The following is a 56,684-nucleotide window of genomic DNA, read 5'->3' on the forward strand; positions in this document are numbered from 1 at the left end:
CCCAGGCGTTGGTAATTCTGGCCAGGAAGCTCGCACGAGTGGCATTCGCCCTGATGAGAAATCAGGACGAATACGTTACCAAAGGCGGGAAAATGGCTTGCTGAGAACCATAGAATCTCCCACAGGGACCGCGCAGTGCTTGAGCTCTGTGCTGTACCTGGACTGCCCCATGGCATTGGATTGGTGTCCAGCTTCCTGAAGGCAGCCCAGGTCCGCGCAGTGCTTGAGCTCTGCGCTGTACCTGGACTGCCCAGGGCATTGGATTGGTGTCCAGATTCCTGAAGGCAGCCCAGATCCCTGTGGGAGCCGGCTTGCCGGCGATGAGGCCAGTGAAAACAGTGCAAACAGTTGCCCCAAAGCGGCGTTTGCAGCTATGCCTACTGTTGCCCCCCAAACAAGGTCCCAAGCTAATGTTGGTCGTCGAAAACCTGCGCAAGTCATTCGCCACCGCCCAAGGCCCCTTGGAGGTGCTGCGCGGGGTGGACCTGTCGCTGGACCGTGGCAGCAGCCTGGCCCTGATGGGCGAGTCGGGCAGCGGCAAGAGCACCTTGCTGCACCTGCTGGCAGGCCTGGACCGCGCCGACAGCGGGCGCATCCTGATCGATGGCCAGCCATTGGACAACCGCGGCGAAGCTGCCTTGGCACGCTGGCGGCGCGAGAGCATCGGCCTGGTGTTCCAGCAGTACAACCTCATCAGCAGCCTGGACGTGGCGGCCAACCTGGCCTTCCAAGCGCGCCTGGCGGGGCGCCATGACCCGGCCTGGGTGACCCACTTGGCCAGCCGGTTGGGGCTGGCCCCATTGCTGCAACGTTACCCGGAGCAACTGTCTGGCGGGCAGCAGCAGCGTGTTGCCATCGGCCGCGCGCTAGCCAGCCGGCCGTTACTGCTGCTGGCTGACGAGCCCACCGGCAGCCTTGACGAGGCCAGCAGCGACGAGGTGTTGGCGCTGCTGCTGCAACTGGTGCACGAGGCGGGTAGCAGCGTGCTGATGGTGACCCACAGCCAGCGCCTGGCCGCCAGGCTGCAGCGCCGCTGCATGCTGCAGATGGGCCGGGTGCAGGGGTGATGAACAGTTTGCGGATCCCCTTGCAGGCCCTGTGCAGCCATTGGTGGCGCCACCGGCTGCAGTGCATCAGCATCTTCACCGGGCTGTGGCTGGCCACGGCGCTGTGGAGCGGCGTTCAGGCGCTCAACACCCAGGCCCGTAACGATTACGCACAAGCCAGTGCAGTGCTCGCCGGGCCTGCCCGCCCACAACTGGTGGCACGCTCGGGGCAGCGGTTCGACCAGGCGTTGTATGTGCAATTGCGCAGGCTGGGCTGGCCGGTGACGCCCGTGCTGGAAGGGCGCCTGCGCCTGGCGGGGCAGCAGCAGGTCGCGTTGCGGCTGATCGGCATCGAGCCGCTTGGCCTGTTGCCGGGCATGGCCGTGGCCGGTGCCGATGTGCGGAATTTTGACGTGCAGGCGTTCGTGGGCACGCCGGGGCAAGCGTGGGTAGGCCCGGACACGCTGCGCCAGCTGGGCCGCCAGCCTGGCGAGCAGGTCAGCACGGTGGACGGGCAGGTACTGCCGCCGCTTACCTTGCACGCGCAGCTGGCACCGGGTGTAGTGGTGGTCGACATCGGCCAGGCGCAGGCCTTGCTCGATGCCCCCGGGCAATTGTCGTGGCTGCTCAGCGACAGTGATCGGCCACTGCCGAGTGACATCGCGGCCAGCCTGAAACTGCAGCCGCCCGGCGACGATGCCGACCTGCAGCGGCTGACCGCCAGCTTTCACCTGAACCTCACCGCCCTCGGCCTGCTGGCCTTCGTGGTGGGGTTATTCATTGCCCATGCTGCCATCGGCCTGGCGCTGGAGCAGCGCCGCGGGTTGATCCGCACCTTGCGCGCATGCGGTGTGAGCCTGAAGGTGCTGTTGACAGCGCTCGCCTTGGAGTTGGGGTTGTTTGCCCTGTTGGGTGGTGTGGCGGGCGTGGCTGCAGGCTACCTGCTGGCCGCGCTGATGCTGCCTGATTTCGCCTCCAGCCTGCGCGGGCTTTATGGGGCCCAGGTCGCAGGGCAATTGCACTTGCCGGCCCACTGGTGGCTGGCAGGCATTGCCGTCAGCTTGTTCGGCGCACTGCTGGCGGGGCTCGACAGCCTGCTGCGTGCGGCGCGCCTGCCATTGCTGGCCTTGGCCCAGCCCCAGGCCTGGCGCCTGGCGCAAGTGCCTTGGTTGCGGCGCCAGGGTGGCGCTGGCGCCGTGCTGCTGATGGTGGCGGCGGGCTGCGGCTACCTGGGTCAGGGGCTGCCCAGTGCGTTCGGCATGCTGGCCGCTTTGCTGCTGGCGGCGGCGCTGTTGTTGCCGGGGTTGCTGGCGCTTTTGCTCGGCGGCCTGGCGCGGGTGTGCAAGCGCCCGCTGGCGCAGTGGTTCGTTGCCGACAGCCGCCAGCAACTGCCGGCCTTGAGCCTGGCATTGATGGCGCTGTTGCTGGCCTTGGCCGCCAGTGTCGGGGTCGGCGGCATGACCGAAGGCTTTCGCCGCACCTTCATCGGCTGGCTGGACCAGCGCCTGGCTGCCGATGTGTACGTCACGCCCCGCGACAGCGCGCAGGCGCAGCAGATCTACGCGCGCTTGCGGGCAGACCGTACCGTCAGCGCGGTGCTGCCCAGCTGGCGGGTGGACTGGCGCCTGCAGCAGTGGCCGGTGCAGGTACAGGGGGTGGATGATCACCGCTTCTACCGTCAGCACTGGCCATTGCTGCAGCAGGCGCCGGGCGCCTGGCAGGCGCTGGCCGACGGCCGTGGTGCGATGCTCAGCGAGCAGCTGGCCCGTCGCCTTGGCCTGGCTGTAGGGCAGGCCCTGCAGTTGCCTAGCGAGCCACCGCAGGCCATGGCCGTGGTGGGTATTTATGCCGACTATGGCAACCCCAAGGGCCATGTGCTGGTCAACGCTGACTGGTTGCGCAGGCATGCACCAGCGGCCAGCCTGGCCGGCTTGAGCCTGCTGGTACCGCCTGAACGGGTAGCTGCGCTGAAGGATGAACTGCAACGACGCTATGCCCTGGATGACAATCAGGTGGTGGAGCAGGCCCGCCTCAAGGCCTGGTCGAGCGAGGTGTTCAGCCGCACCTTCGCGGTCACCGCGGCATTGAACAGCCTGACGCTAGGGGTTGCCGGCGTTGCGTTGTTCATCAGCCAGCTGACCTTGAGCCAGCGCCGCCTGGGGCAGTTGGCGCCGTTGTGGGCGTTGGGTGTACCACGGCGCTGGCTGGCCTGGCTGAGCCTGGGGCAAACGCTGATGCTCAGTTGCTTCACCGTCCTGCTGGCGATACCCCTGGGCCTGCTGTTGGCCTGGTGCCTGGTGGCGGTGGTGAACGTGCAGGCGTTCGGTTGGCGGCTGCCTTGGCATGTATTTACCGGGCAGCTGGTGCAACTGGCCGTATTAGGTCTGTTGACCAGCCTGCTGGCCAGCGCCTGGCCGTTATGGCAGCTGGCACGCAGCCAGCCAAGCGCACTGTTGAGGCAATTTGCCGATGAAAACTGAAACGTGGCTGTTGATGGCATGCCTGCTGCTGGCCGGCTGCGACCCGCCTGCGCCAGCACCCAAGAGCTTTGCGGGCCTGGGTGAGGATGCGGCGGCGTTCACCCAGGTGGTACCGGGGCATGCGCTGGCATTCCCCCGTGACCATGGCGCGCACGAGGGCTTTCGTATCGAATGGTGGTACGTCACCGCCAACCTGCGCGATGCCCAGGGCCGTGACTGGGGCGTGCAATGGACGTTGTTCCGCTCGGCCTTGCGGCCCGGGCCTGAGACCTGGAACTGGAACAGCCCCAACCTGTGGATGGGCCACGCCGCGCTGACCGGCCCGGGCGGCCATCAGGTCAGTGAAACCCTGGCGCGCGGTGGCATCGGCCAGGCTGGCGTCGAGGCGCAACCGTTCCGGGCGTGGATCAACGACTGGTCGCTGCTGGGCAAGCCCGGTGTCGAGCGCCTGCAGATGCGTGCCAGCGGGGAGGGGTTTGGCTATGACCTGGCCCTCACCAGCGATCAGCCGCTGCTGCTGCACGGGGTGCAGGGCTACAGCGAAAAATCCGGCAAGGGCCAGGCGTCGTACTACTACAGTCAGCCGTTCTACAGGGTCAGTGGAGAGGTCGAGCGAGCGGGGCAGCGTGTCGCCGTCACAGGGCAGGCCTGGCTTGACCGGGAATGGAGCAGCCAGCCTTTGGCCGCCGGGCAAAGTGGCTGGGACTGGTTTTCCCTGCACCTGGATACGGGCGCCAAGCTGATGCTGTTCCAGGTACGCGAGGATCAAGGGCCGCCTTACCGCGCGGGCACCTGGGTCGATGCCCAGGGGCAGGTACGGGCGCTGCAGGGCGGGCAGATCGAATTGGCACCGCTGGCCTGGACGCGGCAAGACAATGGCAAACAGGTGCCCACCCGCTGGCGGGTGAAAGTGCCAGCGGTGCAGGTGGATGTCGAGGTGGATGCGCTAGAGCCCAAGGCCTGGATGGGCACACGCTTCCCTTATTGGGAGGGCCCGGTACGTGTGGGTGAGAAGGGCCGTGGGTATCTGGAGATGACGGGTTACTGAGGCCCGCACAGGCAGCGCAGTGCTGTGCGGGCATCGGTTTGCCACGGGTGGGACTTCACAGGGCTACTTGAAGCCCGTCACCGCATGTGGCACGTACGGGGCTTGCAGGCGCTCCACTTCCTCAGCGCTGAGCTCGAACTGCAGCGCGCCAATCGCATCGTCGAGGTGCGCCACCTTCGATGCCCCTACGATCGGCGCCGAAACCCCTCGCTTGCCCAGGACCCAGGCCAGCGCCACCTGCGCCATGGGCACGCCACGTTCGCCGGCGATCTGTTCGACCACATCGATCACCCGACCGTCTTCCACTTCAGTTCTTTCATAGAACGACTGGCCGGAAATGTCGGTACGGGTACGCTCGGTCTGCTGGCCATGCGGGCGGGTCAGGCGGCCGCGGGCCATCGGGCTCCAGGGCATCAGGCCCACGCCCTGGTCCAGGCACAGCGGGATCATTTCGCGTTCCTCCTCGCGGTAGATCAGGTTGAGGTAGTTCTGCATCGACACGAAGCGGCTCCAGCCGTTGCTGGCTGCCACCTGCTGGGCTTTGGCGAACTGCCAGGCATACATCGAGGAGGCGCCGATGTAGCGCGCCTTACCGGCTTTGACCACATCGTGCAGCGCTTCCATGGTCTCCTCGATGGGCGTGTGGTAGTCCCAGCGGTGGATCTGGTAGAGGTCTACATAGTCGGTGCCAAGGCGGGTGAGGCTGGCGTCGATATTGGCCATGATCGCCTTGCGGGACAGGCCTTGTTCGTTGGGCCGGGTGCTGCCTTCCCACATGTTGGCCGGGAAGAACACCTTGGTGGCGATCACGGTTTCTTCGCGGCGGGTGAACGCCTTCAGCAGCTTGCCCAGGATCAGCTCCGAGGTGCCGGCCGAGTAGCTGTTGGCGGTGTCGAAGAAGTTGATGCCTTGCTCCACGGCGTGGCGGATGATCGGGCGGCTGTCGTCTTCGCCGAGGGTCCAGGGGTGGGTGCCGGCGCCCGGCTCGCCGAAGGTCATGCAGCCCAGGCACAGTTTCGAAACATCCAGGCCGGTGTTGCCCAACTTGACGTACTGCATCCGCTTCTCCTCGTGGTCGTTTGCGATGGGTGAAGCTTAGCGGGGCTATGGCCCTGCGGAAATCCCGTATCGCTGCAGGCGAGCTCTGCAGAAATTCACAAGCGCAGCAGTGGCTTGACCTGTTGCTGCAAAAAGTCGGTGACGGCCTTGATGCGTGGTGTATTGCGCACGTCCTCATGCACGGCCAGCCATATTTCGATGCTCATGGTTTGTGTTTCTTCCCCGATGGCCTGCAGGCCATGCTCCTGGGCCATGAACGCCGGCAGGCAGGCGATGCCGATGCCGCCGGCCGCCGCCTGGGCCTGGATACGCAGGTCGTTGCTTTGCAAGACCAAGGTTTGATGGTGGGTTTGCGCGAGCAACCACTGCTGCTGCGGCGACTTGGCCTGGGACTGGTCGTAGCCGATGTAGCGTGGCGCGCTGGTGCTGCGCAGGTAGCCGGGGGCGGCATACAGGCGGTAATCCAGGTGGCCGAGCAGGCTGGCCACCAGCGTCGGTTCGCTCGGCCTGGCCAAGGTGATGCTGATATCAGCCTCGCGCCGTGCCAGCGAGGCCCGGGACTTGCTGCCGACCAGCTTGAGGCGCAGCTGCGGATAGCGGCTGCACAACTCGCCCAGGCGGCGGGCGATGATGCTGCCCAGCAGCGCGGGCGGGGCGGCCAGCACCACGTCGCCCGCAACCTGTTGCTGGTCCGCCGTGGCGAAGTGTTCGAGGGCGAAAGACGACTGGGTCATTTGCTCGGCATATTCGCCCACGCGGCGGCCCTGCTCGGTCAGCACATAGGCCCTGGGGCGGCGGTCGACCAGTTTTAGATTGAGCGCAGCTTCCAGCGCGGCGATGCGCCGGGCCACGGTGGCGTGGTCGACGCCCAATTGCTTGGCCGCAGCCGAGAGCGAGCCTTCGCTGATGAAGGCAGAGAAATGGCGCAGATCTTCCCAATCGAACATGGCGGGCCTCAGGTAAGGGGGCCCCATGATAAAGCCGTCAGGTCATTCTGTGGGCACGCGTTCACCCGCCAGACGCCTGCGCGAGGGGGCCTGCGCGGGTGGCCAAGGCCCATGCAAGTGGCATGAAACCGGTTTCAAAATGTTTCCGAACCCGCTAGATTAGGCGGTTTATCAGGGCCTCTCCCTGACCGAAACCCAGACGGCGCAACCCAAGGCCGCCCAATGCTGATGAGGACTCGCAATGCCTGAGCATGCCCCCGACAACCCGCGCCGGGACTTCCTGCGCAAAACGTTGACCCTGATTCCCGTGGTCACCGTGGCGACCAGCACCGGCCTGGGTGCCGGCCAACTGCTGGCCCAGCCGGCCCGCGAACCGAAGGTGCCCGCGACACCACCCGCTGGCCATTACCAGCCGACGTTCTTCACCGCTGAGGAATGGGCCTTCGTGCAGGCGGCGGTGTCGCGCATCATCCCCGCTGACGAACTGGGCCCCGGCGCACTCGAAGCAGGCGCCGCCGAATTTATCGACCGCCAGATGAACACCCCCTATGCCACAGGTGCCCAGTGGTACATGCAAGGCCCGTTCAAGGCCGACGCCGCGCCGGAGCTTGGCTATCAGCTGCAACTGAGCCCACAGCAAATCTACCGCCTGGGCATCGCCGCTGCGGACGCCTGGTGCAAAAATGCCAGCGGCAAAACCTTCGCCGAGCAAGACAGCGCTACCCGAGACAAGGTTCTTGGCAAGATCGAAGCCGGTGAGATCGTTTTCGACCAATTGCCGGCAAAGGTTTTTTTCAGCCTGCTGGTGCAGAACACCCGCGAGGGGTTTTTCTGTGACCCGATTCACGGTGGCAACAAGGGCATGGTCGGCTGGACGCAAATCGGCTTCCCAGGTGCCCGCGCAGACTTCATGGATTGGGCCGAGCGCAACGAGCCTTACCCCTTCCCGGCAGTATCGATTCGTGGCGAGAGGGCGTAAGGCATGGCCAATGCAATGAAGAAGGTCGATGCGGTGATCGTCGGTTTCGGCTGGGCGGGCGCCATCATGGCCAAGGAACTCACCGAGGCCGGGCTGCAGGTGGTCGCGCTGGAGCGCGGGCCGATGCAGGACACCTACCCCGAGGGCAGCTACCCCCAGGTCATCGATGAGCTGACTTACAGCGTACGCAAAAAGCTGTTCGTGGATGTCTCCAAGGAAACCGTCACCATCCGCCACAGCGTCCACGATGTCGCGCTGCCCAACCGCCAGCTCGGTGCCTTCCTGCCCGGCAAGGGCGTGGGCGGCGCAGGCTTGCACTGGTCCGGCGTGCATTTTCGGGTAGACCCGATGGAACTGCGCATGCGCAGCCACTACGAAGAGCGCTACGGCAAACGCTTCATCCCTGAAGACATGACCATCCAGGACTTTGGCGTGAGCTACGAGGAGCTCGAACCTTGCTTCGACTTCGCCGAGAAGGTCTTCGGCACCTCTGGCCAGGCCTGGACCGTGAACGGCAAGGTGGTCGGCGAAGGCAAGGGCGGCAACCCCTATGCACCGGACCGCTCAAACCCCTTCCCGCTGGTGTCGCAGAAGAACGTGGTGTCGGCGCAGCTGTTCCAGAAGGCCGCCGCCAGCCTGGGCTACAAGCCCTACAACCTGCCTTCGGCCAACACCTCGGGCCCCTACACCAACCCGTATGGCGCACAGATGGGGCCGTGCAACTTCTGCGGCTTCTGCAGCGGGTACGTGTGCTACATGTACTCCAAGGCCTCGCCCAACGTGAACATCCTGCCGGCGCTGCGCCAGGTGCCCCATTTCGAGCTGCGGGCCAACGCCCACGTGCTGCGGGTGAACCTGGACGACAGCAAGCGCAAGGCTACCGGCGTGACCTACATCGATGCCCAGGGGCGGGAAGTGGAGCAGCCGGCGGACATCGTCATCCTGGCCGCGTTCCAGTTCAACAACGTGCGCCTGATGCTGCTGTCGGGCATCGGCAAACCCTATGACCCGATCAAGAACGAAGGGGTCGTGGGGCGCAACTTCGCCTACCAGAACATGGGCACGGTGAAAGCGTTCTTCGACAAGGACACCTACACCAACAACTTCATCGGCGCCGGTGGCAACGGTGTGGCGATCGACGACTTCAACGCCGACAACTTCGACCATGGGCCGCACGGTTTCGTCGGCGGCTCGCCGATGTGGGTCAACCAGGCCGGCAGCCGGCCGATTGCCGGTGTTGCCAACCCACCGGGCACGCCCGCGTGGGGCAGTGCCTGGAAGAAGGCCACGGCCGATTACTACACCCACCAGGTGTCGATGGACGCCCACGGCGCGCACCAGTCTTACCGTGGCAACTACCTGGACCTCGACCCGACCTACCGTGACGCCTACGGCCAGCCGCTGCTGCGCATGACCTTCGACTGGCAGGAAAACGACATCAAGATGAACCAGTTCATGGTCGACAAGCTAAGCAAGATCGCCCAGGCGATGAACCCGAAAACGATCGCTGTGCTCGGCAAGAAGGTCCAGGAGCACTTCAATACCGCCAACTATCAGACCACCCACCTCAACGGCGGCGCGATCATGGGCACCGATCCCAAAACCAGTGCCCTGAACCGCTACCTGCAAAGCTGGGACGTACACAACGTGTTCGTCCCGGGGGCTTCGGCGTTCCCCCAAGGGCTGGGTTACAACCCCACTGGCCTGGTGGCTGCACTGACCTACTGGTCGGCGCGGGCCATCCGCGAGCAGTACCTGAAAAACCCCGGCCCGCTGGTTCAGGCGTGAGGAGCGATGGCATGAAACGACTGTTGATCGCGACCCTGCTGTTGGGCACGGGCCTGGCTGCCCAGGCTGAGGAAGCCACCGATGCACTGGTGAAGAAGGGCGAGTACCTGGCCCGTGCCGGTGACTGTGTGGCCTGCCATACCGCCAAGGGCGGCAAGCCTTTTGCCGGTGGGCTGCCGATGCAAACCCCTATCGGCACCGTGTACTCCACCAACATCACCCCGGATGCCACCGGCATCGGCCAGTACAGTTTCGAGGAGTTCGACCTGGCCGTGCGCAAGGGCGTGGCCAAGGACGGCAGCACGCTGTACCCGGCCATGCCGTACCCGTCCTATGCGCGGGTCAAGGACGAGGACATGCGCGCGCTGTACGCCTACTTCATGCAAGGCGTGCAACCGGTGGCGCAGCCGAACAAGGCCACCGACATCCCTTGGCCCTTGAGCATGCGTTGGCCGCTGGCGATCTGGCGGGGCATGTTCGCGCCAGAAGTGAAAGCCTGGCAAGCGCCGGCCGGCGCAGACCCGGTGGTCAGCCGCGGAGCCTACCTGGTGGAGGGCCTGGGCCATTGCGGCGCGTGCCATACCCCGCGTGCCCTGACCATGCAGGAAAAGGCCCTGAGCCCCGCCGATGGCGAGCAGTTCCTTGCCGGCAGCGCGCCGCTGGAGGGCTGGATCGCCAAGAACTTGCGCGGTGACCACAAGGATGGCCTGGGCAGTTGGAGCGAGGAGCAACTGGTGCAGTTTCTGAAAACCGGCCGCAGTGACCGCAGTGCCGTTTTCGGCGGCATGAGCGATGTGGTCGAACACAGCATGCAGCACTTGAGCGATGGCGACCTGACGGCCATTGCCCGCTACCTCAAGACGCTGCCGGCAAGCGACCCGGACGACCAGCCGCATGTGTATGACAAGCAAGTGGCACAGGCTTTGTGGAATGGCGATGACAGCAAGCCGGGTGCGGCGGTGTACATCGACAACTGCGCCGCCTGCCACCGCACCGATGGCCAGGGGTATACCCGGGTGTTCCCGGCGCTGGCCGGCAACCCGGTGGTACAGACGGCCGATGCCACCTCGCTGATTCATGTGGTGCTCGAAGGCGGCACGGTGCCGGCGACCCATACCGCGCCGTCGAACCTCACCATGCCAGCGTTCGGCTGGCGCTTGAGCGATCAGGAAGTGGCTGAGGTGGTGAACTTCATCCGCACCAGTTGGGGTAACCAGGGCAGCGCTGTTTCGGCCAGTGATGTGAAGGCCATTCGATAGGGCTGGCGCTATCCCTTTTGTGGGCGTCGGCTTGCCGGTGACCGCCGGCAAGCCATTAGCGACAGAGAGTGATTTCAGATCTGGAAATTGAATTACTCGGTGCCCCGTAAAAGGGGCACCCCTGTAAAATCCCGACGAACGGTAGGTGACGAAAGCGCGCGGTTTTGATGTATTGAAACCGGTTTCATTCACCGTCACCGACAATAATCACAAGGGACCGAAATGACCGATTTGCCTGCCCATTCCCGTGAGCGCGTGACCATCAGCGAGGTCGCACGCGTTGCCGGCGTCTCCAAGGCCACCGTGTCGCGCTACATCGGCGGCGATCGCCAACTGCTGGCAGAAGCTACCGCCAAGCGCCTTGAAGAAGTCATCGAACGCCTGGGCTACCGGCCCAACCAGATGGCCCGCGGCCTCAAGCGTGGCCAGACGCGTTTGATCGGCATGCTGGTCGCAGACATCCTCAACCCCTATTCAGTGGCGGTGATGCACGGCGTTGAAACCGCCTGCCGCCAGCACGGCTACAGCCTCGTGGTGTGCAACACCAACCGCGACGACGAGCAAGAGCGCCATCACCTGGCGGCCCTGCAGTCTTACAACGTCGAGGGCCTGATCGTGAATACCCTCGGCCATCACCCTGGCGAACTGCTAAACCTGCAGCGTGACATGCCCATGGTCCTGGTAGACCGGCAACTGCCAGAACTGAACGTCGACCTGGTAGGGTTGGATAACGCCCACGCCATCGGCCAGGCCCTGGACCATTTGCAGGCGCGCGGCTACCGCGACATCCTGGCGGTCACCGAACCGCTGGACGGCACCAGCTCCCGGCTGGAACGCACCCAGGCATTCACCGCGTCGATCAGCCGCCGCGCCGGCATGCGCCAACAACTGGTGGAAATCGACAACGCGTTGCCCGCCCGGCTTGACGCCTTCCTCGCCAGCAAGGGCCATGGCCCGCAGGCGATCTTCACCTTCAACGGCGTGGCCACCCTGGCGGTGACACGTGTACTGCACGACGCTGGTTGCAACCTGTTCCAGGACGTAGGCCTGATTGCGCTGGACGAACTGGACTGGTACCCGCTGGTTGGCAGCGGCATCACCGCGCTCGCCCAACCCACCCAACGCATCGGCGTGGCCGCCTTCGACTGCCTGCTCGACCGCCTGCGCGGGGAGAGCGGGGCGCCCCGGCGCCTGGACTTCGAAGCAGAGTTGATCATCCGAGGTTCCACGCAATCACGCGACTGAAGCAACGGCCGGCAACGACGCTGGTCATTGCTGCAGCCTATAAATGAAACCGGTTTCATAAGGATAAGAACAATGCACGCGAACCCCGTTTCCATCAGCCTTTCCAGCTACGGTGCCAGCCTGGTCCGGGAGCGTGGCCAGGAGAGCTTCCTTGAAATGCTGGCCGCTGCCGGCGTGACCTGTGTCGAACTGCGCGAAGAGCTGTTCGACGAGGCGCCGGACGCCACCGCGCTGTCGGCGGCAATCACCGCGCTGCAGTTGCAGTGCCTGTATTCCTCGCCACTGGAGCTGTGGACGCCTGATGGCCAGCTGGACGCGCGCTTGCCCGCCAAGCTGGCGCTGGCCCGCGCACTCGGCGCTGTGGCGCTGAAGGTGTCGTTGGGGCATTACCCTGGCGCAGGCGACCTGGCGGGCTTGCAAGCGCACCTGCGCCCGGGTGACCCGCTGTTGCTGGTGGAGAACGACCAGACCGTGCAGGGCGGGCGCATCGCCCCGCTGCTGCAGTTTTTTCAGCGCTGCGAGGAACAGGGGCTGGCGCTGGGCATGACCTTCGATATCGGCAACTGGCAATGGCAGGGTGAATCCGCCGCGCAGGCAGCCCAGTCGCTTGGCCGCTGGGTGCGCTATGTGCATTGCAAGGCTGTGCAGCGCGAAGCCAGCGGGCGCCTGGTAGCCGTTGTGCCCCAGGCACGCGACCTGATGGCCTGGGAGGCAATGTTCGCCGAGTTCACCCCTGGGCTGATGCGCGCCGTGGAGTATCCGCTGGCCGGCGCTGACTTGCTGGCGTTGACCCGCGCCCAGGTCAGCAACCTGGCCCGCATCGCCATGAGCGAGGAGGTGAGCCATGCCTACGCATGACGTTCTGTGTTTTGGCGAAACCATGGCCATGTTCGTTGCCGAGCAGGTCGGTGACCTGGCGGCTGTAGGGGCATTTACCAAGCGCATTGCCGGCGCCGACAGCAATGTGGCCATCGGCCTTGCCCGCCTGGGTTTTCGGGTGCGTTGGCTGAGCCGGGTGGGCAACGACTCGCTCGGGCGCTTCGTGCTCGACACCCTGCAGCAGGAGGGGCTGGATTGCAGCCACGTGGAGGTCGATGACCAGCACCCGACCGGCTTTCAGCTCAAGGGCCGTTGCGATGACGGCAGCGACCCGGTGGTGGAGTATTTTCGCCGCAACTCCGCGGCCAGCCACCTGTCGCTGGCGCAGCTCAGCCCGGCGTTGCTGCAGGCCCGCCACCTTCACGCTACCGGTATTCCACTGGCGCTGTCGGCCGGCTGCAGGGCGCTGGCCCATGAGCTGGTCGAACGCATGCGCAGCGAAGGGCGCAGCATCTCCTTCGACCCCAACCTGCGCCCGTCGCTGTGGCCCGACAGCGCGAGCATGGTCCGTGAGGTCAACGCGCTGGCGGTGAAGGCGCATTGGCTGCTGCCAGGGCTGGAGGAAGGGCGCCTGCTGACCGGTTTGCAAAACCCGGCAGACATCGCTGCGTTCTACCTGGACCGTGGTGTCGAGCATGTGGTGATCAAGCTGGGCGGCGAGGGTGCCTACTACCGCAATGCCCAAGGCCAAGGGCAGGTCGCCCCTGTACCCGTGGCCAGGGTGGTGGACACCGTCGGCGCCGGCGACGCCTTTGCCGTTGGCGTGGTCAGCGGCCTACTCGAAGGCCGCCCGCTGGCCGAGGCGGTCGCTCGCGGCAACTGGTGCGGCAGCCGCGCCGTGCAATCGCGCGGCGACATGGAAGGCCTGCCCCTGCGCCGGGAGCTGGAAGCGTACGCGTTACTCAAGAGTGCCTGAAACTTTGATCGCCGGTACGCCGGCCGGTTGCTACAAAAACAACAAGCTCAGGAGCCGCATCATGCAATCGACAAGCCTCGCCCCACGCCGTTGGTGGTACATCATCCCGATCGTCTTCGTCACTTACAGCCTGGCGTACCTGGACCGCGCCAACTACGGCTTCGCCGCCGCCTCAGGCATGGCCGATGACCTGAAAATCACCCCGGCGCTGTCTTCCCTGCTGGGGGCGCTGTTCTTCCTCGGCTACTTCTTCTTCCAGGTGCCTGGCGCCATCTACGCGCAAAAACGCAGCGTCAAAAAGCTGATTTTCGTCAGCCTGATCCTCTGGGGTAGCCTGGCGACCCTGACCGGCATGGTCAGCAACGTCTACCTGCTGATCGGCATCCGCTTCCTGCTCGGGGTGGTCGAGGCCGCGGTGATGCCGGCGATGCTGGTGTACCTGTGCCATTGGTTCACCCGCGCCGAACGCTCGCGCGCCAATACCTTCCTGATGCTGGGCAACCCGGTGACCATCCTGTGGATGTCGGTGGTCTCGGGGTACCTGATCAAGCATTTCGACTGGCGCTGGATGTTCATCATCGAGGGCCTGCCGGCGGTGCTCTGGGCGTTCATCTGGTGGCGCCTGGTGGATGATCGGCCAGCCCAGGTGGGCTGGTTGAGCGAGCAGGAAAAAGCTTCGCTCGAACAGGCCCTGGCCGCTGAGCAGCAAGGCATCAAGCCGGTGAAGAACTACCGCGAAGCGTTTCGCTCGGCGCAGGTCATCGTGCTGTCACTGCAGTACTTCTGCTGGAGCATCGGGGTGTACGGCTTCGTGCTGTGGCTGCCTTCGATCCTCAAGCAAGCAGCGAACGTCGACATCGTCGAGGCCGGCTGGCTGGCCTCGGTGCCCTACCTGGCGGCGGTGCTGGCCATGGTCGGGGTGTCGTGGGCCTCTGACAAACTGCAAAAGCGCAAGCGCTTCGTCTGGCCGCCCTTGCTGATCGCCGCGCTGGCGTTCTATGGCTCCTACGCGTTGGGCACCGAGCATTTCTGGGCGTCCTATGCATTGCTGGTGATTGCCGGGGCTTGCATGTACGCCCCCTACGGCCCGTTCTTCGCCATCGTGCCGGAGATCCTGCCCAGCAATGTGGCCGGTGGGGCCATGGCCCTGATCAACAGCATGGGCGCGCTGGGCTCGTTCGGCGGCTCGTGGCTGGTCGGCTACCTCAACGGCGCCACCGGTGGCCCTGGCGCTTCTTACCTGTTCATGTGCGGTGCGCTGCTGACAGCAGTGGCGCTCACGGCTGCACTGAAAACACCGCAAACCTCCGGCCAGGCCAAGCCCCGCGGCCAGCGCCTGGCCATGAGCCAATAGGAAACAGCCATGAAAAAGCGAATCGTCCTTTACAAGCGCCTGCCCGAGGCCCTGCTGGCGCGCCTGCAACAGCAGGTCGAGGTGACCTGGGTGGATACCACGGGCAGTGACGGCCTGGCCCGGCTGCGCGATGCCTTGCCCGGCGCCCACGGCCTACTGGGCGCCAGTGTGCGGCTGGACAGCAGCCTGCTGGACCTGGCGCCCCAGCTTGAAGTGGTGGCCAGTGTCTCGGTCGGCGTCGACAACTACGACATTGCCGAACTCACCCGCCGTGGCGTGATGCTGACCAATACCCCTGATGTCTTGACCGAGACCACCGCCGACACCGGCTTTGCCTTGATCCTGGCTACTGCCCGACGGGTCGTGGAGCTGGCCGGCTGGGTACGTGACGGCCACTGGCAGGCCAACATTGGGCCGGCGCACTTTGGCAGTGACGTGCATGGCAAGACCTTGGGCATCGTTGGCATGGGGCGCATTGGCGAGGCCTTGGCAAGGCGTGGCGCCGCCGGGTTCGGCATGCGCGTGCTGTACCACAGTTCGCGGGCCAAACCAGAGGTGGAGGCCCGCTATGGTGCCCGCTATCGCACCCTGGACGCGCTGCTGAGCGAGGCGGACTTTGTCTGTTTGACGGTGCCTTTGAGCGCCAGCACCGAAGGCTTGATCGGTGCACGGGAGCTTGCGCTGATGAAGCCCGAGGCCATCCTGGTGAACATTGCCCGCGGACGTGTGGTGGATGAGCAGGCACTGCTAGCGGCGTTGCAGGCCAAGCGCATACGCGGCGCCGGGCTGGATGTGTTCGTGCAGGAGCCGTTGCCGGCACATTCGCCCCTGTTGCACCTGGACAATGTGGTGGCAACCCCGCATATCGGCTCGGCAACCCATGAAACCCGCGAGGCCATGGCGCGCTGTGCGGTGGAGAACCTGTTGAGCGCGTTGGCGGGGCACAGGCCGGCGAATCTGGTGAATGAGGTCTGAACGCGAGCGCCGCACGTGCGGCGCTCACTGGAAGGCAGCCTGCTACTGGCCACCCTTCATGCGCCGCGCCACCGCGTATATCCCCAAGCCCACCAGCGCCGCAGCGGCGCCGATATAGCCGGTGCTGGTCCAGCCCAGCCCGGCACTGATGGCCATGCCGCCAAACCAAGGCCCCAAGGCATTGGCCAGGTTGAAGGCCGCATGGTTGGAAGCCGCTGCCAGGCTCGGCGCTTCGTGGGCAATGTCCATCAGGCGGATCTGCAAGGGCGCGGCCAGTGCGATCATGGTGCCGACCAGGCCGATGCCCAACAACAGTGTCCACAGCGAATGGGCAGCGAAGGTGAAAAACACCAGCACGGCGGTCGACCACACCAGGACGATGCCCACGGCGCGGAACTGCAGCCGGTCGAATAGCTTGCCGCCGGCAATGTTGCCGATGATGCCGCCAAGACCGAAGGCTGCCAGGCCAAAGGGAATCCACTGGGGCGCTACTTGAGTCACTTCCAGCATGGTCGGCGCCAGATAGCTGAACACACAGAACATGCCGGCAAAACCGATCGAGGCGATGCCCAGCGCCATCCACACCTGCGGCAGGGTGAAGGCTTTCAGTTCCTTGCGTGGGTCGCTGCGTACTTCATCGCTGCGTTGCGGCACGTAGTGCCAGACCAGGGCGATGGTGCACAGGGCGATCAGGCCCACCAGCAAAAACGCCGAGCGCCAGCCAAAGTGCTGCCCCAGGAATGTCGCCACGGGGTTACCCAGCAACATGGCCAGTGTGAGGCCCATCATTACCCGGGCTACGGCGCCGGCGCGCTGGTTGCTCGGTACCATGCTCGAGGCAACCACCGCAGCGATGCCAAAGTACGCACCATGGGGCAGGCCGCTGATGAAGCGGAAGGCCACCAACCCTGCAAACGACGGGGCGAAGGCGGTGGCCAGGTTGCCGATGGCATACAGCGCCATCAACAAAAGCAGCATGTGCTTGCGCAGCAGCTTGGCACCGAGAATGGCCAGTGCCGGCGCACCTACCACCACACCCAGCGCGTAGGCGCTGATCGCATGGCCTACCTGGGGCTCGCTCAGGTGCAGGTTGCCGGCGATGTCCGGCATCAGCCCCATGATCGCGAATTCGCCGGTGCCAATGGCAAAACTGCCCAAGGCCATGGCGGCTTCCATCTTGCCGACTTCGCCTTTGGAAAGGGCGACTGGCGGTACTTCATGAACTGACATTAGGGTCCCTATTGAAACATGCTGAAACGTTCAACGCGGGATCATAGTCAATTCGTCCACTGAGCGTCGAGGACGACGGGCAGTGGATCAGTCCATCATCTGCAGCTCGGGCAGCTTCACCCGAAAGGCGCGGGTCAGCCCCAGCAGGCAGACGAAACCTGCCGCCATCCAGCACAGGCCGATGGTGAACGACATGCTCGACAGGCTGCTCCACAGCCACAGTGTGCTCAAGAAACCCAGCGCCGGCAGGGCGCCATACAGCAGGCAGTTGCGTGTGCCACGCAGCTTTTGGTCGACGAGGTAATGCTTGACCACCGCTAGGTTGACGGCCGAAAAAGCGAACAGTGCGCCGAAGCTGATCATGTTGGCGACGGTGTCCAGGGTGATGAACAGGGCGACCAGCGACAGGGTGCTGACCAGCATGATCGCCGTGGCCGGCACGCGCTTTCGCGTCACCAGGCGGCCAAACGCCCGCGGCAATGCGCCGTCGCGGCCCATGGCGAACAGCACGCGGGACACGCTGGCCTGGGACACCATGGCCGAGGCGAAGCAGCCGGCCACGTAGGTGGCGGTAAAGCCGGTCACCAGCAGCTCGCCACCGACATGGCGCATCACATCCACCGAGGCGGAGTCCGGGTCAGCGAACGAGGCCCAGTCGGGGAAGACCATCTGGGCGCAGTAAGACACCAGCAAAAACAGCAGGCCACCGATCACCGAAACTGCCAGGATCGCCTGCGGGATACGCCGGGTCGGGTCGCTGGTTTCCTCGGCCATGGTCGACACCGCATCGAAGCCCAGAAACGACAGGCACAGCACCGCAGCGCCGGTCATGATCAGCGGAACACTGAAGCCCTCGTGGTGGAACGGTGCCAGCAATGACACCGGTGCGCTCTGCTCGCTGAGGTTGTGCACCGACAGCGCGACGAAAACGATGATGAACACCAGTTGCGCCACCACCAGTATCCAGTTGACCCGGGTGATCGACTCGATGCCGATCAGGTTGAGGAAGGTGACCAGGGCGATCGAGCCCTGCACCCACACCCAGGCGGGCACCGCCGGGAAGTACTCGGACATGTAGATGCCGATCAAAAGGTAGCTGAGCAAGGGCAGGAAGATGTAGTCGAGCAGCAGGGTCCAGCCGGCGATGAAACCGAAGTGGCTGCCGAAGGCCTTGCGGGTGTAGGTGTAGACCGAGCCGGAGTAGGGGTGGGCCTGGACCATGCGGCCGTAGCTGTAGGCGGTGAGCAACATGGCGGCGAGGGTCAGCAGGTAGGCGGTGGGCAGATGCCCTTTGGTCATCTGGGTGACCAGCCCGTAGGTGGTGAACACGGCCAGGGGCACCATGTAGGCGAGGCCGAACAGCACCAGTGCGGTCATGCCCATGGATTTTCTGAAGCGGCCTGAAGCGGTGGGGTGCGACGCAGAGTGGGGCGGGTGGGCTGTATTTGTTGTTGTATGCATTGCTGACTCCTGGTTCTGGATGCAGGACGCCGCAATATGCGAGCAGGCTCGATACTGTTGATGGCGTTGGATCAGGGGCAGAGCTTGAGGTGGGACGTGGGAATGCTCCCACACTCGCGGCGCACCCGAAATCACCCTTTGGGGGGAGCCTGTACAGGGGCCGCACCCTGGCCCCTGCACGCAGTGGCGCGCTAGGCCAGCAGGTTTTCCAGGTTGTGCAGGATCGAGGCTGCGTCGTAGGGCTTGCGCACCACCGGCACATGTTTCAAATGCTCGGGGATGTTCATGCTGTCGCCGTAGCCGGTGGCGAACAGGAAGGGGATATTCAGGTTTGTCAGCGCTTCGGCCACGGCAATGGAGGTGCCGGTGCCCAGGTTGATGTCCAGCACGGCGACATCCGGGGTGTGGCTGGCAAGCAACTTCAGGGCTTCGGCTTCAGAGCTGGCGGTGAGCACTTCCTGCACCTGCGCGTCGGCCAGGATCTGCTCAAGGCCAACCGCGATCACCAGCTGGTCTTCGAGTATCAGCACGCGCGCCTTGGCCAGGCTGCTGCAGTCTAGCTGTGGCTGCTGTTGTGTAACGGCCGGGGTCTCGCTGGCGAGCTCTTCGACCAGCGTCAGGTGCTTCGCCGGAATCCGGAAGAAGCCCTGCAGGCCCTCTGGCCTGTATTCAAGGGTGCTGCTGCCACCCAGGTCGAACGGGATGCTCCGTTCGATAAGAACAGAACCGAAGCCGCTGCGGGTCGGTGCCCGTACGGTTGGCCCGCCGCTCTCGCGCCAGGTGATGTCACAGGCCCCGCCCGTGTCGACCACCCAGTTGACGGCCAGCTTACCGCCCGCCCTGGACAAGGCCCCGTACTTGGCCGCATTGGTCGCCAGTTCGTGAAGCACCAGGGCCATCACCGAATAGGCGCGGGCATCGAGCAGCAGCGCGGGGCCGTTGAGCGCCAGTGCATCGGCGCTGGTGCGGTAAGGCGACAGTTCGGCCTCCAGCAAGTTGCCAAAACGGCCGCCACCGTCACCGCGTACCACCTGATCATGTGCCAGGGACAATGCCTGGATCCGCCCTTTGAGCGTCGCCATATAGCCACTGAGCGTCTGGTTTTCCGAGGTGGGGTGGGCCACCAGCGCACCGATGAGCGAAAGAATGTTCTTCACCCGGTGGTTGAGCTCCTCGTTGAGCATCCGCTGGCGAACAGCCGCCCTGGAACGCTCATCGGCCAGCAGTTCGCTGTTATGCAGCGCCACCTCGACCACCGCCGCACGGATGGCTTCGCCAAACTGGCGGTCCTGCTCGGACCAGGGCAAGCAGTGGTGGTGGACTGTCTCTTTCCACACGGCGAAGCTCTTGCGGGGGGTGAGGCGGTCGCCCAGAGGGCCGCTTTCGTACGTCTTGTTGGGGTCGCCCGCCCAGTTCAGGGTTTCGACCACCTCCTTGCGAAACAGCATGAGGTAGTCACGTGGGTGCTGCGACATCGGGATGATCAGCACCCCCGCGACAGACATGGCATAGTCCATGGCTGCAGGGTGCGCCAGCGACAGGCAGTTCGATGCCCAGGTGCGGCCTTCGGCGACGCCTTCGGCAAAGCTGAGCAAGCCGGGTACCGCCTGCCTTGGCGGCGTCAGCCCGGCCACGGTCCATTGGCCTTGCAGCGACATGCCAATACCGTCGCAGGGGATCAGGCCCTGAAAGTCGGGCAAGCGCGCGCGCAGCAGTTCGTCGATGTCCGTTGTGCGGTGCGCATCGTGCAGCAGGTTGTCGAGCACCTGCCGGGCGTGGGCGGCGGCCTCCAGCGTTTGCCGGGCGTTGAGGGTCTGGAGGTGCAGGGAAAAGAACTCGCCGAACATCTCAGCAGCGACCCGCTGGCCCATACTCAGCGTGCGTGGCGCGTAATGGTGGCAGGCAATCAGCCCCCAAAGAGCACCGTCGACGATCACTGAAATGGACATGGATGCGCCCACGCCCATGTTGTTCAGGTATTCGCAGTGAATCGGCGAAACGCTGCGCAGGTGGGCATAGGAGAGGTCGAGGGGCTCGCCAGACAAATCCAGTACCGGGTCGAGCGGCACGGCCTTGAAGTTGGCGTCGGAAATGACCCTCACAGGGTTACGCAGGTACAGTGCACGGGCCTGCTGCGGAATGTCCGAGCCTGGGAAGTATTGCCCCAGGAAGCTCTCAAGCCCGCTACGCCTGGCTTCGGCCACGACCTTGCCAGCGCCGTCGGCGCCCAGCTGGTAGATCATCACGCGGTCGTAACCGAGCAGGGCGCGAACCCGCTTGGCGGTATCGGCCACGAGCCTGTCGGAGCGGTCGATCTCGCGCAATTGGGCGATGACCGTGCGCACCAGTTCGATTGGTTCGGCGATGCTTTGGCTGGCAGGCTCGAACTCAAGGATGACAGTGCCCTTGAACAGGTGGGCAGACACGTCGAATGCTTTGCCGCAGGCCAGCGCCACGCCGAACGACAGCGCTGGCCGGGAAGCTTCCCTCACACGCGCCAGTGAGTTGCGAACCGTGTGGGCTGCCTCGACGCCGATGATTGCCTCCAGCCGTTGACCATTGACGCCGCCTGCCACCCCGAGCATGGGCGCGGTATTTGCCGAGTGGCGCAGGACCAGGCTGGCTGAGGCGTCGCAGGCGAGCAGGCAGCCGTGTGGCTGGATGCTGCCCGGTATCTGGATCGGCTCGCGATCGCAATTGGTCAAGTTGACGTGAGGTTGCAAGGTCATGGTTTTCCGCCGGCAGTGCTAAGACCGGCTGCCTGTGTGACCGCCGAGCATGTTCAAGCAAACGCAGTGTTCACAGTTGTATTAACTGGCGAGTCTAGCCTGCGCCTATGGCTTAGTCACCTTGGCGTTGCAGAGGTTTCGGCGGCTATCGCCCAAATTGCCATCAACGGGTGCCGGCGCAATGGCGTGGGTGTGCAGGCTTGGGCCAAGGGCGCCGGGGCGGGTTGACCTACGCCTGGAAGTCCGATGGGTTGGGCGCATCATTGAGTGCATCCTGGCGGATGTCGAGATATACGGCCGCTCCACATACGCCGAGCAGGCCTACCGAGGCGATCACGATGTCGCCCAGCAGCATGCCCGCGAGCAGGGTCAACAAACTCAGCCTACAGAACAGCGCCATGGCCACCTCCTTGGCAATTGGGATGCGCGATGCCCCGTACCCTATCGCCTGAGGCCCAGGGATGCAGCCTTGCCTGCTGGTTGTGGCAATCCTGGCGCCTGCTTTGGCAGAACGAGCGCCTTCGGGGCGCGAACGGTGGTTCACCTGCCTGATCTGGTGTCCGTTTTGCCCTGCGCGCGCAGGTGGACCAACAGGTTCGCCAGTTGCACTGCACCGATCAGGATGAAGCCGGCCACGATCCCTTCCAGGCGGATCAGCCCAGGTGCAGGGCTGGCATCGGCATAGGCGTCCGGCACCATCACCACCAGGTACACCAGCGCGAACTGAGTGCCGGCATAGGCGAAGGAGCGGTTGCTGTTCTCGATATGCCGGCCCAACAGCACCCCGATGCACATCATCAAGGTCATGGCCAGCCAGTTCGAACCCATCAACCCCAGTGCCAGCCAAGCGCACGCGGCGCCGGCAGCACAGCCGATCAGGCGATGGATATTGCGCAGGGTCACTGCCTTGCTGCCAGGCACCAGCGCGGCTGGCGGCACCATCATCACCGCCATGATGGTAATGGCTGCCTGGCTCAGCCCCTCGACGGCGAGCCACTGGCCCAGCAGTGGAATCAGTGCCAGCGCAACGCCGGCCTGCAGGGCGTGCACCCGCATGCTGCGGGTAACCTTGGCGGGCAAGGCTGCCTTGGCAAGCGGGGCGTGCGCTGTGACGACAGGCAACGCGCGCCTCACTGTGTGGCCAGAGAGCATCGCCACGAACCAGCAGGCCAGGGTACCGCAGGCCACTTCTTCGATCCGGGTTCTGGCGAAGTACAGCACGGCATCGGTGTCGTCGGCCTGCAGGCTCGCGATAGACACCATGGCGAAGGTAAGCCCGGTGAACAACCACGCATAACCATGGGCATAGCGGATGGCACACAGCAACGTGGCCGCACCGACCAGGCCGATGACCAGGCCAAGCCAGTGCCCGGGCAGCCCCGTGCGCGTCGCGAGTACGGCAGCGGCCATGGCGCCGGCCGCGGTGCCGATGATTCTCAGCCCGCCCCGATAGACAGTGTCGTGCAGGCTGGAGCGCATGACCATGTACCCACTGAACGCTGCCCAGCCGACATTGGCAACGCCCAGGTAGTGCGCCATGGCAATGGCCAACAGCACTGAAAGCAGGGTTTCCGCCTCGTCGACCAGGCGCTGGGGCAGGCGCTGTGGGGTGACGAACTCCGAACGTATGCCTTGGCAAAATTTCGCCAGGCCGTGCCAAGGTGAGTGTTGATCGGACATTGCAGTACCGTGACCATGTTCGACGGCGTGGCGCGACCTGCCACTGGCCCCTGAGCACAGGATAGGCCAGCAGCGGGCAGTGGTCGGTTTACCTAACCCCCCTGGGGTACTGCACTGTTGCCATGAACCTCTGCTTCAAAAGCCTTCCAGCACGATCTTGCCGCGGGCTTTGCCGCTTTCGAGCAGGGCATGGGCGCGCCGCAGGTTGTCAGCGTTGATGGCGCCGTAGTGCTCGCCCACGGTGGTCTTGAGCACACCCTCGTCGACCAGGGCCGACACGCGCTCGAGCAACTGATGCTGTTTGATCATGTCTTCGGTCGTGTACAGCGAACGGGTGAACATCAGCTCCCAGTGCAGCGACAATGACTTGCGTTTGAGCGGCACGACGTCCAGTTGGGCGGGGTCATCGATCAGCGCAAGCTTGCCTTGCGGCCGAAGCACTTCCACCAGTTGCGCCAGGTAAGTGTCGGTGTGCGTCAGGCTGATCACGTAATCGACGGGCTCCAGGGCGTGTTCTGCCAGTTGCTGGGGAATCGAAACGGTGTGATCGATCACATGGTGGGCACCCAGTTCGCTGACCCATTGCTGGGTTTGTGGGCGCGATGCCGTGCCGATCACGGTCAGTTGCGTGAGCTGCCTGGCCAGCTGCACCAGGATCGACCCAACGCCGCCACCGGCGCCAATGATCAGCAGGCTTTGCCCCTTGCCACCGTGCTGCTCAACGCCCAGGCGGTCGAACAGCAGTTCCCAGGCGGTGATGGACGTCAGCGGCAAGGCTGCGGCACTGGCATCGTCCAGGCTGCGGGGTTTACGCCCGACGATGCGCTCATCCACCAGGTGGTACTCGCTGTAGCTGCCAGGGCGGTCGATGGCACCGGCATAGAACACCTCGTCACCGGGCTGGAACAGTGTCACCGCGTTGCCGACCTCGCGCACGATACCGACCGCATCCCAGCCCAGCACCTGGGGTTGGTCGGCGCTGCGTGAGGCCCTTACCTTGGTGTCCACCGGGTTGACCGCAATGGCCTTGACCTCGACCAGCAGATCGCGGGCACCTGGGGTGGGCTTGGGCAGATCGGCCTCGTACAGCGATTGTGGGTCTTCAATCGGCAAACCGGGGTGGGTGAAAACAATGGCCTTCATTGCCATGACCTCGTTAGGGAAAGGAGTGCTGCTCAGGCTATCGGGATTGTGTTGAGTCAAAAACAGGGGCAATCGGATAAGACTTTCACTTTTACGGTGAAAATCAGCCGCGCCGCGCCTGTTTCGGTCGGCGTGGCTCAAAGCCTCTGCAGCGCCGGGGCTGGCTCGTGACACAGCGACAGCACCCCGCGTTCCGGCGAGTTGAACATCGACTTGAGATTGCTTTCGATATTGCGGCAAAAGTCTTCGGTACGGATGCGGTGCTGGCTGTTGCCGAAAGGCGCCTGAAGGTCCGTGCCGATGCGTTCCATGGCCAGCAGCATGCAGCCCACGACCGTGGATACGACCGGCGTGAACCAGCCTAAGGTTGGAACCAGGCTCAGCGGCATGATGATGCAGAACAGCGTGCCAAACAGCCTGGGGAAATACACATAAGGGTAGGGCAGCGGTTATTTGGCGATACGCTCCATACCGCCTTGCCAGTTCGACAGGTCTACCAGGGTCGACTCGATGCGCGCCAGCCTGATGCTGTCCAGGCGGCCTTCGTTGAACTCGTGCGTGATCAGTTCTGCCGAACCGCTGAGAATGTCGTTGGGCAAGTTGCTGGACCCGGCCAGGCGGGCCCGTTCACTTTCAGTGAGCAAAGCGCCCAGCGCTTCGGGGTTTCTGTCGCCGCCCAGGTGCATGCGCAGGGCGTGCAGATAAGCCACGTGCCGGCGCATGAGCTGGGCTTTGACCGGGTTCAGGCCCTGGGTGTCTTCGATGAGGGTAAGCACCTGCCGGCCCAGGCTGCGCGAGCTGTTGACCATCGAGCCCCACAGCGTCCTGGCCTCCCACCAGCGATTGTACGCACTGGAGTTGCGAAAGCTGATGAGCACCACCAGCGCGGAGCACAACAGCGTCAGGGGCATCAGCGGGAGCTCGAACCCGTAGCCTGTGACCAGCATGGCATCGAGGGTAACGGCCACGTCCCACAGCAGTAGCCACAGCAGCGACCACCCGACGTATGTGACCGTCCTGGCCAGGCATTTCCATTTCATATCCAGTGCGTGGGTCATGGCACAACTCCTTGTAAGCCCTTTGAAGACGGGCGAAAGCGCCTTTGCTGGGGACAGGTTAAGGTGCCAGACTTAAGCGCAGCTTAATCTTGAGCTTGAGCATGGTGGAGCCTTCCGGCGCTTGGCGCAGGTGTGCGACCATGGCCGACGGTTGCCACTGAGAGACAGGTTATGGATCGCGAAAGTCCTGGCATTTACAGCCCTACTGGCGCGTCTGCAGCGCAGAACCAGGAACATGCGTTTCCAACCAATACTGCAGAGCGATTGCAGTTGGCGCTCGATGCAGGTGCGATCATCGGCACCTGGTTATGGGATATCCCCAACAACCAGGTCACAGCCGATGAGCGCTTCTCCCGATCCTTCGGGCTGCCGGCAGACAGGTGCATGGCGGGCATACCGATCGAAGAAGCGTTCGCCTCCATTCACCCGCACGACCGTGAGCGAGTCTGGGCAGACATCCAGCAAGCGATGGACCGTGGTGGGGCATTCAGGTGCGAGTACCGGGTACGTCACGACGATGGCGGCTACAGATGGGTCGAGGCCAATGGCCGCGCAGAGCTCGACCTGCACGGTGTGGCTGTGCGCTTCCCTGGCATACTCATGGATATCGAGTCGCGGCGCTCAGCAGAGGCTGAACGCGACAGGATGTCGGCCCTTTTGCGAACATTCACGGCAGCGGTGCCCGGGGTTGTCTATGCCAAGGACCTGGCGGGGCGCATGCTGGTGGCCAACCATGGTGCCACGCAACTGATCGGCAAGCCGCCGGAGTTCTACCTGGGCAAGACCGATGTCGAGTTCCTGGAGGACAAAGCCCAGGCTCGCCAGGTGATGGAGACAGATCAGCGCATCATGCACGGCGGTGTGGCCGAGCAGATCGAGGAGCGGGTCGACATGCCCGATGGCTCGGCGACCTACTGGCTGTCCATCAAGGCCCCGCTACTGAGCGACACCGGCGAAATCATAGGCCTGATCGGGTCCTCCATCGATGTCACTGCCCGCAAAAATGCTGAAGCCAAGTTGCGTGAGCTCAACCGTACGCTGGAAGCACGCATCGAGGAAGCCGTGGCCGAGCGCGAAGCGGCCCAGGCGGCGCTGCGTCAGTCGCAGAAGATGGAAGCGGTCGGCCAACTGACCGGGGGGATTGCCCACGACTTCAACAACCTGCTGGCAGGCATCACTGGCAGCCTGGACCTGATCAAGCTGCGTTTGAACCAGGGGCGGGTCGCGGACGTGGAGCGTTACTTGTCGGTAGCGCAGGGGGCTGCCCAGCGTGCTGCCTCACTGACACACCGCCTGCTGGCATTCTCGCGCCGCCAGACGTTGCTGCCTGAGCATACCGACGTGAATACCTTGATCAGCGATATGGAAGAGCTGATTCGCCGAACGGTCGGCCCCTCGATCAACCTGCGGGTGCAGCTCAATGCGCAGGCCAGCACGTGCCTGGTCGACCCGGCGCAAGTCGAAAATGCGTTGCTCAATCTCTGTATCAATAGCCGTGACGCCGGCGGCGGTGAGATATCCATCAGTACATTCGACCAGGTGCTGCAGCCAGGGCCGGACCTCGATCCGGAGCTGTCCTCCGGAACGTATCTGACAGTTTGCGTGGCAGACAACGGCATCGGTATGAATGCCGAGACACTCAGCCGCGCATTCGAGCCCTTTTTCACGACAAAGCCGGTCGGTGCGGGCACCGGGCTGGGCTTGTCGATGATCTATGGGTTCGCCAAACAGTCAGGGGGGCAGGTGAAGATCGAATCGCAGGAGGGCGCAGGCACCCGCGTGTACCTGCAGTTACCCAGCCAAGCCGCCCGTGCAGGCCAGGATGCGTCTGTACGAGCGCCAGTCAAGGCGCCGCCGGTGCTATCCGGAGCCACGGTACTGGTGGTCGACGATGAGCCCTCGGTGCGGATGTTCGTCAGCGAAGCCCTGGGCAGCTGTGGCTATGTCGTGATTGAAGCGGCTGACAGCCTGGCGGGCTTGCAACTGCTGCGCTCGGATACGCGTATCGACCTGTTGGTGACGGACATAGGCCTGCCTGGTGGCATCGACGGCCGGCAGATGGCGCAGACGGGCCGCCTTTGCAGGCCTGGGCTGCCGGTGCTGTTCATGACCGGGTATGCGCAACCGCATGTACTGGACCAGGCCCCGATGGAAGCGCACACGGCAGTGCTGACAAAGCCGTTTGCACTCGAAGCGCTGTCGCTGAACGTCAATACGCTGCTTGGACATTCAAGCCGATAACGGCTGGACGCTGCTGTTGCACCTCACGGTTCAGCGCATGCAGTACTTTTGCAACGGCGATGATCAGCGCTCGACAGGGCAAGTGCTGTTCGTCGACGAAGCCGCTTGACTGATCAGCGCCACCAGGCGCTTGACGTTGGCTTGCTGAGCGATCACAACGTCATCGATGCTATCGCCGGCCGCCGTCTGCAAGGTGCTGCGGCACGTCAGCTGGGCATCGGCGCCGCGTGCTCGCAAGCGCCAGCGTGCGTCCAGCAGGGCATACTGCCCGGGCACCGAATCGAACCGTTGCACATCCACCCGCAGTGACAGCTTGCGCGCAGGGCGGGTGTTGCTCAATTGGTCGATCAAGGCGCTGCGCAGCTCATCCACCAGGGTGGCGCCCCACCACTGCGTCTCGAGGATGGCCAGGCTGCTATTACCTTGACGGATCACCAGTTGGGGCCGGTCGACCTGGGGCGGCACGCTGACACTTTCAAGCAGGATTTCGTCCGTGGCGGCGTGGGAGGACGGCGCGGGCATCGCCGGCGTGAGGGTATGGAACTGGATAGGGTCACTGCGGCAGGCGCCCAATGTCATTAGCGCGACCAGCAGGGTAATCCTTGGCAACGGGGTCATGCTCAACACTCCTGTGGTCAATTGCGTGGCGGCCCTTGCAGGTCCATCGGCGCGGCGTTGTCCGGGCGGCCACGCAGCAGGGACTCAGGGTTGCGGCCCAGGTAATCGGCGAGCTCGCGCAGCGAGCGCGACATACGGCTGAGCTCGTCCAGGGTCTGCGTCAGTTGTTCCCGCTGGGGCGAATCGTCTGCCAGCGTCGCGTTGGCAGATTTCAGCGTGCTGCTGACTTCGGCCAAAGTGCCTTGTACGCCCGGCAAGGTCTTGGCGTTGAACTGTTTCAGGCTCTTGCGCAGCTCGACCAGGTTGGCGTCCAGGTTGCTGGCAATACGTTCCAGCGGCAGCCGGTTGACCTTGTCTACCATGGTCTGCAACTGCTCTTGCAGCAGCTCTAGGCTGCCAGGAATGGTCGGGATCATCACCGGTCGGGCAGTAGGGTCGAATGCCACCTTCGGCGCTTTGGGGAAGAAATCCAGGGCAATGTACAGCTGGCCCGTGAGCAGGTTGCCACTGCGTGCCTGGGCTCGCAGGCCGTTGTCGATGAACGTCCCCATCAGTTTGGCGGCGGACGCTTCGTCATTAGGATCGTGCTGCAGGGCCTTGAGCATCTTCTCGTGCGCGCGCCCCAAGCGCTGGGGGTAGATCACGATGCCGACGTTGACCGGGAAGCTGCGCTGTTTCTCATCGAAGTCAAGGTTCACCGAGACCACGCGGCCAATCTCCACGCCCAGAAACTCTACCGGTGCCCCCACCTTCAACCCGCGCATCGCCTGGTCGAAGCGCAGTGCCAGGTACTGCGCCTTGCCGGCGGGCGGTGCCAGCGCGCTGGTCTGGTCGGCGAACAGCTCGAAGCGCTGGTCTTCGCTGGCGGCGCTGTCATTGGGGTTGTAGTCCGGTGCACGGAAGGCGATGCCCCCGACCAGAATGGAAGACAGCGATTCGGTCTTTAGCGCGAAGCCATTGGCGCCGACGTCTATGTCAATGCCACTGGCGTTCCAGAAGCGGGTGTTGGCGGTCACGAAGGCATCGTTGGGCGCGTGGACGAAGATCTCTACATCAACCCCTCTGCCATCCTTGTCCAGGGCGTAGGCGACCACCTGGCCGACCGGGATCTTGCGGAAATACACCGGGGAGCCGATGTCCAGCGAGCCCAGGTCCTGGGTGTGCAGGGTGAAATGCTTGCCGGGCTCGCCGTAGGTGATGGCGGGTGGGTTTTCGAGGCCGGTGAAATGTTTGACGCGGGTGTTGGACTGGCCGATGTCGGCGCCGATGTAATCGCCCGAGAGCAGGGTGTCTATGCCCGACACGCCGCCGGCACCGATCCGTGGGCGGACCACCCAGAATTTCGAGTCCTCACGGGTGAAGCCTTCGGCCTGCTTGTCGAGCTTGACGGTGGCGTTGACGTTCTTCTGGTCGTTGCTGAGTGCAACCTCGGTCACGTGGCCGATCACGACGTTGCGATAGCGCACTTCGGTCTTGTTGGCTGCAAGCCCGGCACCGGTCTTGAAGGTGAGGGTGATGGTCGGGCCTTCCTGCATGAGGTTGTGCACCACCAGCGAGAGGCCCACAAGCACTGCCACGATCGGCACGATCCACACCAGTGAAAAGCTGAACCGACGGGTCTTGACCGGTGCCTTGCCCGGCACGGCTGGGCTGTCATTGCTGGATGGGTTCATCCATGAGCTCCTTGTCAGGTGGCGTGTCCCAGATCAGACGGGGGTCGAAACTCATCGCAGAAAGCATGGTGAACACCACCACCAGGCCAAAGAACAGAATGCCGGGGCGCGGCTCGATATCGCCCAGCGCCTGGAACTTCACCAGCGCCGCAACCAGGGCAACGACCAGCACATCGAGCATCGACCAATAGCCGATCAGTTCAACGAACCGGTAGAGCTTGGAGCGCTGCTGTTGCGCCCAATGGCTGCCACGCTGGACCGTGATCAACAACATCGACAATGCCATGAACTTCACGCCTGGCACGGCGATGCTGGCAATGAAGATGATCAGCGCGATATCCCAGGCGCCGTGCTCCCAGAACTCGATCACGCCGCTCATGATGGTGCTGTCGGCACCGCTGCCGAGCATGGTGGTGTTCATCACCGGCAGCACGTTGGCCGGTATGTAGAAGGCAAGCGCCGCGAGAAGGTAGGCCCAGGTACGGCCCAGGGAATTGGTCTTGCGCCGATGCAAGGGGGCGTCGCAACGGGGGCACCGATGCGGTTCGTCGCGCATGTCGCAGGCGAGCCCACAACTGTGGCACAGGCACAGGTTGAGTTCGCTGGCGGTTGGCGGCCTGTTCATGGCATATCCCACAGGTCGCGGATGTCCCGGCCGGCAATGCGGATCATCAGCAGGCTCAGGGCGGCCAGTGCGAGCAGGCCGATGCCCGGCAGCACATCGAGCATCCCGGCGAGTTTGAACACCGCCACCATCGCGCCGAGCAGGCACACTTCCAGCATGCTCCAGGGGCGCAGTGTCTCCAGCCAGCGCATGCACAGCTTGAATGCTGGTGAGCGGCGGGCGGCAAGGGCGTAACCCAGGACCCAGATGAGCAGAAGCAGTTGGAATGCCGGGGCGATGATGATCGAGATGGCCGCGACCATGGCCATGAACGTGATCGGCCCCTGGCTCAGTGCCAATACCGAATCCCACAACGTGGCGCTGTTCTTCAGGCCCTTCAGGCTGATGCTCATCACTGGGTAGAAGTTGGCGAACAACCACAGCACGGCGGCCGTGAGCGTGAGCGCCAGGCGTTGCTCCACCGTCAGGCCATTGTGCCGCTGGAGCACACCGCCACAGCGGGCGCACAAGGTCTTCTGATGCTTGGCGAGCAGTGCTTTCTCGTACACGCAGTCGCAGTGCTCGCAGATGATCAATCGCTCTGTCGGGGGCATCATGACGCTCTGGTCAACTGAGGGCAGGCCTTTGTGAATATAGAAGCGCTGCTGTATTAGGCAAATGTTGTGCGAAGAATCTGTAAATCCGTGGGCCAGCGCATTCAGCCGGGTTTGTCGCTAACTTTGCCCGATAGCACCGCTGGCGGCCTGTGGGCCGGTAAGCATTGCCCTGATGCTCAACTGACCGGGCCTTGTTCAGGGGGTTGGGGGCTGGCCGGGGCGGTATGCCACTGCTCTTTGGGTACCCATTTGGCCTGCTCGGGGTCAGCCAGGTAGTGCGGGGACATGATCTGCACCCCATATTCGTTGAACACGTCCTGAATGTTGGCGTGCAACAGGCTCAGCAGCAGCGCGCGCGGCCTGGGCTCAGCGGGAACGGCCTGCGCGACCAGGCGGTATTCGGGGTAGAAATCCGAGAGGGCCGTCTGGAACACCTGTGGCCTGGGGTCCTGGAGTACGCCGTCGGTGCGCCGTGCCGCTTCCAGCAACATCGCCTCCACCTGTCGCCAAGGCGTGTCGTAGCCGATGGTCACAACCGTGTCCACGACATAGCCTTGCCCTTGCACGATACGCGAGTAGTTCTTGGTCACCGCCCCTGTAATCATTGAGTTGGGCAGCGTCAGGACTTCGCCGAGCCCGGTTCTGATCGTCGTGGTGAACATTCCCACTTCGGTCACTGTGCCTTCGTATTCGCCCACCCGGACGAACTCGCCGGCCCGAAGGGTACGGGTATAGGTAAGGATCAAACCGGCTGCGCCCTGGCCGATGACGCTGGTCGCCCCCAGTGAAATCATCAAACCGATCAACACCGACAGCCCTTTGAAGGCATCGGTGCCTGAACCTGGCAGATACGGGTAGGCCATCACCAGCGCGAACAGCCAGATGGCCAGCGAGGTCAGGCGCATGGTGGGTTGCAGGGTTTCGGCGGTGAGCCAGGTCAATGTGCCCGGGCGGGCCATGCGCCGCAGCACACGCTTGGAAAAGGCGCTGATGCCACGGGCGATGAAGAAGATCGAGATGGCCACGGCAAGGCCCGGCATGGCACGCAGAATGCCGCTGACCAGGTACCTGAACAGCTCCATCAAGTGGATATTCAGGCTTTCGCCCCAGGAGCGGGTATAGGGGAACTGCGACAGCACGAACCCCAGCCACTGGTAACAGAGCAGCAGCACGATCAACCAGTACAACAGCCACAGTGAGCGGTCTATCAGGTAGTAGAGGTTCTGCAGATCGAACAGCGGCGTGTGCCCGACCTTGAAGCGCTCGGAGTGTTTGCCCATCAGGCGGGGCAACAGGCCCAGCAGCTTGCCGCGACCCAAACCTGCAGCCTTGAGCAACAGGACGAACACCAAGGTGGCGGCCGCCGAGTAGCCCACGGCCGTCAACAGGAACTTCAGGCTGCGTGCCTGGCGGGTTTCCTCGACCACCAGGCGCAGGTTGTCGGCAGCACGTTCGGCAGCCTCGTTTGGCGTGATGGCGTCGGCTGCGGCATCGAGCGGTGTAACGATGAAGGCGCGACGGCCCCCCAGCAACACCAGATAACTGTTCAGGATAGGGTCGGTTCTGACTTGCAGGTCGTTGTCTTCCTGCAGGGTTTCTTCGATCAGGCTCTTTGCGCGCTGGGCGCGCGCCTTGGGCGTTTCGCCCAGCAAGGTAGAACGAAAGACGAAAACCGTGCGGTTGATGACCGTGAGCGCGGCTGGCTCGGCAATGACGCCCTCGACACCTGGGGCGGGCTGCTCGCCGTCGGCGTTAACGGGGGGAGAGACCATCATGTACAACCCCAGAATCAGCCAAGCCACTCGCCCAGACCAACGCTTGATCCCCATGCTTCACTCTCCGGCGCCTGCGTGCGAATTGTTTCCAGCATAGCCGGCTTCAGGCAACCCTCCGTGGCGTGCAGAAATCGGCTTCATCAAGCGGTGCAGGGACGTCACCACGCTGTAGAATGCTCACCTCTGCCTTCGCCAAGGAATCAAGATGCCGTTGCACCCTATGCCCACCGCAAGCGCCGCTTCATGAGCCGTTCGCTGTTCGTCTCCATGGACGGGCCCAAGGGCACCGGCAAAACCACATTGTTGGAGTCAGTCACCCAGGCACTGCGGGCTGACGGGCTGAAAGTCATCCGCATCTGCGAGCGAAAGAGCGACCCCTACAGGGCTGAAACCATGGCACTGGTCAACCAGTTCGTCAGACACCCCAGCCCGGACCTTGAGCTGGCGATCTGTGAGCGCTTTGCCCAGAGCCGTGCGTGGATTTCCCGGCACGTGCTGGCCAGGCAGCCGCCGGACAGCATCATCCTGATCGACCGCTGGTACCCGTCGGACGCTGCATTTCGCCGGCTGATCCCGTTCCCTGGGATTCTGCGCCTGAACACCGCTTGTGATGTGCGCATACCCGACCTGCATGTGGGGGTGGTCACCGCCCCGGCTATTTCATGGGCGAGGGCGACGGCACGCACGCGCGGGTTGAGCAGCACGGTGATGCACAGGTTCGAAGAGCATGTGGCTTGTACCCAGGCCTTCGAGCGAGCGGTTGCAGACAACGGCTGGCTGATGTGCCGCAATGAAGGGACGATCGAAGACGCTACGCTGCAGGTGGTCTCAGCGATTCAGCGCGTGCTTCGACGCCCTTAGCGCGTGCCTCATTCAGGCATCGAGCACCAGGCGCGACGAGCGCGCCCCTGAGACACACGGCGTGATCCATTCCCCGCTGCTGCGTTGAGCTTCGGTCAGGCACTCGTCACGGTGCTCTGGCGTGCCCTCGATGACCCGGCACATGCACGCGCCGCAAATGCCCATGCCGCACGAGATGGGCAGGTCCACCCCGACCCGCGCAGCGGCTTGCAACAGGCTTTCGCCCGCTTGTACCTGCACCTCATGCCCGCTGCGCTGCAACACCAGTGTGCAGCTGGAATGGGTTGCGGCTGTGGGCTCGGGGGGCTTGAAGTGCTCGCGGTACAGGGCCGATGCTGGCCAGCCCTGGTTGAGGGCGGCGTGCTCCACACTGTCCATGAACCCTGCGGGCCCGCAGCAATACACGCTGGCGTGGGGCTGCCAAACGGGCAACAGCTCGCTCAAGGCTTGCTTGATCTGCGCAGCGCGCAAGCCACTGAATACTTCGATGGGCAGGCCCTGGCGCTGGACCAGCGGCAGCGGGTGCGCATCACGGGTGAAGTACAGCAGGCGCACCGCGCGCCCTTGGGCCAGGCATTGGCGGTACATCGGCAGCAGGGGCGTGATGCCGATGCCGGCCGCCAGCAATACCACTGAGCCTGTCCCCGGTTGCAGGGCAAACTGGTTGCGCGGGGTGCCGACCTCGATCCGTGCACCCAGGCGCAGGTGCTCGTGCAGCCACTGTGAACCGCCGCGTGACGCAGGCTCACGCTTGATGCCCAGGTACAGATGGCCCTCTTCGGGCAGGCTGACCACCGAATACTGGCGGACCATGCCGTTGCCCAGGCGCAGGTCGACATGGGCGCCGGCCGCCCAGCTCAGCGGCAGCGGTGCGCCGCCCGGCGTGCCGAGCTCGACACCCAGCACGTCGTCAGCTTCCAGGCGCAAGGCGCGTACTTGCAATGAGGTCCAGCTCATGCGCGTACCCCCGCAGCGCGCTGCAGGCGCAGCACGGCCTCACGGGCCTGGCTACCGAGTTCGGCGAGGTCCAGGCCAGGGATCGTGTCGTTGTCCACGCTCAGGCGCCCACCTACCAACAAGGCCCGCAAGGTCGGCCGGCCACCCCCCACCACGGGCGCAATGCCCAGGTCATGCAAGCCGAAGTACCGCGGCTGGTCCAGGCGGTAGACCGCCAGGTCCGCGGCCATGCCAACCTGCAGCGTGCCAAGGGCGTTCAGCCCCAGCACCTGAGCCCCACCGGCGGTGCCCCAACGCACCACGTCTTCCACGCTGGCGGCATGGGCGCCGCCTTCGAGCTCGCCGCCTGCATAGTCGGGCAACGCCCGCTCACCGGCCTTGGCCCGTTGCATCAACCAGGCGGCGTGGGTTTCGCTGATCATGTCGCAGGCTTCGTTGGAGGCTGCGCCGTCGACACCAATCGAGATCGGCATGCCGGCCGCTTCCATCGCCAGGATATCGGCGATGCCGCTGCCCAAACGCCCGTTGCTTTGCGGGCAGTGGGCAATGCCGGTACCGGTGGCGCCCAGCAGGCGGATTTCCTCGCGGCTGAGCTTGACCAGATGGGCGAACCACACGTCTGCGCCGAGCCACTCGTGCTCTGCGCAAAACGCCACCGGAGACAGGTTGTAGCGGCGCTGCACCTCGTTCTGGTACTCCACCGTTTCGCTCAGGTGGCTGTGCAGGCGGATGCCCAGCTGGCGTGCAGCGCGGGCGGTTTCGCGCAGGTGCTCTGGCGGCATCGAGTAAGGCGGGCTGGTGGGCGCCATCACCACCCGGCGCCAGGCGTCGGGGGCAGGGTCGTGGTAGGTGCGCACCAGCCGGCCGACGTCATCAAGGTACTGTTCGAGGGTTTCCGGGCCGGCACTGGCGGCGCCTTCGGCCTGGCGCACCTGGGTTGCGCCGCCTCGGCACAGCACGAAACGCAGGCCTAGCCGCTCTGCCTCCTCGAACAGAATCTGCGCGCTATCAAAGGCCATGCCTGGCAGGTACAGGTAATGATGATCAGCGACCGTGCTGCAGCCGGAGCGGGCAAGCTCGACCAGGCCGATACGCGCGGCCAGGCGGAAGCTGTGCTCATCGAACAGGCCGCGGTAGCGATAGGGTACCGCGGCCAACCACGCCCCCAGGCTGTGATCGATGCCAGCCGGGATCCCTTTGAGCAGTGACTGGAACAGATGATGATGGGTATTCACCCAACCTGGGTAAACCACGCAGTCGGTGGCGTCGAGCACCTGCTCTGCCGCCAGCGGTTGCAAAGCGCCGAGGGCAGCGATGCGCCCTTGGCTGATACGGATGTCCGGCCCGGCGTGGCGGGCGGCTGCGCCGGGCAGGCCGGTGAGGATGGCGCTGGCGTTGCGGATCAGCCAGCTGTCGGTAGGGTTCATGAGCGGCTCCAAGGGCTTAACCCAGTTCACTTTCGTGCCAGTGGCGCAGGCTCAAACGTGCCAGCAGGGCCATCAGGCTGAACAATGCGACGCCGGTCAGGGCGATCAGCACCAGGGCGGCGAACAGCCGCGGAATATTGAGCTGAAAGCCCGCTTGCAGGATCTGGTACGCCAGCCCGGCGCCGGTGCCCCCGGTGCCGGCCACGAATTCGGCCACCACCGCGCCGATCAATGCCAGGCCACTGGCAATGCGCAGGCCGGCGAAGAAGCACGGCAGGGCACTGGGAATACGCAGGCGCAGCAGCACCTGCCAGCGGCTTGCGCGATTGAGGCGGAACAGGTTGAGCAGCCCCGGGTTGACGCTGCGCAGGCCCAGCACAGTGTTGGCGATGATCGGAAATACCGCCACCAGGGTGGCGCAGATCACCAGCGCCAGGGTGGTGTCGCTGCACCAGATGATGATCAGCGGTGCAATCGCCACCACTGGCGTCACCTGCAGCAATATCGCGTAGGGGAACAGGCTGGCTTCCACCAGCCGGCTCTGTACGAACACGAATGCGGCCAGGGTACCGATGACCACTGCGAGGGCGAACGAGAGGAAGGTGATCTTCAGGGTCATCCACAGCGCACCGACCAACATGGGCCCGTCGCTGATCAGCGTGCGGCCGATGTCGGCGGGTGATGGCACCAGGTAGACCGGTACTTGCCAGGCAATGCATGCCAGCTGCCAGAGGCCCAGCAGCACAGCGCCGACCAGCAGCGGCGAAGCGATGCGCAGCACCGTGGGGTTGTGTAGCCAGGGAGTAGAGTGTCGACTCATGTCAGGGCTCTCAAGTTGTGCTCTGAAGTTATGCGCTCAAGCAGGCTCGCCGTTGGCCTGGGCCAGCAGCCGGGACAGGTGGGCGCACTGCGCGATGAAGGCGGGGGAGGTGCGGTAGGCCTCATCCCGCTGCAGCGGGCCGTCGATGGGCACATCGGCGATCACCCGCCCGGGCCGGGCACCCATCACCACCACCCGCGATGACAGGTACACCGCCTCGAAGATGCTGTGGGTGACGAACACCACGGTCAGGTCGCGCTGGGCCCAGAGCTGGCGCAGGTCGCTGTCGAGCTTGTTACGGGTGAACTCGTCCAGGGCGCCGAACGGCTCGTCCATCAACAGCAGGTTGGGTTCGGTGGCCAACGCCCGAGCGATCGATGCGCGCATCTGCATGCCGCCCGACAACTCGCGGGGGTAGGCCTGGCCGAACGTGCCCAGGCCTACCAGCTCCAGCGCCGCCTGTACCTTGGGCTGGCTGTGGGCTTTGGGCATGCCGGCGAGGTCAAGCGGCAGGCGTACGTTGTCCTGCACCTTGGCCCAGGGCATCAAGGTCGCCTCCTGGAACACCATCGCCAGGCTGCGCCCCGCACCGGTGCCCAGTGGCTCGCTGGCTGGGGCATCCTTGCCCCACCAGCGCACGTGGCCTGCCGAGGGTTGTTCAAGGCCGGCGAACATTTTCAACAAGGTGCTTTTGCCGCAGCCTGACGGGCCCAGCAACGACACGAACTCGCCGCGCTGGATTGCCAGCTTGACGCGGTGCAGGGCGACGGTGCCGTTGCTGTAGGTCTTCTCGACCTGGTTGGCGAACAGCGGCGTATCGCCACCCAAGGCGTCGGCGTTGGGTGGCGCCTGCAGCTGGGCGCGGGTTTCGGATAGGGTCTGCATCAACATGGCGCTCTCCCATAAGGTCATGAGCGGTTGCATATGCCCCGGCACACCGGGGCGCCGAACAGGCGGTCAGTGGCTGGCGAACACTTCGCTTTCGCCGTGGGCTTCGAGCAGGCCCAGCAGTTGCCGGCGGATCACCAGGCCTGGCTTGTCCGAGGGCATGTGCAGCTCCACACGCCGCCGGGTATCGACGCAGGCGTCCGGGTCGGTGGCCTCAAGGATGTCACGGTCTTCGGCGGTGATCGCCGCGTCCCAGTCGATCAGCGCCTGGGTCGGGCAGTCGGTCTCGCTGTCATTGCGATAGAGCCACTGCACCAGCATCAGCCGGCCGTCATCGATCGGTGTGGCGCAGTTGTAGATGATGTGGTGGATGCCGCTGTCCGGGTACATGCAGCCAAAGCGGCGGGAGAACGGCAGGTAGTAGCGGTTGACCAGGTGGCGCTCGGTGATCGGCGCACGGGTGCCGGTAATGGCGAAGCTTTCTTCAGGGTTGCGGATGGGCACGCGGGTCTCGGCTTCAAAGCCGTAGTCGGTTTCGCGAAAGTCATAGCTGGCCGGTTGGGGCTGGTCGAACAGGCCGAAGTTGGCCTTGTGCACGAAGGAAAAATGCGAATTGTCGAACGAGTTCTCCATTACCCGCAGTGGGCTGGTTTTCCACTCTTCATAGAACTGGAAGATACGCCGGTAACCGGGGGCGCCGTCTTCGGGGAAGTCGGGGATCGGCTGCAGCGGATCGTCCAGCGCGACCCAGGCATAGCCATACTTTTCCTGGCAATGGTAGGCCTTGACGGCTGCGCCCGGTGGTATCGCCCCCGTGGGGTTCTGCGGGATCTTCACGCAGGCGCCGCTGCAGTCATACTCCCAGCCGTGGTAGCCGCAGGCGATATTGCCGTCTTCGCTGACAAAGCCCTTGGATAGTTTGGCGGTGCGGTGGCAGCAACGGTCGCGCATCGCTACCGGGGTGCCGTCGGGCCGCTTCCAGAGGACGAGGGCTTCACCGAGCAAAGTGAAGGGTTTTGGCCCGTCGTCCAGCGCCGTCATGGGCAGCAGGGCGTACCAGAAGCGTCGCAATACAGGTTGTTTGGTGACCAGCATGATCCAGTTTCCTCACGGTATCGGTTGTTGTTACAAGGCTCAGCGGCTGGCCGCCTGGACGGTGTCGGGCTGCACATTCAGGCCTTGCACGAAGCGAGTGGTGTAGGCTTTCTGCCAAGGGGCCGCGGCGCCGAGCAGGCCGGCCTGGACCATGAAGTCGCGGGTGGCTTGCCAGCGGGCGTCATTCATCGTGCCGATGCCGTGGCTGGCCGCATCGCCCCCGGTGACCAGCTGATATTGCTTGAGCGTCGAGACGCCCCAGGCCAGTAGTTCATCGCTCATGTTGGGGTTGTCGCGCTTGATCAGCGCATTGCCCGCCGCGGGGTTGGCCAGGTAGCGTTTCCAGCCTTCGAGCGAGGCGCGGACAAAACCGGCGACCCGCTCGGGATGCTGGTCGATGACGTCCTGGCGGGTGACCACGGTGGAGCCGTAGGGCGGGTAACCGGCATCGGCGAACAGGAAGAAGTTGGGTTTCTGGCCGGCCTTGATGGCCTGGAACAGTTCCGAGCTGGCGTAGGCCTGCTGGGTGGTGTCGGCGCCGGCGAGGAAGGGCTGCAGGTTGAAGGTGTAGGGCCGTGCCTGGTTGTCCTCGAGCTGGTACTTGCCCTTGAGCCAGGGCCACCAGGTTTGCTGGCCGGACGTAGAGACCAGCACCTGCTTGTTTTTCAGGCCGTCCAGGCCGTTGACATCGGCGTGCGTCATCAAGCCCTGCGGGTCACCCTGGAACGGTGCAGCCACCGCGACCACCGGCAGCCCTTGCTCCACGCTCTTGAGGATCTGCAGGTCGTAGTTGACGATGAAGTCGGCTTGCTTGCTGACCAGCAACTGCATGCCGTTGACCTGTGGGCCGCCCATGCGGATGGACACATCCAGGCCTTCTTTTTCGTACAAGCCATCGGCCACGGCCTGGTAAAAGCCGCCCTGTTCAGCCTGGGCGTACCAAGAGGTGAGCAACACGACTTTGTCGTTGGCCATGGCCAGGGAGGCGCTGCTGAACACTGCTGCGCCAAGCAGCGAGCGAAGCGGGTAAGTCAAAGCAAAGCGGTTTTTCATGATTGTTCTCCACCTCGATTCGAAATGCGCCAGGTGTTCGGGAACACGCCAGCGAGGACCGAGCGGAGAGAGAACGCAGCAAGAGGAGGGGTGCACAGCATGCAGCAGCCACGGCTGACACTTCTCTACTTGCCCAGGGCCGGCAGGCCTCGTGCAAATCATCCGCTCGGATGTACGCCCTATCCAAGGCGCAAGAGCAATGCCCCATGCCATGTCTGGCACTGACCGCTTCTACTCGAAGGCAGCTCAAGCCAGAAGCGTGCCAATGTGCGGCGACCGCCAAAAACGGGCTGTTCAGGTGCAGGTAGGTGTTGCGAGGGCAGGACAGTGATCCGGGAAGGTGCAGGGCAGGACTGCCGGGCGCCATTAGAGTGCGCAATCCTTGGGTGGCCTGGTACTCAGTAATCCACGAAATTGGCCACAATCACCGAACTAGACTGTATTCGATCAGTTGGCACGCGCCCTGCTATGGCACAGTCGAGTAGAAGCGGTCAGTGCCAGACATGGCATGGGACATTGCTCTGGCGGCAGCACGCCGCACACCCGGCAAGGGTGGCGCCACGGTTTGCAACGTGGCCAGAGGAGAGGTCCGTCCGCTGAATCCCTTGCTGGTGAACCTCACCGACCTCGACCCAAGGGATGCCCATGAAACTCACCCCTCTTGCCTGCCTTAGCTACTGCTTCCTGCCCCTCTGTGCCCTGGCCAGTTCCGGCGCCCAGGCCGGCCCGCTGATGTGGTACGACAATAGCCTGAGCTACCTCTACGGCCACAATTACAAAGTCGACGGCACCGGCAACGACATCCAGCAGACCGTCACCTTCGAACACGCCAGCGGTTGGAGCTGGGGGGATGTGTTTCTGTTCGTCGACAACAAATGGTCCAACGGGTTGTCGGGCAATGACGGCCATACCTACTACGGTGAATTCTCTCCGCGGTTATCGCTGGGTAAGGTCAGCGGACAGAACCTGCGCTTTGGCATCGTCAAGGATGTACTGATCGCCGCCACCTACGAGCGTGGCGAGGGGCGTAATCGCAAGTACCTGCTGGGGCCTGCCGTGGACTTGACTATCCCGGGGTTCGATCGCTTTTCGCTCAATACCTATTACCGCAAGCCCGACGGGATTACCGGCAAGGCGTCAGGGCAATGGCAGATCAACCCGACCTGGGCGATGACCCTACCGCTGGGGCGGTCGGACATTCTGTTCGATGGTTACCTGGAGTGGTATGTGAATGACGTGGGCAGCAAGGGTACGTCGGATTACGTGGCCAAAAGCTTCCACTTCAATCCGCAGGTCAAATACGACGTCGGCAAGGCCCTCGGGCACACGCCGAAGCGGTTGTATGCGGGGCTCGAATGGGATTACTGGTCGGACAAGTATGGGATTGAGGACAGCCACGGGTTCCCGACGGATCAGAATGCGGTGAGTGTACTGGTCAAAGCGCATTTCTGAGAAAACATATTAGGATAGTGGCGTATCCTGTTGTTTTCAAATGAGTATTGCATCGAGCGCAGCACGGGCTGCGCTCGATGCTCACGAACGCCAAACCGATAATGTTCGATTATCGGGCGCTAACGCCCTTCATGCACTCAACCTTCTGATTAACATGCCGAACGTAATGGGTAGTACATCCCACTGCCATCCGGATACGTCCCCATGCGCCTGCGCCATATCAACATCGCTACTCGCTCTTACCTGAGTTTCAGCCTGATCGCTGCACTGGTCGCAGTGCTCGGGCTGTTTTCCATCAACAAGATCTCCAGCATGCACGAAGCGGTGGTGTATACCGAGCAGGTGACCAACGTCGGCACCCGCTACCTGGGCGAAGTGCGCAGCCACATGCTGGGCCTGCGCATCATCACCATGCGCATGGCCATCGCCCGTGAGCCCGCCCAGCTGGCACCGACCCTGGCGCGCCTGGAGGTGCTCAAAGGCCTGCTCGACAAGGGTGTAGAGGGCTACGGTGCAGTATTGCCAGCGGCGGGCAAACCGGCCTTTACCGAGATGCAGCACCTGATCGACGAATACCGTGTGCTGCTCGACCAGTACAAGGCGTTGTCCGAGCAAAACCAGGTAGCCCAGATGCAGGCGATGCTCAGTGGCGCCATGCAGGACATTTCCAACCGTATCGGTGAGCTTTACGACAACCTGGTCAAGTTCAGCAGCGACACCGCCGAACAGCACACCGCCCACGCCCGCGCTGAGTACCAGAGTGCCCTGTACCTGACCTTCGGTGTGCTTGGCCTGGTGCTGGTGCTGACCATTGGCCTTGCCTGGTTGCTGACCCGCAGTATCGTCAGCCCGCTGCGTGAAGCCATCGACGTGGCACAGAACATTGCCCAGGGCGACCTCTCCCACACCGTGCATGCCACTGGCCGCGACGAGGCGACCCAGTTGATGCATGCCCTGGCGGCGATGCAGGCCAGCCTGAAGGACGCCCTGCGGCTGATCGGCGATTCCTCCCATCAGCTGGCTGCGGCCAGTGAACAGATGTCGGCAATTACCCAGCAAACCTCCCGCGACCTCAACCGGCAGAACGACGAGATCCAGCAAGCGGCGACTGCCGTGACGCAGATGAGCGTGGCGGTGGAAGAGGTGGCGCGTAATACCGTGAGCACCTCTGAAATCTCCCGTCAGTCCGAAGACGCGGCGCGGCGCGGTCGTCAGCGGGTGGGCGAGGCGATCAGTTCGATCGGCAAGATGAGCCAGGATGTACATGAGGCGTCGCGGCAGATCGAAGCGCTGGCGGTGCAGTCGCAGGAAGTGGGCAAGGTACTCGATGTGATCGGCGCCATTGCCGGGCAGACCAACTTGCTGGCGCTCAACGCCGCGATCGAGGCGGCGAGGGCGGGTGAAGCGGGGCGCGGCTTTGCCGTGGTGGCAGATGAAGTCCGCGCGCTGGCAGCGCGTACCCAGACCTCGACACTGGAGATCGAGGAAATGATCAACGCCATTCGCAGCGGCACGGCGCGCGTGGTGGAGTCGATGCACAGCAACAGCCAGCAGGTGGGGCATACCCTGCAGGTGGCTGAGTTGGCCGGGCAGGCACTGGATGAGATCACCGATGGCGCGACCACCATCCATGAGCGCAATATGGTGGTGGCCAGTGCCACTGAAGAACAGGCACAAGTGGCTCGAGAAGTCGATCGTAACCTGTTGAATATTCGGGAACTTGCCGTGCAGACCTCTGAGGGCGCGGACCAGATCAGCACGGCGAGCCAGGAGCTGGCCAGCTTGTCGATCGGCTTGAACGGGATGATGAAGCGCTTTCAGCTCTGACAACCGAGGGATGATGGTCGACATGAGTCGAACCATATGCTGACCCGCTGGTCAGGATATTTACCTATCCAGCACTAGAGAGGTCAGCATGCACACGTACAACCTGACGTACCTGTTCAAGGGCGAACCGCGTGATCACCGTTTCGAGCTCAAGCAGCACGGGCTTTCGCTTCATGAAGCCGCGTTGCATTTGATTGTGTTGCATTACGGGGATGGCGAAAACAGCCTGGTGATGCCAGCTGCAGATGCCTCCCCGACGGAGATTCTGCAGCAGGCCAAATCGCTTGAGATAACCCAAGTCGAAGTACATCCAGGCGAGTAAGCGTGGTCGGCGGGTTGCGCGCGTGCAGGCTGCTCAGCCTGCCTTCAAGCCGGCCAACTGCTGCTGAAGCTCGGCCAGCAATCGCCGACCCGCTGCTTCCACCAGGTCCCCGTACTGAGCGATGGCATTACACTCCCGGCAGGTGACAATCGATTTTCTGTGGAGCCTGCCGGGCTTTACCAAATCTTGCCCACCGCACTTGAGGCATTTCAGGGTGACACTCATGATCTTCCTCTCCATGGAACACGCGCAGGATCCTTCACTGCGTTTTTGTCGCGGCTGGCAATGATGATGCGTTACATGGAGTGGTCAAGTGGGTAAAACGTTCATTCCGAAAGCAATTTAAGCAGAGGCGGGCCCTTCAAAAGTTGCCAGGGAACGTTTTGCGCGTCACCAAGCCCCCAACAGAACCGGAGATCGCGACGTGATTGACCATCTGGACCACCTGGTACTGACCACCGTCGATGTCGATGCATGCAAAGACTTCTATGGCCGCGTGCTCGGCATGCGCCTGGAAACCTTCGGCCAAGGACGCTTGGCGTTCTGCTACGGCAATCAGAAGATCAATGTACATGTGCGGGGGCATGAGTTCGAGCCCAAAGCTCATCTGCCTGTTCCGGGCGCATTGGACCTGTGCTTCATCGCCAGTGTCAGCCTGGAAGCGGTCATCGCGCAGCTGGAACGTCAGCGTTGGCCGATCATCGAGGGGCCGATTCAGCGAACCGGTGCGAGCGGGCCTATCCGTTCCGTGTACGTGCGCGACCCGGATCTCAACCTGATCGAGATTTCCGAGCAGTTGTGACAAAAGCTGGCAATGGGCGTTACAGGCGTCACCAAGCGTGACAAGAGGCGCGCCCGGCAAGCGGGCGCAGAAGGCTGAAAAGGCGGGCTGGTATATCGCAGTACGACGGCGCCACGGCGGCAATGGGGTTCTCGGCCCCTTCGCCGCCAGGCAGATACAGGCAGCAGCTTACTTGATCAGCGGCACGCCACTGAGCTTCTGCAACTCGTCGAAGTCGATGTCAGCGCAGATCTCTACCACTTTCAGGCCGTCGGACGTCACTTCCAGCACGGCCAGGTCGGTGTAGATGCGGCTGACGCAGCCGATACCGGTCAGCGGGTACGTGCACTCAGGCACGATCTTGCTTTCGCCCGTCTTGGTCAGGTGGTCCATCATCACGAACACCTGGCGCGCGCCGGTGGCCAGGTCCATCGCGCCGCCTACGGCCGGGATCGAACCCTCAGCGCCGGTGTGCCAGTTGGCCAGGTCACCTTTGACCGACACCTGGAAGGCGCCCAGAACGGCGATGTCCAGGTGGCCGCCACGCATCATCGAGAAGGAGTCGGCGTGGTGGAAGAACGCCCCCCCGGTGAGCAGGGTCACGTGCTGCTTGCCGGCGTTGATCAGGTCATCGTCTTCCTCGCCCGGCGCGGGGCTCGGGCCCATGCCCAGCAAGCCGTTTTCGCTGTGCAGAAACACTTCCTTGTCGCCCAGGTAATTGGCCACCAGCGTTGGCGCGCCGATGCCCAGATTCACATACGCGCCTTCCTGGATGTCTGCGGCCACGCGCTGGGCCATCTGGGTGCGGGAAAGTTTTGTGGTAATGGTCATGGCAGGCCTCAGACAGCGTTGGCGATCGAAGAAGCAGCAGCGCCGGTAACGGCGACCACGCGCTGCACGAAGATGCCCGGGGTGATGATGTGTTCCGGGTCCAGTTCACCGAGTTCGACGATCTGGTCGACCTGAGCGATGGCGGTCTTGGCCGCCATGGCCATGATCGGGCCGAAGTTACGCGCCGCCTTGCGGTAGATCAGGTTGCCCCAACGGTCACCCTTGTACGCCTTGATCAGCGCGAAGTCGGCGTGCAACGGCATTTCCAGCACGTACTGGCGACCATCGATCTCGCGGGTTTCCTTGCCTTCGGACAGCAGCGTGCCGTAGCCGGTCGGCGAGAAGAATGCACCGATGCCCGAGCCTGCTGCACGGATACGTTCGGCCAGGTTGCCTTGCGGCACCACTTCCAGCTCGATCTTGCCGGCCCGATACAGTTCGTCGAAGACGTAGGAGTCGGACTGGCGTGGGAAGGAGCAGACCACCTTGCGCACGCTGCCGGCCTTGAGCAGGGCGGCCAGGCCAATCTCGCCATTGCCGGCGTTGTTGCTGATGATGGTCAGGTCGCGAGTACCGGTATCGATCAGCGCATCGATCAGCTCGGACGGCATGCCGGCAGTGCCAAAACCACCGACCATGATGGTCGACCCGTCTGTGATGCCTTCCACCGCGCTGGCGATGGACTCATATGTTTTATTGATCAAAGCGAGCTCCTGGTTGTTCCTGGAGTATGGGTTGTGGGCCTGCCTGGCGCGCCCTTTGAAGAGGGGGCCAGTCAGCGCTTGGGACATGTTTGCTGCATGTGCTAAGCGTGCCGCAAGATCGGGCACAAGTAGAGAGGGGGTAAGCGGATGGTGTGCGATTATCGAACCATTGTGCGATCTGCGGGCGGGTCTGTTACCGATGTGGGCCATGCCACGGCGCCGCTGATCAACGGTGCGGGCTGGGCTATGAGGGTTCTCCCGGGAGCACGCCCGATGCGCTGGGCTATGGAACGAACCCGTGAGGCGATGCCCCCGGTATAACCGCTGATCAAGCCGGCGGCGAATGGGCCCCTTGCGATCTGTGTGACGCTACCTTGTTCTTCCACCAGCCTCTGAGGTTCATGAGGCAGAGCACGACCTGCAATACGATCAAAGCCCACGCCTGGGCATGCAAGCCCCAGATCGACCACAGCAGGTTGCTGGCGATGAAACAGCAGAATCCCACTTTACGCCGCCCGGGGCGGCGCGAGCCGATACACCAGGCCGCCACCACCGTGACGGCCATGGCAGGCCATTCCAACAAACCGATCCAGTCTTCCATCGCGCCGAACCCAAATCGTTCAACCAAGGCCATCAGCCTGCCAATGCTTTGATCAATTGCTCATTGAAGGCAGGAATATCGTCCGGCTGGCGGCTGCTGATCAGGTTGCCATCGACCACCACCTGCTCATCTACCCACGTGCCGCCGGCGTTGCGGATATCATCCTGCAAGGTCTTGTAGCTGGTCATCCGCTTGCCGTTGACCAACCCGCTCGATATCAGCAACCAGCCACCGTGGCAGATGACCGCCAGGGGTCTGCCGGCAGCGTCATGGCTTTTGACCAGCTGTTGCGCGCCAGGGATCAAGCGAATGGTGTCGGAGTTCTGAACGCCGCCGGGCAGCACCAGGGCATCGTAAAGATCGACCTGGGCATTGTCGAAAGTCGTATCCACGGTGAATTCGTCGGCGGGCTTGTCATGGTTCCAGCCTCGGACCGTACCGACTTTTTCACCCAGGATGTCGACCACCGCGCCGCTCTTTTCCAAAGCCTCACGGGGGCCGGTCAGTTCCACCTGCTCGAAGCCGTCAGTGACCAGAAAGGCCACACGCTTACCGCTCAGTTGTGCATTCATCATTCATCTCCTTTACCAATAAACCTTCAATAGGGGCCCGCCATGGCGAGCAAAGTTCCTGCTCGATGCTCAGCGGCGTGCTTAGCGGCGCCTGCGTGGCGAGCGGGTGGCGGCGAGCCCGGCGATGACACCGACGGCTGCCGCAACCACCCACAGGGTCATGTTGCCGTTGCTGGATTTCCAGCCGCCCTCCACGCTGCGCCGGTCATTGGTTGGCTCGAACAGGTTGCCGGAGGTGATCTGTGCACTGGGGCTGCGGTTCAACGCCCTGCGTGTCAGCCACCCTGTGACCAGCGCCAGGCGCGGCACGAGGTAGCTCGCCAGGTGGGCAAGGCGGGCGGCAGTGCCAACGGTGGTGTGGGCGCGAGGGGAAATAGCGCTGGCCACCATGGCCTTGGCTACCTGCTGCGGGTCGTAGATCGGCCCGGGCGGTGTGAGCGCATGGCCGGTGTAATTGCCGCCATCCCTGAAGCCCGGGGTGTCCATGACCGCTGGATAAATGTCGCAGACGTGGATGTCCGGGAACTCGGTCAATTCGCCGCGCAGCGCCTCGGTCAGCCCGCGCAGGCCGAACTTGCTCGCCGAATAGGCCGCCGCGTAGGGTTGGGCGATCCAGCTTCCCAGTGACAGGGTGTTGATCAGAATGCCGCTGCGTTGGGCCTTGAAATAGGGCAGGGCCACGTAGGCGCCACGCAGGTAACCGATCAGGTCGGTCTGAATGACCTGTTCGTGTGCTTGCAGCGGTGTTTGCTCAAAGTTGCCCACCGCGCCAACGCCGGCGTTATTGACCCAGATATCGATCCGTCCGTGGCCAAATTCGGCAGCCTGTGTGGCCAGCGCCTGCACCTGGTCGCTGCGGGTAACGTCGGTGACGATCGCCACGGCGTCTGTGCCACAGTCGGTGCACTCATCCAGCACATCGAACAAGGCTTGCTCATCGCGTGCAGCGAGCACCAACCGCGCGCCGGTGCAAGCGAATGCATGCGCCGCGGCCCTGCCTATCCCACTGGAAGCGCCGGTGATGACCACGACCTTGCCGCGCAACGGGCCCTTTGACGGGGTAGGGGCTGCAGGCTGGGCAGGTTCTGGGGCCTGCTCGAGGTTGTCCGCGGTCGGTGCGAGGGTGGCGCTGGCGGGTATCTTCGAGAGCTGCAGGGCCGTGCCGTCGATCAGCACCAGCTTCATGCCCTCGATGGTGCCCGCCACCCGGTCTGGGAAAACGGGTTCACCCTGCGCATCCAGGCTGTCATAGAGGAATTTCGTCCCTTCGAGCCAGCCTACTGCCGTGAGCAGCTCGGGGCCTAGGTAATACTTACCGTCCTGAAAAAACCCAGGGAACTGATGAGCGCGCTCGACGTTCTCCACGCAGTAGCGTTCGCCTGGTTTCATGCCTGTCGCTTGATCGATCATGGTTCGAACCCCTTCGGTCAAAGGCCAGCAATCGCTTGGCGTTTGCTGTGTTCGTCGGACTCTGCGAGGCACGAGCCCCAATGTGGAGTGACTAAGCAACTGAAGCCGGCAGAGGCAGCAAAGTTCAGAGCAAGCGGCAGGCGGCGTTACCAAGGCAATAGCGCGAATGTGGATGGCTTGAACTTGCCGGATCTTCAGGCGGTCCACCGTCAGTCAAGAATGGAAAAGGGAGTGAGGATGTCGACACCTGGCAAGCTCCGGACGCGTGCAACAGTGCTCTGCTTTCGCAGTGGCCGACTGCTGTTGGTGCGCCGTAAATCGCGTGGGTGGAATTTCCCAGGTGGCAGCGTCAAGCCGCATGAGTGTCCCCTCAGTGCTGCCGTTCGTGAACTGCAGGAAGAAACGGGTATTCGCCGGCAGCGCCTGGTACAGCTGTGTACTGTCCGTGCCGGTCGCATTGTCCATCACATCTTTACCTTGCAGATCGATGAACGAGACCGGCCGGTGCCGCAGAACGAAATCGTGGCGTGCAAGTGGGTACAGCGCCGCAAGCTGGGACCGTCCCGGCTAGGGCCCGCAGCTGCTGAACTGCTGGCGCGCAAGCTTCCGGCCTTGGTCGCTTGATTGGAGAAGGTAGCGCTGTAGCTAGGCAAATGATGCCCGAGGGTTTGGGCACTAAGCCGGTGAATCCCCTTGTTTCAGGTGCGCCACGTTACAGACAAGCCACTCGAACCGGCCTGATTGTGCAAGTGCCCGGCGCGTGCAAACTCAACGGTTCATATCCTGACAAAGCCATTACTTCAAGGTGGCAGTTGACCTGAACCGGTTTTGATGGTCATCTGCGCGCCTGTTTCAGGTGCCCCCTGCCGCCGTGCATGGGGTGAAACGGGAAGCCGGTTCGTCATCCTCGCGATGATCAGTCCGGCGCTGCCCCCGCAACGGTATGCGAGCGAAGTATTCGACACACCACTGTGCCTCGGCATGGGAAGGTGAATGCTTCATGACCCTCGCGAGCCCGGAGACCGGCCTGAAGCACAGTTTGGCAAACCCGCGGTGGGCGGGCGCAGGCCGGTTTCCGTGGGCGTGCGCGCCTGCGCGTTCCCCATGCGTTGTTCCCTCCGGGATTCTTTCATTCCTGCTGCAAGTGGAAAGACATGTCCCGTTTCTCGCTTTTCAGTTCTCTGCCAGGCACGTTGATGCGTGCAAGCCTGGTGCCTTGTGTTTTCATCACCGTCCCGGCGTACGGCGCCGAAGCTGACCAGGCACTGGCGTTACCGGCTACCGCCATTACAGGCACCCTCGGGCAGGACACCCCACCGGATCTGCATACCCCCAGCACCAGTGGTTCGCGCCTGAACCTCACACCCCTGGAAACGCCTGCGAGCGTCACCAGTATCAGCGCCGAGCAGATTCAAGCCCGCAACAACAACACCGTCCAGGATGCAGTGACGCGCTCGCCCGGCATCACCTTCATCGGTACCCCCGGCAACGGCGGCACGGCGCTCTCGGCCCGAGGGTTTACCGGGCACAGTTCCACCATGCAGCTGTACGACGGCACCCGGCTGTACGTGGGCGCCGGCACCGTCACCTTTCCTGTGGACACCTGGTCGGTCGAGCGCATCGATGTGCTGCGCGGCCCGGCATCGGTGCTCTATGGTGAGGGTGCCACGGGCGCGGTCATCAACGTGGTGCCGAAAAAGCCCTTCGAGGGGGAAGTGCGCAACCATGTACGCCTGGGCTACGGCTCCAATGATCGCCGGCAGGTGGCGCTGGACAGCGGCGGCTCGCTGACCGATACGCTGAGCTACCGACTGAACCTCAACAAGCTTGCCAGTAACGGCTGGGTCGACCGCGGTGAATCAGAAAGCATCGCCGTCAGCGGCGCGTTGCACTGGCAACCGAATGACGACCTCAGCGTCACCCTCAGCCACGATTACGGTGATCAGGACCCACAGCAGTACTTCGGTACACCGCTGGTCAACGGGCATTACCAGGAGTCGATACGCGACCACAATTACAACGTCGATAACGCCGAGGTCCACTACAACGACCAGTCCACGCGGCTGGTCACTGACTGGGTGATCAGCGACAACCTCACCGCCAGCAACCAGTTGTACTTCCTCAAGGCTCAACGCCGCTGGCGCAACGCCGAGAGCTATACCTGGCTGCCGGGTGGTCAGGTGCAGCGCAGCAACTTCATCAGCATCAAGCAGGTCCAGGAGCAGATCGGCGATCGCCAGTCGTTTACCTTGCAGCATTCGCTGTTCGGCCTGGACAGCCAGACGGTGGTCGGCGCCGACTACAACTCGATCCGGTTCGTGCGCAAGCATGACTTCGGCAACACCCACACCGATACCGTGCCGCTGTCCGGTTCGGGTGGCGGCGACTACATCAGCACTGACCCCTACCGCTCGCGCGAAGCCAACCAGGCCAAGCAGTTCTCGTTGTTCGCCGAAAACCGCACGCAGCTTACCGAGCGGTTGTCGTTGATTACCGGGGTGCGGCGTGACCAGGTGCACCTGGACCGTGAAGATCTGGATACCGATACCCGGTCGGATCGCAGCCTGAGTGGCGACAACTGGCGAGCGGGCCTGGTGTTCGCGCTTAGCCAGGACCTCTCGGTCTACGGCCAGTACGCCACCAGCACCGAGGGCGTCAGCAACCTGCTGACGCTCAGCGCCGCGCAACAAAGCTGGGACCTGAGCACCGCCAAACAGACCGAGGTGGGCATCAAGCAGATGCTGCCTGAGGGCCGTGGCGAGTGGACCCTGGCGGCCTACCACATCGTCAAGAAGAAGCTGCTCAGCACCGATCCGCTCAACCCGACGGTGCAACAACAGATCGGCCAGCAGTCTTCGGACGGCATCGAAGCCACGCTGGCGCTACGCCTGCCCTACGATATGCAGCTTTCAGCCAACGCCGCCTGGGTGCGTGCCGAGTACGACGAGTTTGCCAGCGGCAGCAACGACTACAGTGGCAACCGGCCCGTCAACGTACCGCGGCGTTCGGCCAACCTGTGGTTGAGCAAGGACTTCGGTCAGCGCTTCAGCGCCGGGGCAGGGGCGCGTTATGTCGACAGCCGCTATGGCGATAACGCCAACACCGTGCAGGTGCCGAGCTACACCGTGGTCGATGCCAACGTCGACTGGCATGTCCAACCTGATCTCACGCTGGGCCTGCAATTGAACAATCTGTTCGACCGCCAGTACGCCACCACCACTGACAACAACGGCCTGCAGTGGTACCTGGGCGAGCCGCGTTCGTTCTTCGTGACGGCTGACTACAGCTTCTGACGGGTCCGCCACCGGCCTTCGGGCCGGTGCTTGCTGGAGTGGGTTCAATGATGCATCTGAAAATCGACGGCCTGCATTGGTCTGTGCCTGAGCGAGGCGGCAGGCAACGTCCGTTGCTGCACGCCGTGGATCTGTGTGTCGGCAAGGGAGAGTTCGTTGGGCTGATTGGCCCCAACGGCAGCGGCAAGACCAGCTTGCTGCGCTGCGCCTACCGGGCTACGCAGCCCACCGCAGGCCAGGTCAGCTTGAACGGCGTCGAGTTGTGGCAGCGCAACCCGCGCTGGTGCGCCCAACGCATTGCCGTGGTTCTGCAGGAGTTTCCAGAGGAGTTCGGGTTGAGTGTCGGCGAAGTGGTCGCCATGGGCCGCTCGCCGCACAAATCGCTGTTTGAAGGGGACACAGCCGACGATCTGCAACTGGTCGCTGAGGTGCTCGAACGGGTAGGGCTGAGCGGCTACCGCGAACGGACCTTCGCCACGTTGTCGGGAGGTGAAAAGCAGCGAGTGCTGCTGGCCCGTGCGCTGGTACAGCGCCCTGAAATGCTCATTCTCGATGAACCGACCAACCATCTCGACCCCCGCTATCAACTCGGGTTGCTGCAGCATTTGCGAGGGCTGGGCCTGAGCACCCTGGCCAGTTTTCACGACCTCAACCTGGCAGCGGCGTTTTGCGACCGCTTGTACGTCATCGACGGCGGGCGAATCATTGCCAGCGGCGCGCCGCAGCAGGTGTTGACCGTCGAGCTGCTGAGGCAGGTCTTCGGCCTGCAAGCGCTGATCGACACGCACCCGCTGCATCCTTACCCACGCATTACCTGGATAACCCGGCCATGAACATTCACGCCTTGATCGGCCTGTTGTCGCTGCTGATGGCATTGCCCATCGCGGCCAGTGAATACCCATTGAACATCCGCAGTTGTGAGCGTTCGGTGAGTTTCAGCAAAGCGCCGCAGCGGGTTGTGGTGCACGATGTGAACATGACCGCCATGCTGTTGCACCTGGGCCTGCGCGAGCGCATCGTCGGTTACACCGGCTTTACCCGCCACAAACACCGCGACCCATGGATCGATGACGCGCTGGAGGGCGTGCCGCAACTGGCCAGTCGTTACCCCTCCATCGAAACCTTGCTGGCGGTGGACGCCGACTTGTTCTTCGCTGGCTGGAACTACGGCATGCACGTGGGGGGGCCGGTCACGCCCGCAACGCTGGCAGCGTTTGAGATCCCGGTCTATGAACTGAGCGAGTCGTGCTCCTGGATCATGCCCCAGCGACGCGCCAGCTTCGATGATGTCTACCGCGACCTGGGCAATCTGGGCCGCATCTTCAGTGTCGAGCCGCAAGCCGAAGCCCTCACGGCGCAGATGCGCCAGCAGGTTGCCGAGGTGCGCAGGCGGGTAGCTCAGGCGCAGCATCGGCCACGGGTATTCCTTTACGACAGCGGTGAAGACCGGCCGACCACGTCGGGGCGCCTGGGCATGCCCCAGGCCTTGGTCGATGCTGCCGGTGGCGTGAATGTGATGCAGGACGTGGCGGCCAGCTGGACGCAGGTGAACTGGGAGAGCGTGGTGGAGCGCGACCCTGAAGTGATTTTGATCGTCGATTACGGCCCTAGCACCTGGCAGCAGAAGCGCGACTTCCTGTTGCGCCAACCTGCGTTGAAGGATGTGCGGGCCATACGCGAGCAGCGCTTTGTCCCCTTGACGTACCTGCAAGTCACCCCTTCGGTGGAAAACGCCGAGGCCGTCGCGAAGATCGCGCGGGCGTTGCATCCGGCGTTGTTCAAGGAGGCAGCACCATGACCTGGGGGCGCAGCCCGGGGAGTTATCGCTGGCTGATCGTGATCCTGGTTGCACTGTTGGTGTTTTCTTCAGTGATCGCTTTGGCATTCGGCCCGGCCTCGGTCCCGCTGGGCCATGTGTTCGGGATCGTTGCCCAGCAGTTGGGCGTCGATCTGCCGGGAGCGTGGAGCAACAGCCAGGCGCAGATCGTCTGGATGATCCGCGCACCGCGTGTGTTGTTAGGGGTAGTGGTCGGCGCGGGGCTGGCATTGGTGGGTACCGCCCTGCAGGCCGTCACGCGCAATCCGCTGGCCGACCCGCACCTGCTGGGCGTGAGCTCTGGCGCCGCGCTGGGCGCGGTGCTGGTCATGCTGTACCTCGGCGAATTCATCGGCGTGTTCAGCCTGCCCCTGGCAGCTTTTGTGGGGGCAGCGGCGAGCATGCTGTTGGTTATCGCCGTGGCCAGGCGTGGAGGGCGCATGGAGAGTGACCGCCTGCTTTTGGCGGGGGTCGCGGTGTCATTCGTCCTGATGGCCTTGGTCAACCTGTTGCTGTACACCGCTGACCAGCATGCTGCAGCCTCGGTGGTGTTCTGGATGTTGGGTGGGCTGGGCGCGGCGCGCTGGAGCGTTATCGGCTTGCCGGCAGTGTGTGTGTTGCTTGGGTTGCTTGCGCTACAGGTGATGGGGCGTGGCCTGAATGCGCTCATGAGCGGAGAGCAGACCGCGATCAGCCTGGGGTTCAGCGGCCGCCGCCTGCGTCTTCATGTCTTCATCTGCACGTCGTTGCTGACAGGCGTGCTGGTATCGCTTTCGGGCGCCATAGGCTTCGTGGGGCTGATGGTGCCGCACGTGGCGCGTGCGCTGGTGGGGGCGGAAAACCGGCGGTTGATGCCGGTCAGCGCGCTGCTCGGCGGGCTGTTCATCGTTTGGGTGGATGTGGCTGCGCGCACGCTGATCGCGCCGGAGGACCTGCCGATCGGCATTGCCACTGCAGCCTTGGGTGGGCTGTTCTTCATCGTGCTGCTCAAGCGTTGAGAGCACGGCAAGCGACGGCCTGGTCGCTTGCCGTGCCTTGCTTCAGAAGTCGACGGTGAGCCCCGCATACAGGGCGCGACCGTCGCCGGGGGAGTGCAGCGATGCATCGGCACCGTCCGGGTCGTACCAGACGTATTCGTAGTAGCGATCGGTCAGGTTCTTCAGTTGCAGGTCGACGCTCAGCGTTTCGCTGAGCTTGTAGGTGGCGCCGAGGTTCATCAGCACGTAGCCGCCATACGTGCCTTGGGTGTTCTCCCGCTCCAGGTAGTAGTTGGTCTGCCCGTTCGCCCAGGCAGTCAGCTGCAGCTTCGGGGTAGCCTGATAGCTGATGCCGGTGTTCCACAGATGGTGGGGCACGTGATCGATTTCCTGGCCTTTGCTGCCTGGTAAGGCGCTGCTGGGCTCAAGGATCTTGGAGTATTGCCAGGAGTAGGACATCCACACCTCAGTGCGTTCGTCCGGGTGCAGGTTGACCTGCAGGTCATAGCCCCAGCGGCGTGTTTCACCAACGTTGTCCGACTCCCCGCTGGGGTCGTTCAGGCGACGGCTCACCTCGCCAGAGGCGTCCTGACGCCAATAAGCCACGCGGCCATCGATCCAGCTGGCCGGGGTGAACTTGACGCCGGTTTCCCAGCCTTCGTTGATCGATGGGTCCAGGTCCTCGTTGCGCGGCGGCACCTTGTAGGCTGCGGCGCCCGTGCCGACCTGGAAGGTCCGGCCCCAGTTGGCGTAAACGCTGGCGAACTTCCACGGCGAATAGACAATGCTGAGCTTGGGCTGCTTGATCAGCCCGTAGTCGTTCATGTCCGAGTCCAGCCCGGTCATCTTGTTGGTGAAGTCACCGCTGAGCTTGTCGACGCGATAGGCCGGCACGATCTTCAGCGACTCCACTGGCTCGATTTCAGCCTGCACATAGGCCCCGACCGTGTTGAAGTCGAAGTCCTGGTCACGGGTCTGCGCCTGCCGCACGCGATTGAGCGTGCGGTATCGCTCGCTGCGGTTCTGCTGTTTCTGCACATCGCTTCCGCCTTCAAGGGCGAACGCATGCAGCCAGTCCACCTGTGGCCGCCAGGTCAGCGAGGTAATGGCACCGTACTGATCCTCGTAAGTGTCGCGCTCCTGTTGTGAACTGGTGCGCCAGTACTGCGTCCAGCGACGGTCGTCATAGGTGTTGAGGTAGGTCTTGGCCGACCAGGACAGCGTTTCGGCCAGGTCGGTGTCGAAGTGCACGCTGACCTGGTTCATTCGCCGCGTACCTTTGTCCGTGGCGTTGTAGTCATTGCTCATGCGCGGATGATGGCGGGCGTCATCCTCGGTCAGGTAGCCGGCCTCCTGGGCTTCGGACTCGTAGTGGCGGGCGATCAGGCCAAGGCGATAGCTGCCATCGTCAGGGGTATAGAACCACTTGCCGCCGAAGCTGTAGCGTTCGGTGTCGGCATGGTCGCGGTAACCGTCGACCTGCTGGCGGGCGAAGAAGTAGTTCTGCGTCCAGTTGCTGGTCTCGATGCCCTTGGCCAGTTGCACCTCGCGGGTGTTGAAGCTGCCGTAGCGCAGGCGCGCCTTGTTGTAGTTGCCGCCGGTGCGGGTGTTGATATTGACGTTGCCGGCGATGTTGTTCAGGCCATAGCGCGGGTCGCTGGTGCCGCGCACCACCTCGATGCTGTCGATGTCCATGGGGAACACCGAGTCGATGAAGGGCATGTTGCCGTCATTGGTGTTGCTGGGGATGCCATCGATCAGCAACTTCACCGCGTTCACTTCGCCTTCGCCATTGAAGCCGCGGAACGACAATTTGCCTGAGGTGGTGCCCTGGTTGAACTCGGTGAGCATCACCCCTGGCGCGCGGCTGAACAGCTCCCAGCTGTAGGCCACGGGCATTTTTTCGAGGATGTCACCGCCCAGAATGTCCACCGAACTGAGCACGCTGCTGGTGGCCAGCGGGCCGCTTTCGGTACTGGTCACGTTGACCGCGCCAAGGGTGAGGGTGGAGTTTTCAGCAGGCAGAGTTTCGGCAACGGCCAGCGACAGGGGGCTGAGGCTGAACAAAGCGAGCACGGGCAGGACAGCGCGTGCGGTGCAACGGAGCGCAGGCATGGAAGGTTTCCTGGTCAGACAGTCGGGCAGGGCTGCGCACCGAAGGTCACGGGGCAGCCGTGGGCAAGCAACGACAGG

General features: G+C 63.6%; 48 protein-coding genes, 2 pseudogenes and 1 riboswitch. Of the genes and pseudogenes, 23 read left to right on the forward strand and 27 right to left on the reverse strand.

The genetic code is table 11. The annotated features are described in order from the left end of the window. The 4 genes and pseudogenes from JNA92_RS23255 to JNA92_RS23270 form a co-directional block, all read left to right on the forward strand. Positions 1–104: pseudogene (locus JNA92_RS23255) on the forward strand (IS110 family transposase); the annotation flags it as partial. A 306-nt stretch (positions 105–410) separates the two neighbouring features. Then, on the forward strand, positions 411–1,067 hold the full coding sequence (locus JNA92_RS23260; protein WP_241806871.1) for an ABC transporter ATP-binding protein: 657 nt from the start codon (positions 411–413) through the stop codon (positions 1,065–1,067). Continuing rightward, positions 1,067–3,526: an ABC transporter permease gene (locus JNA92_RS23265; protein WP_241806872.1), complete on the forward strand. Its 2,460-nt coding sequence runs from the start codon at positions 1,067–1,069 to the stop codon at positions 3,524–3,526. Before JNA92_RS23260 ends, JNA92_RS23265 begins: the two co-directional genes overlap by 1 nt. Next, the gene (locus JNA92_RS23270) at positions 3,516–4,574 is read left to right on the forward strand and encodes a lipocalin-like domain-containing protein (protein ID WP_241806873.1); all 1,059 of its coding nucleotides are present in this window, start codon (positions 3,516–3,518) and stop codon (positions 4,572–4,574) included. Before JNA92_RS23265 ends, JNA92_RS23270 begins: the two co-directional genes overlap by 11 nt. 63 nt (positions 4,575–4,637) lie before the next feature. Here the strand turns inward: JNA92_RS23270 and JNA92_RS23275 are convergent, their stop codons facing one another. Together JNA92_RS23275 and JNA92_RS23280 are read right to left on the reverse strand one after the other, a co-directional pair. Beyond that, positions 4,638–5,633, reverse strand: coding sequence for an aldo/keto reductase (locus JNA92_RS23275; RefSeq protein WP_241806875.1), 996 nt, complete (start codon positions 5,631–5,633; stop codon positions 4,638–4,640). A gap of 95 nt (positions 5,634–5,728) precedes the next feature. Next, positions 5,729–6,580, reverse strand: coding sequence for a LysR family transcriptional regulator (locus JNA92_RS23280; RefSeq protein WP_241806877.1), 852 nt, complete (start codon positions 6,578–6,580; stop codon positions 5,729–5,731). 241 nt (positions 6,581–6,821) lie between these two features. Here JNA92_RS23280 and JNA92_RS23285 point away from each other — a divergent pair, with 241 nt between their 5' ends. The 8 genes from JNA92_RS23285 to JNA92_RS23320 all read left to right on the forward strand — a co-directional run bounded on the left by JNA92_RS23285 (position 6,822) and on the right by JNA92_RS23320 (position 15,975). Beyond that, on the forward strand, positions 6,822–7,559 hold the full coding sequence (locus tag JNA92_RS23285; RefSeq protein ID WP_241806879.1) for a gluconate 2-dehydrogenase subunit 3 family protein: 738 nt from the start codon (positions 6,822–6,824) through the stop codon (positions 7,557–7,559). A gap of 3 nt (positions 7,560–7,562) precedes the next feature. Further along, positions 7,563–9,347, forward strand: coding sequence for a GMC family oxidoreductase (locus tag JNA92_RS23290; RefSeq protein WP_241806881.1), 1,785 nt, complete (start codon positions 7,563–7,565; stop codon positions 9,345–9,347). Between the two features lie 11 nt (positions 9,348–9,358). Continuing rightward, entirely contained in the window at positions 9,359–10,606 is a 1,248-nt protein-coding gene (locus JNA92_RS23295) for a cytochrome c (protein WP_241806882.1), read from the forward strand. 222 nt (positions 10,607–10,828) lie between these two features. Continuing rightward, complete coding sequence (locus tag JNA92_RS23300; protein ID WP_241806883.1) at positions 10,829–11,851, forward strand: LacI family DNA-binding transcriptional regulator; 1,023 nt, start codon at positions 10,829–10,831, stop codon at positions 11,849–11,851. A gap of 72 nt (positions 11,852–11,923) precedes the next feature. Next, on the forward strand, positions 11,924–12,709 hold the full coding sequence (locus tag JNA92_RS23305) for a sugar phosphate isomerase/epimerase family protein (RefSeq protein ID WP_241806885.1): 786 nt from the start codon (positions 11,924–11,926) through the stop codon (positions 12,707–12,709). Next, a complete protein-coding gene (locus tag JNA92_RS23310) occupies positions 12,696–13,646 on the forward strand; it encodes a sugar kinase (protein ID WP_241806886.1) in 951 nt (316 codons plus the stop codon). Before JNA92_RS23305 ends, JNA92_RS23310 begins: the two co-directional genes overlap by 14 nt. Before the next feature lie 61 nt (positions 13,647–13,707). Next, positions 13,708–15,000 carry an MFS transporter gene (locus tag JNA92_RS23315; protein ID WP_241806887.1) on the forward strand — a complete coding sequence of 431 codons (1,293 nt, stop codon included), beginning with the start codon at positions 13,708–13,710 and terminating at the stop codon, positions 14,998–15,000. Positions 15,001–15,009: 9 nt separating this feature from the next. Continuing rightward, the gene (locus JNA92_RS23320; RefSeq protein WP_241806889.1) at positions 15,010–15,975 is read left to right on the forward strand and encodes a 2-hydroxyacid dehydrogenase; all 966 of its coding nucleotides are present in this window, start codon (positions 15,010–15,012) and stop codon (positions 15,973–15,975) included. A gap of 42 nt (positions 15,976–16,017) precedes the next feature. Here JNA92_RS23320 and JNA92_RS23325 read toward each other — a convergent pair whose 3' ends face one another. The 7 genes and pseudogenes from JNA92_RS23325 to JNA92_RS23355 all read right to left on the reverse strand — a co-directional run bounded on the left by JNA92_RS23325 (position 16,018) and on the right by JNA92_RS23355 (position 25,276). Further along, positions 16,018–17,205: an MFS transporter gene (locus JNA92_RS23325; protein WP_241806891.1), complete on the reverse strand. Its 1,188-nt coding sequence runs from the start codon at positions 17,203–17,205 to the stop codon at positions 16,018–16,020. A gap of 87 nt (positions 17,206–17,292) precedes the next feature. Next, the gene (locus tag JNA92_RS23330) at positions 17,293–18,666 is read right to left on the reverse strand and encodes an APC family permease (protein WP_241806892.1); all 1,374 of its coding nucleotides are present in this window, start codon (positions 18,664–18,666) and stop codon (positions 17,293–17,295) included. Between the two features lie 191 nt (positions 18,667–18,857). After that, positions 18,858–21,395, reverse strand: a complete 2,538-nt coding sequence (locus tag JNA92_RS23335; protein WP_241806893.1) for an HWE histidine kinase domain-containing protein — start codon at positions 21,393–21,395, stop codon at positions 18,858–18,860. Positions 21,396–21,624: 229 nt separating this feature from the next. Continuing rightward, entirely contained in the window at positions 21,625–21,795 is a 171-nt protein-coding gene (locus JNA92_RS23340) for a hypothetical protein (RefSeq protein WP_241806894.1), read from the reverse strand. 140 nt (positions 21,796–21,935) lie between these two features. Next, the gene (locus JNA92_RS23345; protein ID WP_241806895.1) at positions 21,936–23,075 is read right to left on the reverse strand and encodes an FUSC family protein; all 1,140 of its coding nucleotides are present in this window, start codon (positions 23,073–23,075) and stop codon (positions 21,936–21,938) included. A 135-nt stretch (positions 23,076–23,210) separates the two neighbouring features. Then, positions 23,211–24,218, reverse strand: coding sequence for a zinc-binding alcohol dehydrogenase family protein (locus tag JNA92_RS23350; protein ID WP_241806896.1), 1,008 nt, complete (start codon positions 24,216–24,218; stop codon positions 23,211–23,213). A gap of 137 nt (positions 24,219–24,355) precedes the next feature. After that, positions 24,356–25,276 (reverse strand): annotated as a pseudogene (locus JNA92_RS23355) (bestrophin family protein). 171 nt (positions 25,277–25,447) lie between these two features. On the opposite strand from JNA92_RS23355, the gene JNA92_RS23360 reads away from it, so the two are divergent. Next, complete coding sequence (locus tag JNA92_RS23360; protein ID WP_241806897.1) at positions 25,448–27,517, forward strand: hybrid sensor histidine kinase/response regulator; 2,070 nt, start codon at positions 25,448–25,450, stop codon at positions 27,515–27,517. A gap of 63 nt (positions 27,518–27,580) precedes the next feature. Here JNA92_RS23360 and JNA92_RS23365 read toward each other — a convergent pair whose 3' ends face one another. The 5 genes from JNA92_RS23365 to JNA92_RS23385 all read right to left on the reverse strand — a co-directional run bounded on the left by JNA92_RS23365 (position 27,581) and on the right by JNA92_RS23385 (position 32,858). Continuing rightward, positions 27,581–28,135, reverse strand: coding sequence for a PqiC family protein (locus JNA92_RS23365; protein ID WP_241806898.1), 555 nt, complete (start codon positions 28,133–28,135; stop codon positions 27,581–27,583). A 17-nt stretch (positions 28,136–28,152) separates the two neighbouring features. Beyond that, positions 28,153–29,808, reverse strand: a complete 1,656-nt coding sequence (locus tag JNA92_RS23370) for an intermembrane transport protein PqiB (RefSeq protein ID WP_241806900.1) — start codon at positions 29,806–29,808, stop codon at positions 28,153–28,155. Further along, positions 29,789–30,433 carry a paraquat-inducible protein A gene (locus JNA92_RS23375; protein ID WP_241806901.1) on the reverse strand — a complete coding sequence of 215 codons (645 nt, stop codon included), beginning with the start codon at positions 30,431–30,433 and terminating at the stop codon, positions 29,789–29,791. Before JNA92_RS23375 ends, JNA92_RS23370 begins: the two co-directional genes overlap by 20 nt. Continuing rightward, the gene (locus JNA92_RS23380) at positions 30,430–31,026 is read right to left on the reverse strand and encodes a paraquat-inducible protein A (protein WP_241806977.1); all 597 of its coding nucleotides are present in this window, start codon (positions 31,024–31,026) and stop codon (positions 30,430–30,432) included. Before JNA92_RS23380 ends, JNA92_RS23375 begins: the two co-directional genes overlap by 4 nt. A 179-nt stretch (positions 31,027–31,205) precedes the next feature. Beyond that, positions 31,206–32,858 (reverse strand): mechanosensitive ion channel family protein, encoded by a 1,653-nt coding sequence (locus JNA92_RS23385; protein ID WP_241806902.1) that lies wholly within the window; start codon positions 32,856–32,858, stop codon positions 31,206–31,208. Positions 32,859–33,047: 189 nt separating this feature from the next. Between JNA92_RS23385 and JNA92_RS23390 the strand changes: the two genes are divergently transcribed. Then, positions 33,048–33,665 (forward strand): dTMP kinase, encoded by a 618-nt coding sequence (locus JNA92_RS23390; RefSeq protein ID WP_241806903.1) that lies wholly within the window; start codon positions 33,048–33,050, stop codon positions 33,663–33,665. 12 nt (positions 33,666–33,677) lie between these two features. Here JNA92_RS23390 and JNA92_RS23395 read toward each other — a convergent pair whose 3' ends face one another. From JNA92_RS23395 to JNA92_RS23420, 6 genes are all read right to left on the reverse strand, one after another. Next, on the reverse strand, positions 33,678–34,622 hold the full coding sequence (locus tag JNA92_RS23395) for a PDR/VanB family oxidoreductase (protein ID WP_241806904.1): 945 nt from the start codon (positions 34,620–34,622) through the stop codon (positions 33,678–33,680). Next, positions 34,619–36,049 carry an amidohydrolase family protein gene (locus JNA92_RS23400; RefSeq protein WP_241806905.1) on the reverse strand — a complete coding sequence of 477 codons (1,431 nt, stop codon included), beginning with the start codon at positions 36,047–36,049 and terminating at the stop codon, positions 34,619–34,621. Before JNA92_RS23400 ends, JNA92_RS23395 begins: the two co-directional genes overlap by 4 nt. 16 nt (positions 36,050–36,065) lie before the next feature. Next, on the reverse strand, positions 36,066–36,794 hold the full coding sequence (locus tag JNA92_RS23405; protein ID WP_347269624.1) for an ABC transporter permease: 729 nt from the start codon (positions 36,792–36,794) through the stop codon (positions 36,066–36,068). Between the two features lie 111 nt (positions 36,795–36,905). Continuing rightward, positions 36,906–37,760 carry an ABC transporter ATP-binding protein gene (locus tag JNA92_RS23410; protein WP_241806907.1) on the reverse strand — a complete coding sequence of 285 codons (855 nt, stop codon included), beginning with the start codon at positions 37,758–37,760 and terminating at the stop codon, positions 36,906–36,908. Positions 37,761–37,826: 66 nt separating this feature from the next. Next, positions 37,827–38,852 carry an aromatic ring-hydroxylating oxygenase subunit alpha gene (locus JNA92_RS23415; protein ID WP_241806908.1) on the reverse strand — a complete coding sequence of 342 codons (1,026 nt, stop codon included), beginning with the start codon at positions 38,850–38,852 and terminating at the stop codon, positions 37,827–37,829. Positions 38,853–38,891: 39 nt separating this feature from the next. Beyond that, positions 38,892–39,905, reverse strand: coding sequence for an ABC transporter substrate-binding protein (locus tag JNA92_RS23420; RefSeq protein WP_241806909.1), 1,014 nt, complete (start codon positions 39,903–39,905; stop codon positions 38,892–38,894). Between the two features lie 645 nt (positions 39,906–40,550). Between JNA92_RS23420 and JNA92_RS23425 the strand changes: the two genes are divergently transcribed. From JNA92_RS23425 to JNA92_RS23435, 3 genes are all read left to right on the forward strand, one after another. Further along, on the forward strand, positions 40,551–41,357 hold the full coding sequence (locus JNA92_RS23425) for an outer membrane protein OmpK (RefSeq protein WP_241806910.1): 807 nt from the start codon (positions 40,551–40,553) through the stop codon (positions 41,355–41,357). A 204-nt stretch (positions 41,358–41,561) separates the two neighbouring features. Then, on the forward strand, positions 41,562–43,184 hold the full coding sequence (locus tag JNA92_RS23430; protein ID WP_241806911.1) for a methyl-accepting chemotaxis protein: 1,623 nt from the start codon (positions 41,562–41,564) through the stop codon (positions 43,182–43,184). Positions 43,185–43,272: 88 nt separating this feature from the next. Then, positions 43,273–43,506: a hypothetical protein gene (locus tag JNA92_RS23435; protein WP_241806912.1), complete on the forward strand. Its 234-nt coding sequence runs from the start codon at positions 43,273–43,275 to the stop codon at positions 43,504–43,506. Positions 43,507–43,539: 33 nt separating this feature from the next. Here JNA92_RS23435 and JNA92_RS23440 read toward each other — a convergent pair whose 3' ends face one another. Next, positions 43,540–43,731 (reverse strand): hypothetical protein, encoded by a 192-nt coding sequence (locus JNA92_RS23440; RefSeq protein WP_241806913.1) that lies wholly within the window; start codon positions 43,729–43,731, stop codon positions 43,540–43,542. Between the two features lie 199 nt (positions 43,732–43,930). Here JNA92_RS23440 and JNA92_RS23445 point away from each other — a divergent pair, with 199 nt between their 5' ends. Then, a complete protein-coding gene (locus JNA92_RS23445; protein WP_241806914.1) occupies positions 43,931–44,308 on the forward strand; it encodes a VOC family protein in 378 nt (125 codons plus the stop codon). Between the two features lie 168 nt (positions 44,309–44,476). Here JNA92_RS23445 and JNA92_RS23450 read toward each other — a convergent pair whose 3' ends face one another. The 5 genes from JNA92_RS23450 to JNA92_RS23470 form a co-directional block, all read right to left on the reverse strand. Then, complete coding sequence (locus JNA92_RS23450; protein WP_241806915.1) at positions 44,477–45,118, reverse strand: 3-oxoacid CoA-transferase subunit B; 642 nt, start codon at positions 45,116–45,118, stop codon at positions 44,477–44,479. A gap of 8 nt (positions 45,119–45,126) precedes the next feature. Beyond that, positions 45,127–45,822, reverse strand: coding sequence for a 3-oxoacid CoA-transferase subunit A (locus JNA92_RS23455; RefSeq protein WP_039601534.1), 696 nt, complete (start codon positions 45,820–45,822; stop codon positions 45,127–45,129). 328 nt (positions 45,823–46,150) lie between these two features. Continuing rightward, positions 46,151–46,423 carry a YgjV family protein gene (locus JNA92_RS23460; protein WP_241806978.1) on the reverse strand — a complete coding sequence of 91 codons (273 nt, stop codon included), beginning with the start codon at positions 46,421–46,423 and terminating at the stop codon, positions 46,151–46,153. Positions 46,424–46,455: 32 nt separating this feature from the next. Next, the gene (locus JNA92_RS23465; RefSeq protein ID WP_241806916.1) at positions 46,456–46,995 is read right to left on the reverse strand and encodes a type 1 glutamine amidotransferase domain-containing protein; all 540 of its coding nucleotides are present in this window, start codon (positions 46,993–46,995) and stop codon (positions 46,456–46,458) included. An 81-nt stretch (positions 46,996–47,076) separates the two neighbouring features. Beyond that, positions 47,077–48,405, reverse strand: a complete 1,329-nt coding sequence (locus tag JNA92_RS23470) for an SDR family oxidoreductase (protein WP_241806917.1) — start codon at positions 48,403–48,405, stop codon at positions 47,077–47,079. Between the two features lie 237 nt (positions 48,406–48,642). Here JNA92_RS23470 and JNA92_RS23475 point away from each other — a divergent pair, with 237 nt between their 5' ends. The 5 genes from JNA92_RS23475 (at position 48,643) to JNA92_RS23495 (ending at position 54,512) form a co-directional block, all read left to right on the forward strand. Next, positions 48,643–49,029: an NUDIX domain-containing protein gene (locus JNA92_RS23475; protein ID WP_241806918.1), complete on the forward strand. Its 387-nt coding sequence runs from the start codon at positions 48,643–48,645 to the stop codon at positions 49,027–49,029. A gap of 213 nt (positions 49,030–49,242) precedes the next feature. Next, positions 49,243–49,450: riboswitch (cobalamin riboswitch) on the forward strand. Between the two features lie 109 nt (positions 49,451–49,559). After that, positions 49,560–51,698: a TonB-dependent receptor gene (locus JNA92_RS23480; RefSeq protein ID WP_431312480.1), complete on the forward strand. Its 2,139-nt coding sequence runs from the start codon at positions 49,560–49,562 to the stop codon at positions 51,696–51,698. Positions 51,699–51,745: 47 nt separating this feature from the next. After that, positions 51,746–52,531 (forward strand): ABC transporter ATP-binding protein, encoded by a 786-nt coding sequence (locus JNA92_RS23485; protein WP_241806920.1) that lies wholly within the window; start codon positions 51,746–51,748, stop codon positions 52,529–52,531. After that, the gene (locus JNA92_RS23490; RefSeq protein WP_241806921.1) at positions 52,528–53,496 is read left to right on the forward strand and encodes an ABC transporter substrate-binding protein; all 969 of its coding nucleotides are present in this window, start codon (positions 52,528–52,530) and stop codon (positions 53,494–53,496) included. Before JNA92_RS23485 ends, JNA92_RS23490 begins: the two co-directional genes overlap by 4 nt. Further along, positions 53,493–54,512: a FecCD family ABC transporter permease gene (locus JNA92_RS23495; RefSeq protein WP_241806922.1), complete on the forward strand. Its 1,020-nt coding sequence runs from the start codon at positions 53,493–53,495 to the stop codon at positions 54,510–54,512. The genes JNA92_RS23490 and JNA92_RS23495 overlap by 4 nt, the downstream gene beginning before the upstream one ends. Before the next feature lie 42 nt (positions 54,513–54,554). Here JNA92_RS23495 and JNA92_RS23500 read toward each other — a convergent pair whose 3' ends face one another. After that, complete coding sequence (locus JNA92_RS23500; protein WP_241806923.1) at positions 54,555–56,606, reverse strand: TonB-dependent receptor; 2,052 nt, start codon at positions 56,604–56,606, stop codon at positions 54,555–54,557. Positions 56,607–56,684 lie beyond the last annotated feature (78 nt).

Source organism: Pseudomonas putida (assembly GCF_022627325.1).
In the GTDB taxonomy this organism is placed as follows: Bacteria; Pseudomonadota; Gammaproteobacteria; order Pseudomonadales; family Pseudomonadaceae; genus Aquipseudomonas; species Aquipseudomonas putida_X.

Excerpts from the sequence above, each read along its gene's own strand:
- JNA92_RS23260 (WP_241806871.1), top strand. The coding sequence starts at position 411 with ATGTTGGTCGTCGAAAACCTGCGCAAGTCATTCGCCACCGCCCAAGGC.
- JNA92_RS23265 (WP_241806872.1), top strand. The coding sequence starts at position 1,067 with ATGAACAGTTTGCGGATCCCCTTGCAGGCCCTGTGCAGCCATTGGTGG.
- JNA92_RS23270 (WP_241806873.1), top strand. The coding sequence starts at position 3,516 with ATGAAAACTGAAACGTGGCTGTTGATGGCATGCCTGCTGCTGGCCGGC.
- JNA92_RS23275 (WP_241806875.1), bottom strand. The coding sequence starts at position 5,633 with ATGCAGTACGTCAAGTTGGGCAACACCGGCCTGGATGTTTCGAAACTG.
- JNA92_RS23280 (WP_241806877.1), bottom strand. The coding sequence starts at position 6,580 with ATGTTCGATTGGGAAGATCTGCGCCATTTCTCTGCCTTCATCAGCGAA.
- JNA92_RS23285 (WP_241806879.1), top strand. The coding sequence starts at position 6,822 with ATGCCTGAGCATGCCCCCGACAACCCGCGCCGGGACTTCCTGCGCAAA.
- JNA92_RS23290 (WP_241806881.1), top strand. The coding sequence starts at position 7,563 with ATGGCCAATGCAATGAAGAAGGTCGATGCGGTGATCGTCGGTTTCGGC.
- JNA92_RS23295 (WP_241806882.1), top strand. The coding sequence starts at position 9,359 with ATGAAACGACTGTTGATCGCGACCCTGCTGTTGGGCACGGGCCTGGCT.
- JNA92_RS23300 (WP_241806883.1), top strand. The coding sequence starts at position 10,829 with ATGACCGATTTGCCTGCCCATTCCCGTGAGCGCGTGACCATCAGCGAG.
- JNA92_RS23305 (WP_241806885.1), top strand. The coding sequence starts at position 11,924 with ATGCACGCGAACCCCGTTTCCATCAGCCTTTCCAGCTACGGTGCCAGC.
- JNA92_RS23310 (WP_241806886.1), top strand. The coding sequence starts at position 12,696 with ATGCCTACGCATGACGTTCTGTGTTTTGGCGAAACCATGGCCATGTTC.
- JNA92_RS23315 (WP_241806887.1), top strand. The coding sequence starts at position 13,708 with ATGCAATCGACAAGCCTCGCCCCACGCCGTTGGTGGTACATCATCCCG.
- JNA92_RS23320 (WP_241806889.1), top strand. The coding sequence starts at position 15,010 with ATGAAAAAGCGAATCGTCCTTTACAAGCGCCTGCCCGAGGCCCTGCTG.
- JNA92_RS23325 (WP_241806891.1), bottom strand. The coding sequence starts at position 17,205 with ATGTCAGTTCATGAAGTACCGCCAGTCGCCCTTTCCAAAGGCGAAGTC.
- JNA92_RS23330 (WP_241806892.1), bottom strand. The coding sequence starts at position 18,666 with ATGCATACAACAACAAATACAGCCCACCCGCCCCACTCTGCGTCGCAC.
- JNA92_RS23335 (WP_241806893.1), bottom strand. The coding sequence starts at position 21,395 with ATGACCTTGCAACCTCACGTCAACTTGACCAATTGCGATCGCGAGCCG.
- JNA92_RS23340 (WP_241806894.1), bottom strand. The coding sequence starts at position 21,795 with ATGGCGCTGTTCTGTAGGCTGAGTTTGTTGACCCTGCTCGCGGGCATG.
- JNA92_RS23345 (WP_241806895.1), bottom strand. The coding sequence starts at position 23,075 with ATGTCCGATCAACACTCACCTTGGCACGGCCTGGCGAAATTTTGCCAA.
- JNA92_RS23350 (WP_241806896.1), bottom strand. The coding sequence starts at position 24,218 with ATGAAGGCCATTGTTTTCACCCACCCCGGTTTGCCGATTGAAGACCCA.
- JNA92_RS23360 (WP_241806897.1), top strand. The coding sequence starts at position 25,448 with ATGGATCGCGAAAGTCCTGGCATTTACAGCCCTACTGGCGCGTCTGCA.
- JNA92_RS23365 (WP_241806898.1), bottom strand. The coding sequence starts at position 28,135 with ATGACCCCGTTGCCAAGGATTACCCTGCTGGTCGCGCTAATGACATTG.
- JNA92_RS23370 (WP_241806900.1), bottom strand. The coding sequence starts at position 29,808 with ATGAACCCATCCAGCAATGACAGCCCAGCCGTGCCGGGCAAGGCACCG.
- JNA92_RS23375 (WP_241806901.1), bottom strand. The coding sequence starts at position 30,433 with ATGAACAGGCCGCCAACCGCCAGCGAACTCAACCTGTGCCTGTGCCAC.
- JNA92_RS23380 (WP_241806977.1), bottom strand. The coding sequence starts at position 31,026 with ATGCCCCCGACAGAGCGATTGATCATCTGCGAGCACTGCGACTGCGTG.
- JNA92_RS23385 (WP_241806902.1), bottom strand. The coding sequence starts at position 32,858 with ATGGGGATCAAGCGTTGGTCTGGGCGAGTGGCTTGGCTGATTCTGGGG.
- JNA92_RS23390 (WP_241806903.1), top strand. The coding sequence starts at position 33,048 with ATGAGCCGTTCGCTGTTCGTCTCCATGGACGGGCCCAAGGGCACCGGC.
- JNA92_RS23395 (WP_241806904.1), bottom strand. The coding sequence starts at position 34,622 with ATGAGCTGGACCTCATTGCAAGTACGCGCCTTGCGCCTGGAAGCTGAC.
- JNA92_RS23400 (WP_241806905.1), bottom strand. The coding sequence starts at position 36,049 with ATGAACCCTACCGACAGCTGGCTGATCCGCAACGCCAGCGCCATCCTC.
- JNA92_RS23410 (WP_241806907.1), bottom strand. The coding sequence starts at position 37,760 with ATGTTGATGCAGACCCTATCCGAAACCCGCGCCCAGCTGCAGGCGCCA.
- JNA92_RS23415 (WP_241806908.1), bottom strand. The coding sequence starts at position 38,852 with ATGCTGGTCACCAAACAACCTGTATTGCGACGCTTCTGGTACGCCCTG.
- JNA92_RS23420 (WP_241806909.1), bottom strand. The coding sequence starts at position 39,905 with ATGAAAAACCGCTTTGCTTTGACTTACCCGCTTCGCTCGCTGCTTGGC.
- JNA92_RS23425 (WP_241806910.1), top strand. The coding sequence starts at position 40,551 with ATGAAACTCACCCCTCTTGCCTGCCTTAGCTACTGCTTCCTGCCCCTC.
- JNA92_RS23430 (WP_241806911.1), top strand. The coding sequence starts at position 41,562 with ATGCGCCTGCGCCATATCAACATCGCTACTCGCTCTTACCTGAGTTTC.
- JNA92_RS23435 (WP_241806912.1), top strand. The coding sequence starts at position 43,273 with ATGCACACGTACAACCTGACGTACCTGTTCAAGGGCGAACCGCGTGAT.
- JNA92_RS23440 (WP_241806913.1), bottom strand. The coding sequence starts at position 43,731 with ATGAGTGTCACCCTGAAATGCCTCAAGTGCGGTGGGCAAGATTTGGTA.
- JNA92_RS23450 (WP_241806915.1), bottom strand. The coding sequence starts at position 45,118 with ATGACCATTACCACAAAACTTTCCCGCACCCAGATGGCCCAGCGCGTG.
- JNA92_RS23460 (WP_241806978.1), bottom strand. The coding sequence starts at position 46,423 with ATGGAAGACTGGATCGGTTTGTTGGAATGGCCTGCCATGGCCGTCACG.
- JNA92_RS23465 (WP_241806916.1), bottom strand. The coding sequence starts at position 46,995 with ATGAATGCACAACTGAGCGGTAAGCGTGTGGCCTTTCTGGTCACTGAC.
- JNA92_RS23470 (WP_241806917.1), bottom strand. The coding sequence starts at position 48,405 with ATGATCGATCAAGCGACAGGCATGAAACCAGGCGAACGCTACTGCGTG.
- JNA92_RS23475 (WP_241806918.1), top strand. The coding sequence starts at position 48,643 with ATGTCGACACCTGGCAAGCTCCGGACGCGTGCAACAGTGCTCTGCTTT.
- JNA92_RS23480 (WP_431312480.1), top strand. The coding sequence starts at position 49,560 with ATGTCCCGTTTCTCGCTTTTCAGTTCTCTGCCAGGCACGTTGATGCGT.
- JNA92_RS23485 (WP_241806920.1), top strand. The coding sequence starts at position 51,746 with ATGATGCATCTGAAAATCGACGGCCTGCATTGGTCTGTGCCTGAGCGA.
- JNA92_RS23490 (WP_241806921.1), top strand. The coding sequence starts at position 52,528 with ATGAACATTCACGCCTTGATCGGCCTGTTGTCGCTGCTGATGGCATTG.
- JNA92_RS23495 (WP_241806922.1), top strand. The coding sequence starts at position 53,493 with ATGACCTGGGGGCGCAGCCCGGGGAGTTATCGCTGGCTGATCGTGATC.
- JNA92_RS23500 (WP_241806923.1), bottom strand. The coding sequence starts at position 56,606 with ATGCCTGCGCTCCGTTGCACCGCACGCGCTGTCCTGCCCGTGCTCGCT.